This is a genomic window from Kangiella shandongensis, assembly GCF_020005365.1.
GTDB classification, from domain to species: Bacteria; Pseudomonadota; Gammaproteobacteria; order Enterobacterales; family Kangiellaceae; genus Kangiella; species Kangiella shandongensis.
Window position 1 is genome coordinate 57,672 of the sequence record NZ_JACNML010000010.1, and the last position, 54,261, is coordinate 111,932.

Here is a 54,261-nt window from a genome sequence, read left to right on the forward strand (position 1 = left end):
AACCCGGGCCAATGGCGATTGCCTGAAACCGGGTTAGCTGCGCACTCAACTCGGCAGCCATATCTTCGGTCTCAGTAAAGCCACGCCACATCACCTCTGGACAAGAAGCCAGAGCTGCCGTTTGATTGTCTTGCGATAACCAACAGGAGACCATACCCGCTCCGGTCTTGATGGCGCTAGTTGCACTTAAAATGGCGGCGCCGCCTAAATGCTCTCCGCCGCCGATGAGCAGGAAGTGACCACAGTCAAACTTTGAGCTCGTCATACTGCGTTGCGGTATTAACGACTGTATTTGCGACAGGCTTAGTTTCCAGGCTTCTGCGTCCTGTCCATAAGATAGTGAGTCTCTGACGCCTAAAGACTCCAGCACCAGCTTCCCCTGATATTGCAGAGCATCATTCATAGCCTGACCGGTTTTCAGGGCAACAAAACTCACGGTTAAATCGGCCCAAAATGCTGTCGGCCGCCCTTCGTATTCAGCAACACCGCCGGAATCAGCATATATCCCTGTAGGAATATCCAGCGCCACCTTGACCGCCTTGATATGATTGAGGGCAGTGATGGCCTCTCGATAATCCTCACGCAATACACCTTCAACACCAGTCCCCAATAAAGCATCAACCACGACATCAAAAGGTTGCTGGTGCTCCTCAAAAGCGGCCAGCTGCACAATCTCAAACTGCTGGTGAGCAGACGTTTTCTGAACTTGCTGCTGTAGGGCCGACCAGGCACGAACAGGATCACCGGAAAACTCAGCGTAGGGCTTTAAAGCCAACAGAGTGACATTAAAGCCTGCCTGCAAAGCAAGCCGCGCCACCACCAATCCATCACCCGCATTATTGCCAGCACCCGTTGCGATAAGCCAGTCGCCCGTTCCATTGGTATGCTTCTGAATCTGAGCAAAAGCGCTGGCACCCGCTCGCTCCATCAACTCATACAGCTCCATGCCCTGTCGCTGTACGTAAGCCGCTTCAATAGCCTTAATGCTGTCGACACTGAACAGTGGCTGCGGACTCATCACTCACCCTGCTTTGGTTAAATCGATGAAGTGCTCACGGTAATAGGCACACTCGGCGATAGACTCTCGAATATCATCCAGCGCCAGGTGAGTTGCGCTCTTGGTAAAGCCTGGCAGAATATCCGGCTTCCAACGACGCGCCAGCTCTTTCAAGGTACTGACATCAATATGACGATAGTGGAAGTAGGCTTCCAGCTCCGGCATATGCTTAACCATAAAGCGTCGATCCTGGCAGATGGTATTACCACACATGGGAGACTTCCCTTGCGGTACCCACTGTTTCAAAAACTCAATGGTCTGCCGACTCGCTTCTTTTTCATCAATATCACTGTCTTTAACGCGCTGCGTCAGGCCTGATTTACCATGCTGCTCGACACACCACTCATTCATGTATTTCAGCGTCTCGTCATCCTGGTGAATCGCCAGAACTGGCCCCTCCGCTAAAATATTCAGATCTTTATCCGTCACGATGGTCGCGATCTCTATGACTTTGTCAGTTTCCGGATCGAGACCTGTCATCTCAAGATCAATCCAAATTAAATTGTCCGCTTGTTGCGTCACAAAGCACTCCTCTTTGTTGAGTTTTGCTAAAAAAAACAGTTCGTTTCGGTTATTATAGACACAATTTTAAACACATGCAGATCAAAGCAACGAATTTTGGAGTATTTATGGAACAGTTAGCATCACAGCAATGTGTACATAGCGACGACTCAAAAAAGCCGCTGGACGATAATACACGTGACTCGTTACTCAAAGAGCAGCTACCACAATGGAACTACGATGCGGATAAAGGCGAAGTATCGCGTAAGTTTAAGTTCAAAAACTATTACCACACCATGGCTTTTGTTAATGCCGTGGCCTGGATTGCCAATAAACAGGCACACCATCCAGACTTGGAAGTCAGCTATGGACACTGTCTTGTTCGTTATACCACGCATGATGCGGGCAACAGCCTATGTCTGAACGACCTGATCTGCGCAGCACATATTGATGCCCTCGAAGGCAACGGCAACTTTGGACCGAACTTTCAAGACTAAACTGACAACCATTCCAGAAAACGACAATAGGCCAGACTTTGGGAAAAAAACGAAAACAAAAACATCAGAAGCGCAAACCGTCTGAAAACGTAGCGCCTGACATCAACACCGAAAGTCTTGGCCCTGAAGAAGAAGGCATTGTCATCAGCCGATTTGGTCAGCAGGTCGACATTGCTGACCAGAACTTCGAAACCATCCGCTGCTTTCTGCGTCGCTCTAACGAAGTCCCGGTAGTTGGCGATAGAGCCAAATTCAAACGCCAGGAAAAATTAAAAACTGGCGTTTTGGTCGAACTGGAAGAACGCAAATCATTACTAAAGCGTCCGACGCCGCACCACGGCATTAAACCGGTCGCAGCCAATATCGATCTTATTGCCCTACTGCTAGCACCAGAGCTTGGCTTCTCAGAGATGCTACTGGATCGATATTTAGTAGCTGCCGAATCGAGCAGTATCCCGGTGTGGCTGATATTCAATAAATGGGATTTACTTAACGAGCAGCAAAAAGCTGAAATCGAGAATAGATTACAAACCTACAAAGACATTGGTTACCCGATCTATTACATCAGCGCTAAGCATGGTGAGCAGGTCGATCAACTGGTCGAAGACTTACGCGGCAAACAGTTGTTATTAGCAGGTCAATCGGGTGTCGGAAAATCAACGCTCATCAAATACCTGTTTCCAGATTTAGAAATCACCACGGCCGATATTTCTGAAACTTCTGGTCTTGGCACTCACACCACCACAGCCTCTCGTTTGTATAAGCTGGATGAAGACACCTTTCTGGTCGACTCACCGGGGGTTAGAGAATTCGGCCTGTGGCATCTCGAAGACAGTGATATTCAACAGGGCTTTGTTGAGATTTATAAACTAGCCGAAAACTGCAAATTCCGCGACTGTAAACACATAAAAGAACCGGGCTGCGCCGTTCTTGCTGCCGCTAAAAATGGCGAAATTGCTGAATCACGCATGAAAAATTATCATCACCTGATCCAGCATTATGATCAGCAGTTTAGTTAACAAAGGTGTTTACAATCACGCTGCCTGTCTTAATTCTCTAACTCTTTTTTATTTGCTAATAAGAATAATGAAATTAAGCTTATAGGGGGGATAAACCCTAAAAAGAAATTAGCTACAACAGTAAGCGCTAGGCTTTTAACTCTCGTCTTTGCCAAAAAGTACGCGACCAAAGTGGCAACCACGACCCATAAAAACACAAAATTAATAACAACAGTGGCGTTAAGATCCATACTATAAGTCTCCCTTTGAATAAAGGTGAATTAAGAAGTTTAACGAGCACCAGCTGAGCTGGCGAAAATGATTTTCCGCCAGCTAATTATTAAATAGCTTAAACAAACCTGCAAAACTAATTAGTACTGGCTATAATAAACTTTCTTGTGTAGTGGTCAACAAAACCCGGACACCTTATTAGCTATTATAAAGAGAAGTAAAGCACTTGCTAATTTAACAACCTTTTTCATTTATATATTTCCTTCCTTTTTAGTTTGTGATTAAGCTCTATTGTGATAGAGCATAGAAAATTGTAATCAGAAACAACACATTGTCAATTGAAGTTATATATAAACAAAAAAGTCGATAGCCTTAAACTATAAAAACTAAGTGGCGAAATAGATTTAAATATCCGTTATAGAATTACATAAGCACGACATATAACGACCAAAATATTGAATAACTTTGACTAACTCCTAGAGCTGAAGAGAATGTTACAGAAGCAGATACTTAAAGAGTTCCTTGTGAGTGTTGATATTCATTCTTTGCATAACCATGATATCCGAGCGTTCTTCTTTTATTTCCTTTGCTTGACCATGCAAGCAAAGGAAATAAAACTTGGAATATTGAGAATAGTTATACACCAATATTTAAGTTACAATTCAATTAATTAACTTTACATCAACAATCACCATGGCCGATAAACTCAAAGTCTTATTACAGTATTTAATCCCACAACATGGGATTTCTCTTCTTATGGGGAAAATCGCGGAAAGCAAAAACCCGACCATTAAAAATACCTTTGCCAAATGGTTTATTAAAAAGTACGGCATCGACATGAGTCTGGCCGAACGCGAAAATCCTGAAGACTACGAAACCTTTAATGACTTTTTTACCCGTAGCCTGAAACCTGAGTTACGTCCTATTGCTGAAGGCGAAGACGTTCTGGTCAACCCTGCAGATGGTAAAATCAGTCAGCGCGGTAAAATTGAAGAAGGTTTTATTTTCCAGGCCAAAGGGCACCGTTTTAGTGCCAAGACATTACTCGGTGGCGATGCAGAATTAGCCAAACCTTTCGAAAATGGCGAGTTTGCCACCATCTACCTGTCACCAAAAGATTATCACCGGGTCCATATGCCAGTAACTGGCAAGCTGACCAGGATGCTGCACGTACCGGGCAAACTGTTTAGTGTTAATCCGTTGACAGCGCGCAATGTTCCGAATCTATTTGCTCGCAACGAGCGTGTAGTGGCCATGTTTGATACCGATATAGGCCCAGTCGCCATGGTATTAGTTGGCGCTACCATTGTCGGAAGCATTGAAACCGTGTGGGAAGGTACCATTACCCCACCGACACGGGATGAGATTAAGGTTTGGGATTACGATGGTAAGGACATTTGTCTCAACAAAGGCGATGAGATGGGACGGTTTAAACTTGGCTCGACCGTTGTTTTACTATTTCCTGAAAATACGGTCAGCTGGGAAAAAGGGATGAAAGCAAATGCTTCAACCATCATGGGCACTCCTTTAGCCTCCAAAAGTTAGCTCTCAAAATCAGGGCAAGGTACAAGTGTCGCCTTGCCTTCCTTAAATGAATCTGCCATTCTTTAAGCCAACCAGTTAATAAATAACATAATTAGGAGAGCAAGATGGCAGTAGCACCTGCAACCACTAAATACAGCATAACTATGCGTCTGCTGCATTGGCTTATCGCTATTCTTATTCTGGGGATGATAGTGTCAGGTTGGTACATGCACGGACTGCCTGATGAAGAACCGTTAAAAGAAGAGTTATACGGCTTGCATAAATCGTTTGGCATAACGCTCCTGCCATTGGTGATTATCCGACTTCTAGCCCGTTTCTCCAGCCCTATTCCTGAGCTTCCGGCTCAGATGTCCTGGTGGGAAAAAGTGCTATCGAAATTAACGCATTTCCTGTTGTATCTGTTGATGTTTGCAATACCTTTATCGGGGATTATCATGATGGACTACCTGGGAATTTTCCCGCTGGAATGGTTTGGCGTATTTACCATGCCAGACTTAATACCGGATGACATGGATATGTTCGAGCAGCTTGAAGAAGTTCATGAAATCCTGGCCTATTCGCTGCTAGCTCTGATTATTTTGCATTTTGTTGGTGCTTTAAAACACCGTTTCCTGGATAAAGGAAAAGATACCGACGTGCTAAAACGGATCATTTAACCGCAAAAAGGCCCTGCTTAATTCAGGGCCTTTTTTGTAATTTTTTAAAACAGCTTCCCAATAATTCCTGCCGCATCATCCAATACTGAATTATCGTTATCCATATCCAGCACTTGGTGCAAAAAACTCCTTTCTTCATCCTGCGACTGAGTTTCTTTGCTCAATGAACCCATCAACAAATTTGCTGCTAAGGGTAACATCTGCTTTAACACACCGCTGTCAAACCCCGTTTGATTAGCAGCCTGTTCGGCAACTTTGCGACTGGTGTTTTTACTGCCAAGCAGGTGACCAAGGATAGCATTGCCGTTGTCCACCGCGCCCTGCTCAACGATACGCTCAGGTTTCTCAATATACTGCTCATTCCTGCCGTCCGATAAGGCTCTCTGTAAAGCCTCCATACCATTTTGCTGCTGAGAGTTTTGATGCATCCCCTGCTGCAATGATGGCAACAGATGCTGCAAAGCCCGTGTCGTTTCCTGCGTGCCCAGATTGAACTTCTTTCCGATTTGCTCAACGGCATCCGAGTTTCTATCTCCCAGCACCATATTTAACAAGTCCTGCATACCATGCTCCTCTATATTTCCTATAGGTATTGGATTAACTATACGCCCTGCTTAATTTATAGGCAAAAAAGCTGTGGTAAACTTTAACTTTATTTACCTTCTTAACTGATACAAGTGCAAGTACAGGTGATGCCATGAGCTCCAATATGGAACATTTTCGTCAACAGGTGTATTTCTGGGTCAAACAGATACCCAAAGGACAAGTGACCAGTTACGGCACTATCGCCAAACTGGCGGGTTTTCCTCGCCATGCACGCCATGTCAGTAAAGCACTGGGCAGTGCACCAGACAGACAACGCTTACCCTGGCAGCGGGTGATTGGTGCTGACGGCAAAATTGCCTTTAGCCCGGATAGCGATCACTACGCCATCCAGCAGAAACTACTTCAGCAAGAAGGTGTTATTGTGAAAAAGGGAAAGGTGGATTTAAAACTATTTGCCTGGCGCTCACCGCTGGAGAGCTCGGACGAAGCTCTGGATATACGGGCAGAGGAGTTTTTCAGATAGCCCAGACCTACTATTAACTCAAGGATGATTGTCCCGCTTTTCCTGCAGAGCCTGGCAGTCGAGACACAGCTCGGTTTCTGGTGCAATCTCCAGACGCTTATCATCAATATTTTCACCGCACCCCAGACAAAAACCATAATCATCCGAGTCAATACGTTTTAAGGCTCGGCGCACCGCCTTAAGATGTTTCTGATCACGAACATGTGAAGCATTAACCATTGCCTGCTGCTGCATAGCATCACCACGCGACACACGCCCCTGCCGAGCCTGATCGAGCTCCACGGTCTGGCTGGACTCAGAAGTCAGCCCAAGGTATTCCATCAGCTCAGCTTCGAGCCGCTGCAATTCCTCTTTGTAGTGACGCTGTTGCTCTTTATTCATTATGATTAGTGTAAATGACTCAGATGAGAAACCTCATCAAATTTTTGGATGGCACGGATCAACTTCTCAGAGTCCTCCGTTTCCTTAAACGCTTCCTGCGCAATAGGAGCAATCTGAGCAGGGCCTGGAGGCAATTCTTTACGCTTCACAATACGGCGCATACGCGGCAGAAAGACAAACTGTAACCACTGTTCGAGTCGTAACGTATCCACACAGAAAGGCATACTGCTCTGCAAAGCATCCTCGCCGGGATGCTCGCTGGACCACAGCTCCAGTTCAATCAATCTAGTTTCAATTTTTTCAAAGACCAGCAGATATTCTTCAAACCAATCGACTTGCTTCATAGTCCTACTCTTGTTGCACGATTAACTTCAATTTTACCTTATTTTGCCACTAATTTCAGATGCACAGGAAACACAAAAAAGCCCACATTAAGTGGGCTTTTCGTTTCAACAATGTGCTCAACCCCATCAGAAGTCTAACTTCACGCCAATTTTTGCCGTTCTTGGCTTATCCGGACGCGCACCATATGGCTCGCGGGCAACGATAGTATCTTCGTCCGTAACATTTTCGATAGTGGCGAAGAAAGTCACTACATCATTTGTGTGATATTCAGCTGCTAAATCGACCAGAGTGCGCTCATCAGTGCGCTGGAACGGCCCACAGGCTGGCTTAGTGCATAGCTCGTCCATATAGTTTACGCTCGCCAGTAAACTCCATTTCTGGTTATCATAACCAAAAATCAACTGCGCCTGATTCTCAGGAATATAAGGAATTGGCTGGCCTGCTTCGACAGCACCCCAGACGTTACTGTCGAATGAACTGCCAAACTCGGTCTCAGTGAAGGTATAGCTTAAACGCGCTGGCCAGTTTTCTTTAAACTCACCAGCAACCATTAACTCAACACCTCTAACCTCAGCTTCGCCACCGTTGAATTTATCACCTTCGTTATTGATATCACAGCCGCTGTTAGCCAAAGTACATTCTCCGAGCAAGTTGTCATAATCGCTGAAGAAGGCGATTAACTCGCTTGAGTACTGAGAGCCGCTAAAGCGCAGACCCAACTCATAATTCCAGCTTTCTTCCGGCTTGTCATCAGCGCTGCTACCCGGAGGGGCAAAGCCTTTGTTAACCCCCATCAGTACGCTGGTCGTGTCATTAATGGCCCACAAAGCACCGAAACCAGGAAGTACTTCCGATACGCTGTTGGTACGAACGCTTGGCGTTGCTGAGCGATCCGGTGCAGAGCTCCAGTCTTCACGCTTTAAGTCCACGTCTTCATAACGCACACCCGGTGTGAAAGTCCAGTCACCCCATGTGATGGTATCAATCAAGTAGTATGAGTTAGCTTCTGCCGAATCAATACGATTACCGGCATCGCCCCAAACACCCGGATCGACTAAAACAAGCTGGCCATTTTCCTGAGTATAAAAGCTACGACGCTGGAAGCGATCGGCCTCATCTTCATGCACTCGAATACCTAATTTCAGATCATGCTCAAAGTTACCGGTCATGAAGTTCCAGTCCAAACGAGTTTGGATACCTCGATTCATGTAAGCACGGTTTCCGTCCACTTTGTCAATGAGATCGTTACCACTATCAGCACCGTTTAAAATGGATTGATAGTAATTTGCCAGCGCACTACCCGGGTTAGTGTTGATTTCACCGACCACCGAAGACCAGCTGACGCTGTTAAAACTGCCCGGATTGGCAGTATCTTCCATGTAAAACTTACCCGTTTTATGCCAGTTACGCGCAAAATCATTATCATACGCTGTTACGTGTAAATCCAAGCTGTCACTCAGGTCAGCGAAGTAGCTTAACACCACCTGCTCATGTTTCCCGGTAAACTGGTCGCCCGCGGAAATGCCATACATGCGGTAAGGATCGACTGCAAAATCAGCATCGGTTAAACCAACATAGGACTGATCCGACACTTCGTGTGAATTTTGCAGTTTAATGTCGAGTTGTTGATAAATTGCTGCATCGGCATCGGTGTTAAAGCGCAGCTTAACGATCTGATCTCGTTTTTCAAAACCGGTCTCCTGCCCGAGGCGGTCAATGGTTTTGAAACCATCACTTTGATGATCGTTCGCTTCAATCAAATAGCCAAAGTTCTCATAGCTGTCGCCGTAATAGAAATAGCCATGAAGCTCTTCGTGTTGCCCTTTTTCCAGCTTCAACTGGCCTTGCCCTTCGACTGGAATCTGACGTGAAATCAAGTTAACTGCACCACCCACCGTGAATGGGCCATATTGAATGCTGGCAGGACCTTTAAGGACTTCGATTCCAGTAATTCGGTCAAATGTTGGGAAGTAGTAAGCCGAAGAGGCGGCATAAGGTGCTGGGGCGATTAACACACCATCCTCCATTAAGCTAACACGGCCAGTACGACTGGTACCGGTGCCACGCAGCCCAATGTTGGGACGTAAGCCCAGTCCATCTTCAAGCTGGATATAGACACCCGGAACCTGGCGCATAGCGCGGTTAACATCACTGTATTTAAACTCTTCTAACTCAGCTTCTGTAACAACATGAGCAGAACCAGCGACTTTCAGAGCATGAGAACTATCACCAATGATAGTGATAGTTTCAATATCTTCACTCGACGTTTCTTCTGCCAAGACAGGCGATGTAGCAAGCCCTAATGTGACCGCGGATGCAACCAAACTAAAATGAAACGAACTTTTCATTACGATTTCCTAACATTTTGGATTAAATTCTCGAGCGGAATTATAAATCTAAATGAGAATGATTACTATCCTATATTTCATTTTTGTGACGGTTTCTTACCAAGCTTGCGTTGCAAGGTCCTGCGATGCATGCCTAGTGCTCTGGCAGTTGCCGATATATTACCCTGATTTTGCGCTAACACGGTTTGAATATGTTCCCACTCCAAACGCTCCACTGACAAAGGCTCTGCCTCCACTGGAGCTGACGAATCAGTATCCGGTTCCAAAGCCTGCAGAATCTGAGTGGCATTGGCCGGTTTCGGCAAATAATTATCCGCGCCTAGCTTCATCGCCTGCACCGTCGTAGCGATACTGGCGTAGCCGGTTAAGATAAGGATTTTACTATGTGGGTGGCTGCCTCTAAGCTGAGGCAACAAAGTCATTCCGGAATCATCCTCCAGAAATAGATCAAGCACAATATAATCCGGGGTGTGAGTCGAATGTTCCTTTTGTGCCTCAGAAAAAGTTTGGAAGACGGTGACAGAGAGCCCTTTCGCTGCTAGCGAACGCGATAACACCTGCGCAAAAACTTCATCGTCCTCGATCAGCATTAATGTCTTTTGTTCGCTCATACTCCATGTCCTTCAAACGGTAACCAGTGGCAAACGTACGCTAACAGCGACGCCATTATCGTTACTTTTGACCGCTAACTGCCCATCGACATATTCTATGCTGGCATTCGAAATTAAGGTCCCAACCCCCATCCGTTCAGATGATTTGGTGGTAGTGTCTTCGCGGGGACGCCAACCGTAAGCCTCAATAATGTCCCGCGTCATTCCCGGCCCATGATCAATAATTTCTATGGTGCAGTATTGCTTATCAGTAAATACATTGAGTTCCAGACTTTTCCTGCCAGCCTGTTGTGAAGCCTTAGCAGCATTATCAGCCAGATTCAGCAAAGCACTGTGCAGCCCAATATGACTTTTCACCTTGCCCGCCGGAGGTTGTTGCTTAAGTTCGACCTGTGCCTCCGGCTGTAATAACCGAAAGCCACTGATGAGCTGTTGTATAATTTGCTTAACATCAACCACCTGAAACTTACCCGACTTTAACTCATCAAACTGCTGCTGGCGGCTTTGTGCGATGCTCTGGCAACATTCAATTTGCTGCTGCATCAGTTGCAGCTCCTGCTGCTTTAGTTCATCGTTCTGTAACGCATCATCGATCATCACAGCCAGAGTTGCCAGCGGTGTATTCATTTGATGAGCGGCATCAGCTGCAGAAAGACCTAACGCCGTAATATAGTCATCTCGTAACTGCCTCTGCTCATGTCTTTTGATACGCTTTTCCTGTTGGCGTATGGCTCTCGATAAATAGCTTGCGACGTAAAACAATAAACTCGCACTGGCAATAAAAACCAACCACATCCCGGCGAGGTGAGACGAAAAATTACTGCCATGAGCCGATTCTGGTTGATATAGGAATAGCAGGCTATACAGCACTACGGCTAATGTTAGAACGCCGAATGCCAGCCATTGGCGTAAAGCAACAGAGGCTGTTACCACCGCCAATAACAAAAGAGATATGAGTGGATTGGACACCCCTCCTGTAAAGTAGACATAACCGGCCAGAAACAGCAAATCCAGACACAGATTCAACAGCAACGCCATGTCGCCCATTCTCAGCTTCTGGTTAAGCCATCCCGCAAGTAATAAGCAGCCCTGAGCAGCAATAAAAACCCAGGCGGCGACAGGAATGGGGTTAATAAACCACACCATATAGCTCACCTGCATCAATAGAGCGACAGCCCGGATCCAGCTCATGGATATCAAAATGCGTTGTGTAAATCGTTTTGTCTTAACTGCTGTCGTCATGGACTGGCTCCCAAATCGTACCCCAGAGATTATAGTGCAGTCTGCCATTTTTACATAACAACTCGGCAAGCCTGCGACAATTTGTCGCATCGTCAAAGCAGGCATATCGCTTTAATATGCCTCTACCAGATTTCTCCACACTATTTTGCTGGCCTTGCGCCAGCTTTTTTTTACTGACATCTCAAACCCACTCTTTAACTGTTGTTGCTGCTTTTAAAGCTTCCTATAATACGGCTTTTAAGCAGAGGGAAGTTTTTATGTCATTCACAAAATATGTCTTACTTGGTTGCTTCATACTGTTGTTGTCTGCCTGTAATTCAGAACCAGAAGAAAGAACCGAGCTCAGTGATTACAAAGAGAAGCAGCTGGATAAAGCTAAGAAGATCGAAGAAGAGATGAACAAAAGAGTCGACAATATCAACAAGCAACTGGACGACTCTACGACAGATGAAAAAGATGATGACAATTGGTAAATGAAACGCTCAAACCTGATCACCGCAGCTGGGGCTACTCGCCTGCGCAACGAGCTGGCCCATCTATGGAAGAACCTTCGCCCGGAAGTAACCCGAGCCATTAATGCCGCAGCTGCCGAAGGTGACCGCAGCGAGAACGCCGAGTATATCTATCGCAAAAAGCAGTTAAGGGAGATTGACCGCAGGGTTCGCTATTTACAAAGGCGGACGGCGGAAATGCAAGTCATCGAACATACCCCTTCGAACCAAAACAAAGTGTTTTTTGGTGCTCGTGTCACTTTAACCGATGAGCACGATCAGGAAATTAGTTATCGTATCGTTGGTTCCGATGAGTTTGACCATAAACCAGAATACATCAGTGTTGACTCACCCATGGCCAGGGCGTTGCTTGGTAAAGAGCTGGACGATGAAGTTACCGTTAGACTGCCCGAAGAAACAAACCGCTTCTGGATAACAGAAATTAAGTATCCCGATCCTAACCAGTAAGATGTTTAAAAACGGTAACTGATACTGAGCGAACCAAAGCGTCCGTTGTGGTCATTTTCTTCAAACGTCGAGCTGGTTTCAGCCACCGAAAATAACAGTCCCCACTTATCCCAGTTCCAGACGGCGCCTGCGGACACAATAAAGCGTTCATGCTTCAGCGTCACCGCATGGCTATTTCTGAAGGTGTTGCCGTCAACAAAGATGTCATTAAACACATAACTGGCTTGCGCCGCGATGAATGTGTAGAAGTGACTATCGGTAGAACCAGCCAGAGGATTGATATCACGCCCGGGTAAAATACTGACAGCGGGGAATGTTTCTTCTAAACCAGAACCGAAGCGAAGCATCGCTGATGCCGCCACTTCCGACGAAAAAGTTCCAGCACTACCACTGGCAAAGGTTAAAAAATCGCTACCGAAACCATTGCTATTGGTCATATCAACACGCCAACTTCGCTGTGCGGCGACATTGAACACCAACTCATTATGTAACTGATTATCCCAACCTTGAGGACGTTTTGAACCCGTCAACTGATGCACAAGCTTTTGCGTGCTCTCAGCAAGAGACGCAGGCCCTACCATTCCCGCAATAACGTAGAACTGATCGGCGACCTCATTATCCCAAGCGTACAGAGTCCCTTTCCAGCCCAGCATGCCGGCGTAAGGCAGGTCATCATCAATCAACTCCGTAGTTTGAATATCTTCAGGGGTTTGCATCATCTGGAAAACCGCATAGCTCACGGCTTTTTTGCGCTGATCATCCATTTCAATAAACAGAAAATCACTCAGTCCTGTGAGCCAACCCGGAGCACTGCTATCCAGATAATCATCGTAAGGTCCATAGCCCCAACTGTAGCCAATACCGTTAGTGTAACCTCCGTCCTTTCCTGCAAATAAATCATTCTCGATAGTTAAGGTAGCGAAGGTGCCAACTGCATCATCACCCTGCTCTCTGATGGTTGCAGCAGCCGAAGTCGAGCCCAGCTGTACGATAACAAAAGCCAACCCCGCGATTGTTACTAAGTAGCGCATAGCACTTCCCTTTTATAAATTCTGACCAAAACGCTCTTTCACTCGCTTCTTAACCGCCTCGACCAACTGCTGCCTGTTACCCGAACTTTTAACACCTGACTTCAGTGCGTCTTCAACAATATCTGCAACATCATCGACGGTGACGGTTTTTTCCTCGTCAAAAGAGTGATGCTGGAAAAGATTAATATGGCGATCACTTTGACGTCCCCACTTCATCAAACGCTCCCAGTAGGAATTGTGGTCTGTACCTTTTAACAAGTCGAGAACGTAGCAGGCTAACCCTACTGGCATCAGTGCAAAATCCCTGATGGCATCGAACCATAACTTAACCTGTAGTAACAACAGGTTACGTGTTTTCTTCCAGATCCCTGTTGCCTTATCATCCGTAACGGTTAAGGTTTTTCCTGTATTGCTCATACAAAATATCCAACTCTTTTAGGTGGTTTTATTATAAATCTCTCGGTTTAACTGTTTATGGTGCTCATTTTTCTTCAACAACACATAAACCGAGCCCAAACCACCGTGTTTTCGTTGCGCGCTATGAAACGCCATCACCAGCTCGTGCTGTTTCAGCCAGTGATTGACATGACTTTTTAAAACCGCCTGGGGCTGACTTCGCTCACCTTTACCGTGAGTAATTAATACCGTCCGTTTACCTCGTTTAACACAAGCCTTAATAAAATAGAACACTTCATCCCGAGCTTCTTTTACCGTCAGTCGATGTAAATCGGTATGAGCATCAATCTCGTACTTGCCGAGCCTTAAGTTCTTATAAACTCCCTCTTGTACACCGTCCATTTTATACTCTAGCCAAGCATTAGGCTCTACCGGCTCCACAAAATCAGTGGTCAGGTAGTTTGGGTCATGACTGGGCTTACGTCCCAAAGCAGCCTCCTGTCTCGCCATTTGTGACAGTGAGGGCTCCTTTTGCGTCATATGTAGGTTGACCTGATCGTTTTTAATGCGCCTAACGCCTTTCAGTTCTTTCTTAAACAAATCAAGCTCATCTTGTGACATACAAACACCTATACTACTTACAACTAACTTTGCAAAGCCTCTTTCATGGCTTCCAGCTCTTCCCAGCGTTCGAATCGCTGCTCCAGAGTAGCTTCCATCTGCTCAAGCTGGGCATTCACATCCGCGATATGCTCCTTCGACTGCTGATAAAAGTCTGGCGATGCCATGTCCTTATGTAATTGTTCAATTTGCTCTTCAAGTTGAGCAATCTCAGCTGGCAGCTGCTCCAGCTCACGCTGGTGTTTATAGCTTAGTTTAGCAGATTTTTTTCGCGGTTTAGCCTTAGCTTCAGATTTCTGTCCTGCTTGACCTGATGTTGAAGAGCCTGACTTTTGTTTTGGTCGTTGTCGCAACCAGTCATCATAACCGCCGACATACTCTTTAACCTTGCCTTCACCCTCAAAAACGATGGTGCTGGTGACTACATTATTAATAAAGTCCCGGTCGTGAGAAACCAGCAGCATGGTACCTTCATAACCAGCCAGCATATCCTCAAGCAATTCCAGCGTTTCAATATCCAGATCGTTGGTCGGCTCATCCAGAATGAGCAGGTTCGAGGGCTTGGCTAAAATTTTAGCTAATAACAAGCGGTTACGCTCACCGCCCGATAATGCCGTTATCGGTGCCCGCGCTCGTTCCGGGGTAAATAAAAAGTCCTGCATGTAGCTGATAACATGGCGCGGTTTGCCATGAATGGTCATCATATCCTTACCTTCCGAGACATTGTCCATGGCCGACAAGGATTCATCCAGCTGCGCCCGGTGCTGATCGAAATAAGCAATGTCGAGCTTGGTACCTAACTTTACAGTCCCCTGCTCAGGCTCTAACTCTCCCAGTAATATTTTTATCAGGGTCGATTTACCGCAACCATTCGGCCCGACAATACCGATCTTATCGCCACGCATGATCAGAGTAGAAAAATCATCAACCAGGACACGCCCCTGGTAAGTCTTGTGCAGCCCCGTAGCCTCAATCACTTTTTTACCCGACACTTCTGCCTGCTGCGCTTTCATATCGACGTTGCCAATGAGGTTACGACGTTCAGCACGCTCCTGTCGAGCGGCCTGCAAACGTCTCACTCGCCCTTCGTTACGAGTACGCCGCGCTTTAATCCCCTGCCGGATCCAGGTTTCTTCCTGTGCCAGCTTCTTGTCAAACTCCTGATTTTGCTTTTCTTCGGCTGCCAGACGCTCTTCTTTGCGACGTAGGTAGTTATCATAATCGCCCGGCCAGGAAGTTAGCTGTCCGCGATCGATCTCAACGATCCGCGTAGCTAAACTCTTTAAAAAGCGACGATCGTGGGTAATGAACAGGATGCTGCCACCATAGGCCTTTAGAAAGCCCTCCAACCATTCAATAGAATCGATATCCAAGTGGTTAGTCGGCTCATCCAGCAGTAAAATATCCGGCTGCTCGACCAGCGCCTGCGCCAACAACACTCGCCGTTTCATGCCGCCGGACAATTCCTTAAAATCAACCTCTGCATTCAAGCCCAGGCGATTAATCACTGACTGCACTCGCTGATCCATGGCCCAGCCATCTTCAGCTTCCAGTTGCTGCTGTACTCTGGCCATTTGCTCCAACGACTTGTCGTCAGTTTTAACACTCAACTGATGGAATTGCTGTAGCAACTCACCCGCTCGCCCTAATCCTGACGACACCACCTGAAAAACGGTTCCCTGCGTATCATGTGGCACTTCCTGGGTCAGTTTGGCTACCTTGATGCCTTCCTGAAAACGGAGATCGCCATCGTCTGGGATAATTTCACGGTTAACCACCTTCAATAGCGTAGACTTGCCCACGCCATTACGGCCGATAATACAGACGCGCTCACCGGGCTCGATGGTAAAATCAACGTTATCGAGTAATGGTGCACCACCATACCCGACTTCAACTTGTTGTAAGGTAACTAGAGACATTAAACTGTATAATAGAAATTTTGACCCATTTTAACTGAAAACCATGAATATCGCCTGCCCTCTTTGCACCAGTCATCACATTGAGCATTACTACCGGGATAAAAAGCGTACCTATCAGCGCTGTTTGCAGTGCAATCTCATTTTTGTGCCGGACGAATACCACCTTGCTCAAGCTCAGGAAAAGCAGGTCTATGACTTTCATGAAAACTCGCTGCAGGATGCTGGCTACCGCAAATTCTTGGACAAACTTCTAGCTCCTTTATCGCAACGTTTAGCCCCTCATGCCCGGGGCTTAGACTTTGGCTGCGGCCCGGGGCCCACCATCAAGCCGATGATGGAAGAGCAAGGCTTCAGCGTCAATAATTACGATATTTACTACGCCAACAACCCCGCGGCCTTATCGCGCCACTATGACTTTATTACCTGTACCGAGGCCATCGAACATTTCAGTCGTCCGGGAAAAGAGTTATCCCGGCTCGACTCACTACTGGAAAGTGGAGGCTTTCTGGGTATCATGACCAAAAGAGCCACCACAAAAGATGCCTTCAGCCAATGGCATTATAAGAACGACCCGACCCATATCTGTTTCTTTTCGGAAGCCACCTTTCGCTGGCTCGCCGACTGGTTAAATTACGACGTGGACTTTCCGGGCAACGATACTGTCATCCTGCAAAAGCGTTAGCCCACAAACACAAAAGCGACCGAAGTCGCTTTTGCCAGATACCTGAAAACACTGATATTCGATTACCTCTTACGAACCTCGATATCACCGTTAACGGTATCAAACTTCAATGAAGCACCACCGGATTTGTACTCGCCTTCCATATCGGCACCGACATAGTCACCTTCTTCAACTTTAATGCCAAAGTCGTTAGACAAGCTGCCGTTAACCGTATCCGTCTTTAATTCAAAGCCATCGTTTTCTGGAAGATAGATTTCAATATCGCCATTAACGCTATCGCCCTTAATACGGGTAGAGCTGCTTAATTCTTCAAGCGAAACTTCAACGTCGCCATTAACGGTGTCAAACTTAACGTTGTTAGCAGCTTTTTGTACCACGATACGGCCATTAACCGTGCTCACTTTCATTTCCCCTCTGACCGCACTAATCTCAATGTCTCCATTGACCGATTCAATCGTACGAAGCGAAACGCCGTAGGGAACTTTTAGCTCGAAATCGACCTCGCCCGAACTTCCGCCCCAGCTCATAAAGCCGCCACTTTCAATATCGACCTCAATATCAAGCTCTCGCTCACTGTGGGCAACATCAACATTAACGTTTTCCAGATCGTCTTCGTCGTCGGCAGTAACCGTATACTCCAATGAGATCTCATCTTTATCCCATCCCGAAATAGTAATGTCACCATTAATATTGTCGATGGCGACATTACCATGAGCATCAAACTCATAGTTTTCCGAGAACGTCTTCGTTTCATCTGCCAATGCCGTCAACGACATAACGCTCAAAGCCAGCGCCGGGATACTAAACCAAGTTTTCATTTCTACACCTCGTTATTTACTTTCGTTTCCTCTTTTGATGCAGGAAATCATAAAAGGGTTTAGTTATCTTTTTTACGTTTAAATATATCGCCCAGTTTATCTTCGAGCTCATCCTTAGCTTTGTCTTCTAACTCTTTTTTCTTCTCATCAACTTTATCCTGATACTGAGCCTTGAGCAAAGCCTCAACATCGATACTGGCACGCGGTTCCGCCCAGGAACCTTTTAACTCAAAAGGCAAAGCCTTGGCTTTCAGTTTTGGGTACTTAGCTTCTAGAGCTTCTTTTAAACGTCCTTTTAATTGAAGCTGGAAATTACCAGCAATGGTCTCTTTATTGGCATCAGTCGAAGCTTTACCCACCAGATCGAATAAAGGAGAGTTTAACTTAAAATTCGGCAGCTCAATTAATCCTTTATTAGCACGGATGTTACTGCTTAGATTAGCAAAGGTCGTTTTGCCACTGTAATTTTCCTTGTTCAGTGCTTGCAGGCTCAGTCCCGTTTCAATCAACTTGGCGACATCAATACCGTTGAAAGCGCCGTCAGCTAATTGCAGTTTACCGGTGCCATTTAAGTTCTGTAGCATTTGCTTCACACCAGCCCCTTTGGTTTTCATATCCAGATCCAGCTCACCCAGCCCCGTCAACTTGTCCATCTCGAAAAAAGCGGCCAGCAAATCCCCAACCTGAATGCTTTCAAATTGAGGCTGTACAGCTAACGCTAACGGTTTAGCGGCAAAGTTGACACTGGCAACAGTTTCCACATGTCCCTGAAAGGCATCTGCCTTGAACGGATTCAACATCAGGGTGGCACCTTTATTGCTTAACTTCGCCGACACATTGTTAAAGCTGGCATTTTTTAATACCAGCTCCCCTATCGCAAGCTTCCCTTTAATACGAGCAGACTGCAAAAAGTCGGCTACGGGAGATAAATCTACGGTCCCTGACGACTGGGCCTGTGTCTTTTCCCCTGTCGAAGCCAGCAGGCCGGCCAGCTCAATGCGTTTTGCATTTAGGGTCACGTCAAGATCCGTTGTTTGCCCAAAACCAGACTTCAGATCCATATCTATAGGCTGTCCATTTAATTTCAGCACCCCCTGATGATTCACTTTGGTGCTTCCCTCTTCCATTGACATGGCCAGATCACCCTGTAGCGCAACAGAACTGAATTGCTCACTTAAATTATCAAGTTCGGCAGCCAACTGATTAACTTTAAACTGCTTGAAATCCTTTCCAACCCATAACTCACCAGTTACTTCCCATTGTGACTCCCGTTTACCGGTTTTTAATGAGCCCTCGGCAGTGATTGGAGTATTTTCTTCCGGCTTGAAATCGTTGATCCCAAAATTCGTAAGATGAAAGCTTTGCGACAGCGTTTCTCCGTTATATTGATTCAGCGTAAAATTCTGCAGGGATAAACTCTCCAGACTTAAATTACCGATTGAACCACTTTTTTCATCGCCGCCACGGCTTTGCTCTACCTGTTTTTCCTGCGCCTCGGATAACGCTTCGAGATTAGAGCGACCTGAATGATCTTTGATCAGGTTAAGCTCAGCACCCGACAGTGTGACAGTCCCCACTTCAATATCACCTGAGATTAAGGGCATAAGCTTGATGCTGGCTACGACTCCATCCACCCTGAGAAAGGTTTTATCACTTTTAAAACTGGCTGGTTGGGATAAGGTGACTCCACCCGTTTCTACCTGTAACCATGGAAAGAAGCTGAGACTCAACTCCTGTTCAATAACCAGCTCCGCCGTTGTCGTTTCTTTGACCGTTTTCACTAATTGTTTTTTAACGTCTTCGCTGTCAAAAACAATAACGGCAACGATGCCCAAAACAATGATTAGCGCAACGAAAGCACCAACGAGACCTAAGATCCATTTAAATAATTTTTTCATAATCAGCCACAATATCAATAAGTTGGAGTATATTTCATTAGATTAACCTTGTTCAACGAAGGTTCCAACCAACTTTATCACTTTTTGTTTGAACTATTTGTAAAAAATGTGGACTAATGAATTGAAAGGTTAAAAATTCTTTGTTGTCGTGTGATGAGCGAGTAAAAAACTCAATCTATGTGTTAACAGTTATCAAAAGTTGTTAGTCAAAAGTAAAAGGCCAACGGGATGTTGGCCTTTCTTTTTTTATCAAGCAGTTAGAAACATTACTTCCTACTTATCACTCCACGAATCACGTAAAGTCACGGTGCGGTTATAAACCAGATTATCAGCACTGTGCTCATAGCGATCTGCAGTAAAATAGCCTTCACGCTCGAACTGGAATCGCGTTTCAGGCTCAGCATTGGCCAGACTGGGCTCAACCATGGCTTTGATAGTTGTTAGAGACTCAGGATTCAGTGCCTCGTAGAAATCATCCATCGCCCCTGGGTTTGGTACATTAAACAACCGGTCATACAAGCGCACGGTTGCTTCTTTGGCGTATTTCGCTGAAACCCAGTGAATAACACCACGCACTTTACGTCCCTCCGGATTCTTACCCAATGTATCCGGATCATAAGTACAATGAAGCTCTTTAACGTCACCATTGTCGTCCAGAACGGCTTCGTTAGCCCTGATAACATAAGCGTTACGCAAACGCACCTCGCCATCTTTTACCAGACGCTTGTACTTTTTATTGGCGCTCTCTCGATAATCCGCACGGTCAATGTACAGTTCACGTGTAAACGGCAAGTCCCGTGTGCCCATCTCTTCCATTTTTGGATGGTTTTTACCTTGAACTGTCTCTTCCTTGTCTTCCGGATAGTTGGTGATCACCACCTTAATCGGATCCAGAACCGCCATGCGGCGCTCGGCCATCTTATCCAGATCATTACGAACTGCATCTTCCAGCAACGTCATATCACTAACGCTATTAACTTTACTGATCCCAACTGCAGCACAGAAGTCACGAATCGACTTAGGGGTAAAACCACGACGACGCATACCGGCAATGGTCGGCATACGCGGGTCGTCCCAACCATTGACTTTGCCACTTTCAACCAGCTGCGTCAGCTTACGCTTCGAAGTAATGGTATAGGCCAAATTCAGTCGCGAGAACTCAATTTGCTGTGGGTGACACGGCGCACTGATATTATCCAAGACCCAGTCGTACAGTGGGCGATTAACCTCAAACTCCAGGGTACACAGCGAATGTGTAATGCCTTCCAGCGCATCCGAAATACAATGAGTAAAATCATACATCGGATAGATACACCACTGATCACCGGTGCGAATATGGTGCAGACGACGAATACGGTACAACACCGGATCACGCATCAACATGTTCGGGTGTGACATATCAATTTTCGCGCGCAGCACCATTTGACCATCGGCATACTCGCCAGCTTTCATCTTACGGAACTGCTCCAGGCTTTCTTCTGCCGGACGCTCACGGTACGGGCTTTCTTTGCCCGGCGTCTGGAAATTACCACGATTTTTAGCAATATCTTCCGCTGGCTGTTCGTCGACGTAAGCCACTCCCTTCTGGATCAGTTCTTCGGCAAAATTATACAGGTCATCAAAATAGTCGGAGGCGTGGTGAACCTCTCCTTCCCACTCAAAACCTAACCACTTGACGTCTTCCTGAATTGAACGCGCAAACTCTTCGCTTTCTTTGGCCGGATTCGTATCATCAAAACGGAGATTACACGGCGCCTGATAATCCCTGGCAATTCCAAAGTTCAGGCAAATGGACTTGGCATGTCCCACGTGCAGGTAACCATTCGGCTCGGGTGGAAAGCGCGTATGGACTTTGCCATCATTTTTACCCTCCGCAAGATCCTGATTAATGATATTGCGGATAAAGTTAGTTGGCGTTGAATTTTCAGTAGTGTTATCCGTTGCTTTAGTCTCAGACATGTTGGAATTGCTCACACATTCATCAAAGTTATAAACACTGAGCCCGTTGGCCCAGACGTCATTGCATTACTCGTAGCCACAAGAATGGCTAAAAACGTCACAAGAGAGTGATTTTAACGAGAAAAGCAGGCTATTGCGACAGCTTTTCCAGCAAATATGGTGCTATCGTAAGAAAAAATCAGCGATGATCAGAGTTCATTAATGTTCTGGACCATTTTCCTGCCAAGCTGCGCCAACAGGCGGCGCTCAGCGCTCACCGCAGCATCGTAAGTTGCAGTGTCGAAACTTTCGGTTAAGACAAAAGAGCGAACGCTCGAATGACCATTTTCATCTTCGAAGGTCACCGTCGCATGCAAATAAGCCGATAAATCACTGAAGCTAGCATCAAAGCGCTTAATATCAACGGCTAACGCCACATCCACCTGATCCGACTTACGCCACGGATACTCAAAAACATCTGCGGTACTCAGTTGCGTTGACAGTTCGTATTGCAGCGCCGCAATTATCTGCCCACGTAAGTCCGAGGCCCAGCGCTCGAATTCGGCAAACTGCATTTTGCTGCCTTCGGTACGGAGCGCGATCTGCGGCTTCTGCAGATAGTCCGCGATGGTCACGGGCCCCAGGCCAACCCGTAACTCGTTATTATAACTCTCAGGAGGCAGCGGGTTTTGCAACAGATAAAAATTGGCATTGGGTGAACGCGTTGAACAACCAGCCAGGACCGACAGTACAATAACAAAACTTAACAGCGACCTGATATTCATTGTTTATCCTTTCCATAAATTAACGCTTCAGGGTGACGCTCAATATAATCGGTTAAGACTCGAATCGAATGCGCCGCCTTAGAAAGTTCCTGTAGAGTTTGACTTAACTGATACTGCAACTCGGATTCAGAACCGTAGGAGTGGTCGATCGATTGCACTAACTGTTGGGTGTCAGTAAGCACAGCCTCCAGACCTTCAAAACTCGACTGAATGCTCTTGACCATGGCCGGAACCTGTTGATTGACCTGTTTCGCCAATACCTCGTACTCATCCATGGTTTGCTTAAACTCCATGGCAACCGGCTTGATCTCACGATTAAACGTTTCCGCCACCCGACCATACTCTTCAATCGTTTGATTTAGATTATTCAAACTAGCCTGCAGATCGGTTTCGGTGATCAGCTGATTAGCGTTTTTCAGCAACTCATTCATATTACTGGCAATGTCAGCCAGAGGAAGCTTCGATACTTCATCGGCAAACGCGCTCAATGCACTGGGAGCCGTGGGCAACTCAGGAGTGCCTTTGATAATGTTCCTTTTTCTTACTTCAACATCTGGCCGGAACTCAAGGGCGATACGCATTTTTCCCGTAACCAGACTCTGAGTTTCCAGAGTCCCCTTTAAACCTTTTTCAATAATGCGGCTGGTCACTTCACGAATATCATCACTGCGCTGTCCGTTTAACCCCTTGAAACTATCCGGATAAATGTCCACATAAACCGGAGTATAAATATCCAGGCTCTCACTGTCCGTCACCACCTCGATCTTTTTCACAACACCCACTTTGACCCCTTTAAATACCACCGGGGCTCCTTCATCGAGGCCAGCCAGCGAGCCATCAAAAAACATCACAAAGCGTTCGGCCGAATCGTTGAAACTTCCTTTGGCAAAGAACATGACGGCGCCAATGAATAACACAATAGCGCCGAGTACAAAGCCGCCAATGGCAGTGGATTGCGATTTATTGCTCATAATACAAAAACGTTCCTATTCATGTTCATGCCTCTCCTCGAGTCAGAAAGCGTCTGACCGTATCATGTTCTGAATGGTTAACCAGCTCTTTCGGATCACCGGTAGTCAACATAGTTTTACTGTCAGCGTCTAAAAAGACCGAGTTATTGCCAATGGTAAAAATGCTGGCTAATTCATGGGTCACCACGACCACGGTACAACCCAGATTATCACGCAGTTGCAAGATTAAATCATCTAACAACCTCGCACTGATAGGATCGAGTCCCGCCGAAGGCTCATCCAAAAAAAGCATATCCGGATCCAGCGCTAAAGCGCGCGCCAAACCGGCACGCTTGCGCATACCCCCACTGATTTCAGAAGGGTAATAATCTTCAAAACCATTCAGCCCCACGAGAGCCAGCTTTAAAGAAGCCAGGTGCCGTATATCCTGCTCCGACAGATCCGTATACTCGCCTAATGGCAGTGCAATATTCTCGGCCAGAGTCATCGAGCTCCACAGAGCGCCGCTTTGATACAGCACACCGCAACGCTGCATGAGCTTTTGGCGTTGCTTTTCTGCGGTCTGCCAGAAATCAATAAAGCTTTCATTACCACCATGAGTCTCGCCCCCGCCGTTACGGAACAACACCTTACCGGCGGCGGGTTCCTTGAGGCCAATAAAGTGCTTTAGCAAGGTACTTTTGCCACAACCACTGCCGCCCATGATGATGAAAATGTCATGCTGATTGATATCAAACGTCAGCTCACGTTGCACCACGAAATCACCATAAGCCATGGTAAGGTTATCGGCGCGAATAATTGGAAGATAAGCAGACGCAGAAGACATCATTAAATCCCCAGAAGGCTGGTTACAATGGCAAATAAACCATCAATGACAATAATAAACACCACTCCAGCCACCACCGCCGAAGTTGCCGCATCCCCCACCGCCGAAGCACTGCGTCCCGACATGATACCATTCATGCAACCTGTAATGGCGATAACGATGCCAAAGATAAATGCCTTAATCAGCCCCAGACTGATATCGATCATATCCACCGCATTCAGGGTCTGATTCCAGTACTCAGTAAAACTCAGTCCCATGGCACCAATACTAATGGCAGCACCGCCCAAAATACCCAACACGTCAGCATACAAGCTCAGCAATGGCATCATGATAACTAGAGCCAGTATTCGCGGTAGCACCAGAAAATCCATGGGTGAAATTCCCAAGGTTTTAAAGGCATCAATCTCTTCGTTGACCTGCATGGTGCCAATGCGGGCAGCAAAAGCAGCACCGGTGCGACCCGCCATGATAATGCCAGTCATCATGCAGCCCATTTCCCTGACCATGGCAATACTAACCAGATCGGCGACGTAAATTTCAGCACCAAACTGTCGCAGTTGAACCGCACCGACAAAAGCCAGAATGATCCCCACCAGAACACTAATCAAGGTCACAATCGGCAGTGCCTCAGGCCCGGTATCGGACAGGATCTCTCTCAGATCCCGGCCTCGAAAACGAGCTTTTCCTCGGAATAAGCGCAAAACGCTTTTAACGCTTTCGCCAAGGAAGAAGAAAAAATTGAGTGCCTCACGGTAATCGGTAATGGCTTTATCACCAATATTGGACAGTAACGAAGACTTAGCTTTCTGTTTATTTGTTCCCTGACGCTCGGGCACCTTCCCCGCCAACGCCACCAGTTGCATCACACCCTCCGGGAACGCACCCAACTCCAACGTAGCTCCCTGTTGTGACGCCAGCTGTTTGAGACGCAATAGCAGCGAAATCAGCGCACTGTCCCATTGTTCAACTGCGGCTCCCGTTACCTTATGAAACGCCATCTGCTGATAAGCTTGTATGATCTGATCGGACGTTTCCAGCTCTTGATGAATCGTCCAGTCGCCAGCCAGCAACAGCTCTCTAGCCCCCTGGTGCTCGGTGATTTCAAATCGCTCGCCATTCATCGATTAACAATAAATCCTTGTATACTTAGCATGCCAGGCCATAAGTCTTTGTTTCTATTGCCTGAGGTTTGTTTATAGTAGCCGACGCATGCGGTAGTAGCAACAATTGCCGTTAGCTCCATAGTTGTCTTCTGTCAGTATTACCGGGTCTCTTTCCTTTTGCGCCACAATATAGGACAATAGCCTCCTAAATGCAGCTCCAACGACACTCTATGCCAGCGAAGAAATCTTCCACCACAAATTTCGAAACACAGCTAGAAGAACTGGAATCCATTGTTGCTCAACTGGAAACTGGCGAATTGCCGCTGGAAGAATCTCTGAAGGTATTCGAAAAAGGGGTTAAACTGTCACGTCAATGCCAGCAGCTTCTATCCGAAGCCGAACAGAAAGTGACTATCCTGATGGAAAACCAAGAGCAGAATTTTACAGCCCCCGAAGACAACTAACTACACCATTCATGACCATCGAACAGCACTTGCAGCAGTGGCAGGGCCAAGTCTCTGAGCTATTACAGCAACGCTTGCCTGCCGCCGACTCATCACCTCATACCTTACATCAGGCCATGCGCTATGGTGCACTAAACGGTGGCAAACGCATTCGCCCGATTTTGGTCTTCGCAACTGGCCAGGCGCTGGGAGCGGATGACGTTGATCTGAGTTATCCGGCCATGGCTGTTGAGCTCATCCACTGTTATTCACTGGTCCACGACGATCTGCCGGCAATGGATGATGATGATTTGCGTCGTGGTAAACCCACCTGTCATATCCAGTTCAACGAAGCGACAGCAATACTGGCGGGTGATGCACTGCATACCCAGGCCTTCGAAGAGCTATCTGGCGCAGAATTCAGTCATCGCGCAACACCCCAGCAGCTGGAAATGATTCAGGTGCTGGCCAGAGCCAGCGGCTCGCTGGGAATGGGCGGCGGACAGGCCATCGATCTCGAGTCAACACAGAAGATGATTGATCTGGATACGCTGGAAAACATGCACCGCATGAAAACCGGGGCTTTAATAAAAGCCAGTGTCTTACTTGGCGCCTTATGCGCCGGTCCATTAAAGCCAGATGAGCGGCAAGCATTAGAAAGCTATGCCGACGCTATCGGCCTTGCTTTTCAGGTCAAAGATGACATCCTGGACATTGAATCCGACACACAAACCCTGGGCAAGCCACAAGGTTCAGACCTCGAAAAAGACAAAAACACCTATCCAGCTCTGCTGGGAATCGAAGGCTCGCGGCAAAAACTCGACGATTTATTACAATTAGCGCTACAAGCCTTGGCGAAGTTACCCTACAATACGCAGTTATTAGCCAATTTGGCTCAATTTATTGTCCATCGAAACGCGTAGCCAATATATTAATTTTGAGACTGTTTTAGACCTATGAGCACTGATCTTTATCCACTATTGACGCAAATCAACTCGCCAATCGACCTGAGAGAGCTTGATAAAGGCCAGCTGGGCGATGTGGCTGATGAGCTACGTCAATACCTGATTAACACGATCAGTCAGTGTGGGGGCCACTTCGCCGCCGGTCTGGGTACGGTCGAATTAACCGTTGCCCTACACTATATGTTCAACACTCCGGATGACCGCATCGTTTGGGATGTTGGTCACCAGGCTTATCCACACAAAGTATTAACCGGGCGCCGGGAACAGCTGCATACTATCCGCCAAACCGATGGTTTACATCCCTTCCCTGTTCGTACCGAATCAGAATACGATACCTTTGCCGTGGGTCATTCCAGTACGTCGATCAGCGCAGCCCTCGGGATGGCGTTAGCGGCAAAACAGCGTGGTGAAGACCGCCAGTGTGTTGCCGTTATTGGTGATGGCGCGCTCACCGGCGGCATGGCTTTTGAAGCCATGAACCACGCCGCAGATACCGATGCCAATCTACTGGTTATTCTGAACGACAATGAAATGTCGATTTCAGAAAATGTCGGCGGTATGAACCGTTATCTGGCGAAACTGTTGGCGGGCCGTTTTTACCAGCGTGTACGCGAAACCGGTAAAAAAGCATTGCACGGTATCAAGCCTCTATCCGAGTTTGTCAGCCGCGCCGAAGAGCACATGAAAGGCATGGTGTTACCGGGTACTTTATTCGAAGAACTCGGCTTTAACTACAATGGCCCGATTGATGGACATGACTTACCAACCTTGCTCAATACCTTAAACAACATTAAAGAGCTTAAAGGTCCGCAGTTCCTGCACGTGGTCACGCGTAAAGGTAAAGGTTATGAACCGGCCGAAAACGATCCGATCGCTTATCACGGCGTTCCGATTTTCGATCCAAAAACCAGCGAGTTACCCAAAGGTGTAAAACCGAAAACCTATTCCAATATTTTCGGTGAGTTCTTGTGCGACATTGCCAAAAAAGACGAACGTGTGGTTGGTATCACCCCTGCCATGCGCGAAGGGTCAGACCTGATTCGCTTTTCCAAAGAATTCCCAGATCGTTATTACGACGTCGGCATCGCCGAACAACACGCCGTTACTGTCTCAGCAGGTTTAGCCTGCGAAGGTTTAAAGCCGGTCTGCGCGATTTACTCGACCTTTTTACAGCGCGGTTACGATCAGCTGATCCACGATGTGGCGCTGCAAAACTTAGACGTATTATTTGCGATTGATCGTGGCGGGTTAGTCGGCGGCGATGGCGCAACCCATAATGGTGCCTTCGATTTAAGCTACCTGCGCTGCATTCCGAATATGGTAGTGATGGCGCCGAGCGACGAAAACGAATGTCGCCAATGTTTATACACGGGTTATTTATACGAAGGGCCTGTCGCCGTGCGTTATCCGCGTGGCATGGGAACCGGCGTCGAAGCCGAAAAAACCTTTACCCCATTTGAAATCGGTAAGGGTGAAATTAAAAGAAAAGGTGAAAAAGTTGCGATTTTAGCCTTCGGCTCCATGGTAAAAACCGCCCTCGAAGCCGCCGAACAAATCAACGCCACCGTCGCCGATATGCGCTTCGTTAAACCACTCGACGAAGCATTAATCAAAGAACTGGCCGCAACCCACGACCAATTTATCACCATCGAAGAAAACGCCGTTATGGGCGGCGCCGGCTCAGCCATCAACGAATTTATCCTCAACAACGGCCTCAGCATCAAAGTCAAAAACCTCGGCCTACCCGACCGCTTTGTTGAACACGGCGACACCAAAGATTTGCTAAAAAGAATAAACTTAACCGCAGAAGATATTGTAAAAAGTTTATAATTTTTTGCTTCCTTCGTAGGGTGCGTCATGACGCACCGTTCCCTCTTGGTTCTTTGATGGGTTACGCTTCGCTAGCCCATCCTATTTAGCTGTGACCAAAGGAAACACCTTTAGGTAATTTGGAATCTTGCCGTAGGTTGGGATGAGCCTACGAGCCCCAACACAAAAACAAATATGTTGGGCTTCATTCTTCAGCCGAACCTACATTTACTTTCTACTCACCATAAAAAAGACCAACTATTATCGAACCCAAAACTCCTAAAAGCAAAGCCCAAGCAGAAGATATAAGAATTGAAAGTATCGGATATCTTTTTATCCAGTCAGCTATAACATAAAAGCGTTCTTTCGTAATCTTTCTTAATTCAGATTTTGCAATTGTCAGTGTTTCAGAGGATACTCTTTCCTTGCGCATACGCTCACAGCATTCATCACAAATAATTGGTAAATGGCAAGAATAAACAATATCCTCTTTAACACCATTCATATCGAAAATACAACCACGTGTATCGTCATGAGTGAAGTTAGTTATTTGATCTGATGTTGGGATTCTATTTTGGTTACGCAAATAAACCAATGAGTATGAATATAAAAGTCTTTTGACTACATTCTCTAAAGGAATATCTTCGAACTTAAGATACCTGCTTATCTCAAAAAACGTAAATATAACAACATTATTATCTAATCTTCGTGTGTAATAATTCTCTTGAAGAGGAACGGCAGTCAATATCACCAATATATCAACGTCTTCCTTTTTTGGAGTTTGACTTGCAAGTAATCCATCACTGTAAGCCCACATTTCGAGATCTGAATCCACCCTTAAATCATAAGAATGGAGAGCTGAAGTTACCTCAAAGATATTGGACTTAGCTCTTTGTAATGATTTTTTGTCAAAATCTCTAGGCAATATCCCTAAAGAGCATACCTCAATTTTTACTTTATTCATTCCCTCCCCCTACTGTTACATAATTTCGGTGCGTTTCAACGCACCCTACAAATATACTCTACCAATCTGTAACAATAGTAAAGCAAACCCACCCGCCAATAAATCATCCACCATTATGCCAAAACCGCCATGAACTTTTCTGTCTAGCCATTTAATCGGCCAGGGTTTTAGGATGTCGAAGAAGCGGAAGAGGATAAATCCTGCTAACGCCCATGGCCATGAAACTGGGATGGCAATCATGGTGACGAGGTAGCCGCAGATTTCGTCCCAGACGATGCCGGGGTGATCGTGGACGCCGAGTTTTTTGGCGCTGTAGTGGCACAGGCCGATACCGACGACGGAGAGTACAAGAGTAGCGAGCAGGTAGTAAGGTAATGGTAAAAAGGACAGTCCATACCAGACTGGAATCGCGACAAGGGTTCCCCAGGTTCCAGGGGCTTTCGGCATCAATCCTGAACCAAAACCAAATGACAGAAAGTGCAGTGGATTAGTCAGTACTGACTTTTTAAGTGATGATTGAGTCGGTTGCGTCATAGCGTTATTGGTTATTAATTGAAATGTTGCCAACTGGTGCGGGTTGCTTCGAACGGCGCTCCGTCGAATTCAACAGTGAGCCCTTCTTTAGTTATTCGCCCAATTCGAGTGGCGTTCACATCATAGCGCTCAGCCAGATTTAACACTTTATTACGGTACTGATTGTTAGTGGTGAAACAGAGCTGATAATCATCACCACCATTCAGGGCAAACTGACGAGCTTGCTCAAGCCCCACTACTTCGACCAATGCTGCAGACACGGGTAAAAACTCTGCATCGACAACTGCTCCACATTGGCTCTGCTGCAAGATATGCCCCAGATCGGCCATCAGGCCATCGGAAATATCCAAGCCACATTGTGCAAACTTGGTTAACTTACGCGCGAACTTAAGCGGTAACTGCGGCGTGGTCAGGGCCTGCCATAGCATTTGCTCTGCATCAGTAAGCTCTTGCTTACCCGGTAAAGCTTTATCAGCCAGTTGCAGCGCCGCTGCCGCTTCACCAAGATAACCAGTGACCCAGATATCATCGCCGACCTGTGCCTTATTGCGTTGCAGCAGGCGTCCATTCTTTACCGTACCGGAAGCCGTGATATTAATGGTCAGCGGTCCCTGCGTAGTATCGCCGCCGACTAATGGAATCTTGAATAACTTACTTGCCTCTTTCAGCCCCTGACTAAAACCTGCTAGCCAGTCCTCACTAACCTCTGGCAGGGTGATCGATAAGGTGAAGGCTAAAGGCTTGGCTCCCATCGCCACTAAATCACTGACATTGGCTGCTAAAGCTTTGTAGGCGATAAGCTCGGGCTGCAACTCGGAAAAGAAATGAACACCATCAACCAGCGTATCGGTTGAGGTGACTAACTGATAGTTATTCGGAATATCGAAAATAGCACAGTCATCGCCAATTCCTTTGACTACTACCGGCCTGTTACTGTTGTTAGCCGAACTTGAGCTAAAGTCGTAATGAAAATTAAAGTAACGCTCTATCAGATCAAACTCGGCCATAATAACGGTAATTATTCGTGCGGACGCAGTGCTTTGCTGATCTTGTCCAGGACACCGTTAATAAACTTATGACCATCGGTCGCACCGAACGTTTTGGCCAGTTCAATACCTTCGTTAATCACCACGCGGCGTGGAATATCAATTCTGTTTTTTAGCTCAAACGCTGACAAACGAATGATCGCACGTTCTACCGGGTCAATGTCTTCCATCTCACGATCGACCGCAGGCGACAAAACTTCATCGATTTCATCCAGGTCAGTTAACACACCGTGAAATAACTCTTGAAAGTAAACCGTGTCCACCTTCTTGCTGTTCATGGTTGCCATATATTGTGCTTCAATTTCATTTAAAGCATTACCCGTCATTTGCCACTGATAAATCGCCTGCATCGCATATTCGCGTGCTTTTCGACGTGCTGCGGGTTTAAAGTTGTGTTCCATAATAAACGCTCTTATTCTCAGTTAGCCAATCAATTTACGGGTTAAGTTAATCATTTCAATTGCCGTCGCTGCAGCTTCACCACCCTTGTTCATTTTCCTCGGGTTGGCACGCTCTTCCGCCTGCTCTTCAGAATTCACCGTTAAAATGCCAAAAATTACCGGCAAGTTATGCTTGATAGAGACATCCATCAATCCTCGGCTCGATTCGGCGCAGACGTAATCAAAGTGCGGCGTATCGCCACGAATAACCACACCGATCGCTATCACCGCATCGTATTCACCGTTGATGGCCACCTGTTGTGTGGCATACGGTAATTCATAGGCTCCGGCAACATCAAAGCGCGTGATTTTTTCAGCAGGAACCTCCAGCTCGGCAAACTTCTGCTCGACGCCCTCGATCATCATATCAATAATCGGCTGGTTGAATCGCGCATGGACAATAGCAATCTTGCCGCCCTGATACTTAGTCTTTGAAAAATCTAATGTAAAGTCACTCATAAAGCTGCTAACTACTGGAAATATGGCGTATTGTAATATGAAAGTGCTACTTTGAGTATGATTATCTCAAATAATCCTTTATATTACGGCCTGTTCTCGTCTTTTTTAAGGCCTGAGGGACATAAATAAAAAATTTTTATTAGAAAAATAACGTAGGGAACTACCATGAAACTACCAAAACCTAATTTTCCTTATCCTCTTTATTCAAAAACAGCAAGCTGTTTATCGGGGCCATCGTCGCCGTGGCACTTTATGTTGTCTTACGTAACTCCATATTTTACGCGGAACCTGGCTATGTCTATCATGTCCGCACCATTACTGGCAGCGAATATGCGGTCAGCGATGTGGGCTACCAGTTTTTCCTGTTTGGTCGTTGGAACTCTTGGAAGCGTGCCATGACAGTACAGGCGGTAAAAGGCGGTCATGAGAATAACGTCAGTGCCGAAAACGAATCATCTCAAGGTGGTAGTGCCAGCCTTGCACCGATGAACATCGTGTTCCTGGATCAGGTAGATGCCAATGCGCAGGCCACCGTTCGTTTCTCGATCCCAACGGATCAGGCCGGCTTTCTGAAACTGGCGCATGAATACCGTACTCCGGAAAACTTTTTGCGTACCGCTCTGATTCCAGCCTTTAAGGAAACGCTACAGGCAACAGCGTCTTTAATGAGTGCTGAAAATTATTACTCTGGAGGCCGCACCGAGTTTAATACGGAATTTGAAAACCAGATGGGACTGGGAATTTATATCGTTCGCCGCGAAGAAAAGCGTGAGCTGATTAAAAAAAGTCAGAGGGGTTCTGCCAATGTAACCCTTGGTAAAGATCAGCAGCAATATGGTGACGAAGTCAAAATCTCATTCGTGGTTGAAAAGCGTCTAGATGAAAATGGCTTACCAATGCGCAAAGAACAGAAATTCACAGGCTTTGGTGTCCAGGTGGTTGATGCCCGTGTCACGGATATGCGTCCGAATACTCGCTTTGTTGAACGCATGCAATTGAAACAGAAAGCATCTGCCGATCGTGCTATAGCGCGCGAACAACGTATTCAGGAAGAAGAGCAACGCCTTCTGGCTATTGCTCGAGGTGAGCGTGAAGTGGCGGAGCGTCAAGCTCAGGCCAAAGTTAGTCAGATCCAAAAGACTACCGATGCGGAAACTGAAAAGCAGCTGGCCTTAACCGAAGCGCAGAAATTAAAAGAGCAAGCTGAAATCCAGAAACAAACCGCCGAGATCAACCTGGAAAAAGCGCGCATCGAAGCCGAGACTCGCCGCACCCTGGCAGATGCCGAAGCTTACCAGAAAGAAGTTATCTTAAAAGCAGATAATGCTCTGGCACAAAAGCTCGAGGCTGAAATTGAAATCCAGAAACTTTGGGCCGATGCCTTCGCAAAACGCCAGGTTCCAACCAATGTATTCGGCGGTAGCGGTGGCAGTACGCCAACAGGCTCAGACTCTGAAACTAAGGCCTTTATGCAAATGCTGACTCTGGACGCTGCCAAGCGACTGAGTTACGACCGCGACATAAAAAAATAACTTAGCTACAAAAAATCCCGCCGCGGCGGGATTTTTTATGGATAACAACGGATTACTTATTCGGCGTAATGTGCTCGACGATTTCGAGGCCGTAACCACCCAGTGCCGTATATTGAGTACCGGAGCTTAACAAACGCATTTTTCGCACGCCCAGGTTGACCAGAATCTGCGAACCGATACCCACAGTACGCTTCTTCTTACGTTGTTGTTCCTGAGTGAGCGATTCACCATGGTCTTCACGCTCAAACTGACGAATACGATCCAGCATTTCATCGCCAGATTCTTTCTTACCCAACAAGACTAAAACGCCTTCACCTTCTTCGGCGATTTTTTCAATCGATTGACTGACAGTCCAGCTTTTGCTTTTACCGCGCTGCGACTCCAGTAAGTCAGAAAGGCTATCCGTTAAGTGAACACGCACTAACGTCGACACATCGTTTGTCGGGTTGCCCTTCACCAGGGCAAAATGAATTTGCTCGTCGATGGTATCTTTAAAGGTATGCAAACGGAAATCACCGTGTTCCGTAGGCCAGTGGCACTCACTGATCTTTTGAACCATCTGCTCTTTTTCCGTGCGGTATTCTATGAGGTCCGCAATGGTGCCCATCTTAAGGCCGTGCTCCTGCGCAAAGACTTCAAGGTCTGGGCGACGTGCCATGGTTCCGTCTTCATTCAAAATCTCGACAATCACCGCCGAAGGATCAAAGCCCGCCAATCGCGCTAAATCGCAGCTCGCTTCGGTATGCCCGGCACGGTTTAACACCCCGCCCTCTTGCGCCATAATCGGGAAAATATGTCCCGGCTGCACAATATCTTCCGGCTTGGCGTCTGGTGCCACGGCGGCCTGTACCGTACGCGCTCGATCTGCTGCCGAAATACCCGTCGTAACCCCAGTCGCCGCCTCGATGGATACGGTAAAATTGGTACTGAATTTCGCGCCATTATTGGCTGACATCAGCGGTAGATTGATCTGCTCACAACGTTCGCGTGTCATTGGCAAGCAAATCAAACCACGACCATAACGTGCCATAAAGTTAATATCTTCAGGGCGAACCTGGCTCGCCGCCATGATCAAGTCGCCTTCATTTTCACGGTCTTCATCGTCCATCAAAATAACCATTTTACCCTGACGGATGTCTTCGATGATTTCTTCAATACTATTTAATTTCATAACGTTCGGCCTATTCGGCTTTATCTGCGTGCATTAAGCGCTCAAGGTAGCGCGCGATAAGATCGATCTCTAAATTTACCTGGGTTCCAGCCCGGTAGCTGTCGGCAACCGTTTCCTGCAACGTATGTGGAACTAAGTTAAGGCTGAACTGATCTTTTTCAAGGTCATTCACCGTTAAACTGGTACCATCAACGGTAATCGAGCCTTTGATGGCGATGTATTTTAACACCTCTTGCGGTGCTTTAATTTTGTATTGGATGGAGCGCGCCGCTTCTTCGATAGACACCACTTCACCAATCGCATCAACATGTCCACTGACCATATGCCCACCGAAACGAGTCGTCGGTAACATGGCTTTTTCAAAATTTACCGGCTGTTGTGGCTGATAATTTTTAAAACAGGTGACGTCGATGGTTTCAACCGACACATCCGCAGCAAAGCCTTGCTCAAATTTTTCGATCACGGTTAAGCACACGCCATTGCAAGCAATACTGTCGCCTAACTCAACGTCGCCCAACTCCAATTTTCCCGTATTAAAAACATAGCGAGCATCGCCGCCCTTCGCTTCGATCGACTCGATATAACCAGTCGCCTCAATAATTCCAGTAAACACAGTTTAGTCCACTCGGTTGTAAGTTAATTTCAAATCCTGACCAACTTGCCGAACATCCTTAAGTTCAAAATTAATCGCCTGGCTCATCGCCTCGAACGGCAATTGAGCCAATGGCTTAGCATGGCTGCCTAATAATTTTGGTGCCATGAAGACCACTAACTCATCCACCAGATTGTGCTGCAGGAATGCCCCTAATAGTTCACCGCCGGCTTCAAGCAAAACATCATTAACTCCGTCATCTGCTAACGCCTGTAGCAGAGCCTCTAAATCAACGCGCCCTGCCTTTGCCGCAATAGTTTTCTGTCGTACGTTGCTTGGGTATTGGCTCTGATTGCTTTGGATACCAACCAGCCAGCACTCGCCCTCATTCGCAAAAATTTGAGCGCTTGTCGCAACTTGCTGCTGCGAATCGATCACCACCCGCAGCGGCTGCTCAAAATAATGATCCTGTAAAAAGGTTTTATCGCGCACATTCAACGATGGATTATCGGCAACCACAGTACCAGCACCCGTAATGATAGCGCCAGCAGCGGCTCTTAGTTGTTGCACCTGCTGCCGAGCTTGTGGCCCGGTAATCCACTGGCTTTCCCCACTGGCCATAGCGGTTCGTCCATCCAGGCTGACAGCGGTTTTCGCTACGACTCGCGGCAGAGCAGATGTCATGCGTTTAATAAAGCCTGGGTTAAGCGCCTTGACTTCCTGTTCCATCAGCCCGCTCGCCACTTCGATACCCGCATCTTGCAAAATCGTTATACCGCGGCCAGAAACCCGAGGATTTGGATCGGTCATCCCACAGATCACTTTGCTCACACCGGCATTCACCAGGCCTTCCGCACAAGGCGGCGTTTTACCATGATGAGAGCAAGGTTCCAGCGTGACGTAAGCCGTTGCGCCAGTCGTATCGTGACCGAGTTGCTCAGCATCAAAAATGGCATTAACTTCGGCGTGCGGCAGCCCTGGCTTTTCATGCCAGCCCTGACCAATCACGGTATGATCTTTCACTAAAAGACAGCCGACGCGAGGGTTGGTCCTTGTGGTAAACCAACCTCGCCTGGCTAGTTGAATAGCTCGCGCCATATAGCGCGAATCGTCAGCATTAAAATTCATAAATATCGAGCGGATTATTTGTCGCTCTGTAACTTATCGATTTCCTCACGGAATGCTTGGACATCCTGAAAACTTCGATAGACGGAAGCAAAACGAACATAAGCGACATCATCTAATGCTCGTAATGCTTTCATCACTTCTTCACCCACCACTTTAGCTGAAACTTCTCGTTCACCTAAAGCTCGCAGGTTGGATAGGATTTTATTAATAGCGGCTTCCAGATCTTCAACGCTAACCGGGCGTTTTTCCACGGCTTTAGCCAGTCCCGTGCGCAGCTTCAGTTCATCGAACGGCTCTCGCGTGCCGTCCGATTTAATGATCTTGGGCATCACCAGCTCTGCACTTTCGAACGTCGTATAGCGTTCACCACAGGACAAACACTCACGACGCCGTCTAACCTGACTGCCGTCGGCGACCAATCGGGAATCAATCACTTTGGTATCTGGGTGAGCGCAAAATGGGCAATGCATAGCCGCTAATCCTTTCTTTTCTGATTACTTATAAACAGGGAAGCGCTTCGTTAGCTCCAAAACTTTGGCTTTAACGTCACTAATCACCTGCTCATTATTGATATCATCAAGAATATCACAAATCCAGCCAGCAAGCTCCGTAACTTCCACTTCTTTAAAGCCACGCGTCGTCACCGCTGGCGTCCCAAGGCGCAAACCACTGGTCACGAAAGGCGAGCGAGGTTCATTCGGTACCGTATTCTTATTAACAGTAATATTGGCACGACCTAACGCTTCTTCCGCATCTTTACCGGTAATATCCTTGCTAATAAGATCAACCAGGAATAAGTGGTTGTCGGTACCACCGGAAACAATATCTACGCCGCGTTCAACGAACACTTTTGTCATAGCCTGGGCATTGACTTTGACTTGCTTTTGCATGGCTTTGAATTCATCACTCAATGCTTCTTTAAAGGCTACAGCTTTAGCTGCGATAACATGCATCAATGGGCCACCCTGACCGCCGGGGAAAACAGCAGAGTTCAGTTTCTTCTCCAGCTCAGGATTTGATTTCGCCAGAATAATACCACCACGCGGACCAGCTAAGGTTTTGTGCGTGGTAGAAGTAACCACATCGGCATGCGGTATAGGATTTGGGTATTCTCCCGCTGCAATTAAACCTGCAACGTGCGCCATATCAACAAACAGGTAAGCACCAACTTTATCGGCTATTTCACGGAACTTAGACCAGTCAACCACACGAGAGTATGCCGAGAAGCCAGCCACAACCATTTTTGGCTTATGCTCCAGCGCCAGACGTTCCACTTCAGCATAATCAATATAACCGTTTTCATCGACGCCATATTCAATAGAGTTATAAATCTTACCAGAGAAGCTTACTTTGGAACCGTGGGTTAAGTGACCACCGTCAGACAGGCTCATACCTAAAATGGTATCGCCCGGCTTAATCAACGCCATATACACCGCAGCGTTCGCTTGCGAGCCTGAGTGCGGCTGCACGTTCGCGTAATCCGCGCCAAACAGTTCTTTAACGCGTTCGATCGCCAACTTCTCAGCGACGTCAACATACTCACAACCGCCATAATAACGCTTATCAGGATACCCTTCGGCGTACTTATTGGTGAGAACCGAACCCTGCGCTTCCATCACACGCTTACTGGTATAGTTCTCGGAAGCGATAAGCTCAATGTGCTCTTCCTGACGTTTCTCTTCTGCATCGATAGAAGCAACTAACTCAGGATCGAAATCTCTTAGTGACGTGGTGTTACCCAACATACCTCAATTCCCCTAATGTTCATTAAAAAATTGCCGTCATTTTAACCGATCCCATAGGGAATTGCGCCCAAAATCATCGCTTATTTTGCAGTTTGGTTAGTCCTTATAACTTCGAGTGATAGCCTAAAACCAGCCACGAAGATTATCATCCAGCTGTACCCGACAGCGTTTGTACTGACGGGCGTAATTTAAGGAGCGCGCCTTAACTTTATTCGCCACTTTCAACAGCCAACCTTTGTTCCGGTAAGTCCCACGTTTATAACCACCCCACCCTTCATGATAGGCCAGATACTGGGCTCGGGCATCCCATTTCGAGACCCCAAGTTTTTTGTGGGTGTTGTAGGTATACCAACCAATAAAATCTATCGCATCATCAAATTCATCGCGTTTGGCATTCCAGTTACCCGTAGAGCGGATATAGGTCTCCCAGGTACTTTCTAAAGCCTGCGCGTAGCCGTAAGCATCCGAGGGGCGGCCGACGGGAATAAAACCGAGAAACCATTCCATATCAGGACGGATGGTGCGATTAAACTTTGATTCCTGATGCATAACAGCCAGCTGAACATGGATGGGAGTTCCCCACTCTTCTTGTGACTCCAGGGCTGACTCGTACCAGTCCTCATCGGACAAAATATTACACAAATCACTGACATTACTCGGTTTATATGTCGCACAAGAACTTAATACGCTACTGAACGTCAGTATTATTAACATTTTTTTAAGCAAAGACCTATCCTTTCACATTTTCTAACAAGATTTTATGTATAAATGAATTTATCATGTTCAAATCAATGCTAAAATGCCGCCAAAATAGCAATAGACATTGATTTGTTCCATTAGGGAAAAACCGGGCAGCTAATTTATGAGCACGATCTTATTAGTCGACGATAACAGCAATATCCTAGCAAACACCGCCAAGAAATTGGAGGAAGCTGGCTATAAGTATGACTATGTTAACGAATATAAAACCGCTCTAAATTTTCTTCGGCTGTCCCGACCGTCGATCCAGATTGTGGTCGTCACCCTGAATAATTCGCTTGGCTACCCCATGATGCGTAAGCTCCACTCCTTGATGGCTGATCGAGCAACGATCATTGTGTATTCGAATAATAAAGATCGCTCGGTTGCCCATTGGACAAAAAAACACGGCATCCATCACTTCTTTGAACACCATCAGCAAGAAGAGCAGTTATTTAACCATATTAAGCGCTCACTCTATCGTCAGGGCCAATTTTTCTCACATCAACAACTGCTAAAACTGTCTCAGGTGCTTTCGAAGTATACCACGCAAGCAGAAAGGCTGGTTAAAGAGACCGCGCCACACTCAAAAAGTTTACAGGAACTGCAGCACAAACTCGCTCGTAAACTCGATGGAATTGATAATCAGCGTCGCTTTTTAGCAGAAGTACAAAAATAATCACTTCTTCATCTTACCGTTACAGGTAACCAGCTCCGAATCTTCGAGACAGGCGCTTCGTTCGATCTGAATAGTGGCATGGTTCAGGCCGTGCTCCTTACGAAGAAGTTTCAACATCACATCGATCATTCTGTCGCCATCATACTGGTCATGAATCAATGCATGGAACGTCATTAACGGCTCCTGTTCGCTGATACTCCACAAGTGCATATGGTGGATATCCAACACCCCATCCAAAGCCATCAATTGCTCTCGAATTTCCTGAGTGTCGAGCTCCTGAGGCTTGCCCTCCAATAGAATATGGGATGAGTCTTTGATCACATAATAGGCACTGCGCAAAATCAACATGGAAACGAATATAGAAAGTAACGGGTCGACCCACAGTAGTCCCCACTGCCAGATAATCAGCGCAGCAATGATTGCCCCAACGGATCCCAGCAGGTCTCCAAGGACATGTAATAAGGCGCTACGGACATTGATGTTAGAACCGCTGGAGCGATGCAACACCTTGAAGACCAGAATATTGACCAATAACCCCAATATGGCAACCGTCAGCATGGTGCCACTTTTAATTGGATTCGGTTCATAAAAGCGCTGGATACTTTCCCAGACAATCCATCCTGTCAGCAGAATTAAGAACATACCATTGGTATAGGCTGCTAATACCTGCAGGCGACCATAACCAAAAGTTCTTTTGTGATCTGCCGGTTTGGCACTTAATGTCATGGCATAAAACGCTAACAGCAATGCTGCCGTATCCGTCAGCATGTGACCGGCATCGGCCAATAACGCTAACGAACCGGATATGAGACCACCAATGACTTCAATAAGCATGAAGCCACCGGTTAACATCACCGCCCACAACATGTGCTTGCGGCTGGCTACAGGATGTTCATGATTTTTATCATCGTTCGCATGGGTATGACCATGAGGCTGCATAAACTCTCCTACTGCTCGACTGACACTACTATATCAACCCCTAGTTAATAATGGAAAAACTTGCCATGATATTTCAACACGCTGTAAGGTATTGATATGAGCAAAAACGAACCACCCATTGATCAGGCCAAAAGCTATTACAATGACTCCAGTTTCTGGAGCAAGTTAAGTTCGTTTGCCCGAAATCTGGGTGAAGAAACCATTGAGAAATTACTGACGTTATATTATTGCTTTCAGGATCCAGCGACCCCAAAGCAAGAAAAAATGGTGATAGCAGGTGCACTTGGCTACTTTATCATGCCCTTTGACGGCATACCCGATTTGCTACCCGGTGGTTGGACTGATGACATGGGTGTTCTAGCGCTGGCCATAGCCAAAGTGACGGCTTCGATAAACCATAAGCATATAGCGAAAGCCAAAGAGAAGCTTAACAAACTGCTCAACACGTCCTAAACTAGACCAAACTAAAAACAGTAGAAACGTTATGCCAGAACTACAAGAATTGCCTGAAAAAAATATTTTCCAAGCCTACGGTATCTTACTACTGCAAAATAACCACCGGTTTGTGCGTAAACTGAAAAAGCACTATACCCCATCGATCCACGGCCATAAGACCTGGAATAGCAGTTTCTTATTGATGGACTATTTTTTGCATAATGAAACACTGGAATACCAGCAAAATATCATGGAACTTGGTTGCGGCTGGGGCCCAGCCAGTATTTTCTGTGCTCAACACGCCTCCGCCAACCTCACAGGCATTGATCGAGACGATGAAGTATTTCCATTCCTGGAGGTCCAGGCAGCGTTAAATGAAGTTGAAGTAGCAACAGAACAGGCCAGCTTTGAGAAATTAACCAAAAAAAACTTAGGCAAATACGACCTGTTAATCGGTGCCGATATCTGTTTCTGGGAACAGTTAACCAAAATTCATTTTAACTTAATCAATCGTGCCTTTCAGTCAGGTGTCAAAGAAGTCGTTATAGCGGATCCCGGGCGCGATCCATTTTATGAATTGGCCGAAAAGTGTCTGGATAAGTATGAAGATTGCGACTTACTTGACTGGTACGCCACTGAACCGGAGCATTTTGAAGGCGAGATACTGCATATAAGGAACTCCAGATAATATAAACATGTAAAGGATTACCTGTGAAACAAACTCTACTTATACTTATTTATCTGCTAGTTACCTGTGTTGCCATAGGTATACACGTCTTTTCAGCTCCATTTGGGCAATGGGCTGGTACATTCTCAGAACCTCCCGCTATTTTGTTCTCGTTGTTAGTAACATTGGTGTTATCTCTGCTACTGAAGAAAAGCTTACCCTCCAGAAAGATACCCTTTAAGTTAAGGTATGCCCTCCCTTTAGGCTTATTGGGAATTTTAGGAGTTACTTACTTTAACCCTCCTTATCAGAGGCAATACTCTGCCCCGCATGATGTACTCAGTGCTACGCAAAAGTATATAGCAGAGCATCGAACAGCTTATACAAAAATACACTTTAAAAAAAGAAAGAAGCAGTGGTTTGATTCATTGAAAAGTCATTGCTGGGAGGCTATGTTAACTGGGCTGAAAGTAGACATGGATATTTTATATGTCATAAAATCCACTAAAGGTGAAATACAAGTTTTAAACAGCAATGAAAAGCACTGTGGTCGCCTAAATCAACCTTTTCCATAATGTGTAGTTATAAGACAATCTGGCACGCGCGGCAATTGTTGCTGTTTTTATAATCCAAGTTTAAAGGGTAGCAGCCAAAATTCCTTAAACATTCCTTAATAATCAATACTCCGAATAAATTCGAGAAGAATATCCACTTTAACCAAGGCGAAACAGGTGACCAACCGGAAACCTATTAGAGAGACGCTTATTTTGACGAGTCTATAAGCAATATAACTATAGAGAGGAGTCTTTAATATTACTGTAAGGTCGATATTTTTGTTCAATAGTCGAAAGTTTACAAATTAAATGTTCAGAATACTTTTTGCATACAATCTGATGTATTACGGTTCCCTGCTAACCCGTCCTATGCTGGCTACTCACAACATCCTTGATCTGGATCAGCTTTTCAAAACAGCAGTTAATTAAGCTAGAGGCTGAGTCATTAACCGGAGTCACCTCATGGAGCTTTTAAAGGAGCTGTTCTCAAGCCCATACGGTATTTTCAGTGCTGTTGGAATATTATTCATGCTTGCGATGGCTGCATTTTTTATTATCTTGTTCGTCAAAAAATCAGCTGAGAAATCCGATGACCAATAAAAAAGCCAGCTAAAAGCTGGCTTTTTATTCATCGGCTGTGAAAAACTAAATTACTCTTCAGTTTCTTCAACTTCAAAATCGTCTTCTTCAACGACTGGACGATCAACCAATTCAACGTACGCCATAGGCGCGTTATCGCCTGGGCGGTTGCCGCATTTTAGAATACGCAGGTAACCACCTGGACGATCTTGGTAGCGCTCACCAAGCTCGCTGAATAGTTTTGCAACCGCAGCATTGTCACGGATACGTGCAAATGCTACACGACGGTTAGCAACAGTGTCTTTTTTCGCTAAAGTAATTAACGGCTCAGCAACGCGACGTAGTTCCTTTGCTTTCGGCAAAGTTGTACGGATAAGCTCGTGCTCGATCAATGACGCAGTCATGTTACGGAACATGGCCTTACGGTGTGAGCTGTTACGGTTTAATTTACGACCTGATTTTTGATGACGCATATTGAGTTCCTCACTCTATTTAATCGCAGCCTGCTATAGTACTGCGAACACTTACTAAGCAGGGTTTCACCCTACAATTTTGAAATAATCATCAAACAATAATTACTTCGATTAAAAAGCTGGATACTCGTTACTTAGAATTAAGTAGAAGTATCCAGCTAAACGGTTAATTGGCTTTAAGCTTTAGGTTATTCGCCTAAGATGCTTGATGGTGGCCAATTTTCTAAACGCATACCCAGTGACAAACCACGAGAAGCAAGAACGTCTTTGATTTCAGTCAGAGATTTCTTACCAAGGTTTGGAGTCTTAAGCAACTCAACTTCAGTACGCTGAACCAAGTCACCAATATAATGGATATTCTCAGTTTTCAAACAATTAGCAGAACGTACCGTCAGCTCCAGATCATCAACCGGACGCAATAGGATCGGGTCGATTTCTGGCTCTTCTTTCTCGGGTTCAGCTTGTTTTTCATCTTTCAAGTCAACAAAGGCAGCTAACTGCTGTTGAAGGATAGTCGCGCTACGACGAATCGCTTCTTCAGGGTCGATAGTACCGTTTGTTTCCAGATCAAGAACCAGCTTATCCAAGTTTGTACGCTGCTCTACACGCGCAGATTCTACGGTGTAAGATACTTTCTTCATTGGGCTGAAAGAAGAATCCACTTGCAAGACACCAATCGGCTTATCTTCGCCTTCAGGTTGCTTACGAGTGTTTGATGCTTCATAACCACGACCAAGCTTAATCTTGATGCGCATGGTCAAAGCGCCACCTTTGTTCAAGGTAGCAATGTAGTGATCTTTATTCACTACTTCTGCACCAGAAACTTCTTCAATGTCAGCAGCAGTCACGACGCCTTCGCCTTTTTTCTGTAAAGTCAGAGTCACCTCATCCTTATCTTCCAGACGAACTGCCAACCCTTTTAAGTTCAAAAGGATATCGATCACGTCTTCTTGAACACCCTCAATTGCTGAGTATTCGTGAAGCACGCCGTCGATTTCTACTTCTGTCACTGCGGCACCAGGCATTGAAGACAACAGGATGCGACGCAGTGAGTTACCCAAAGTGTGTCCAAATCCACGCTCAAAAGGTTCCAAGATAACGCGAGCCTTCGTGCCCTCGTCTGATTCGACCTTAATTTGACGCGGAGTCAGAAATTCAGTTGCTGACATATTATCCCTCTCAAGGATTAAAAATTACTTAGAGTAAAGCTCTACAATTAGGTTTTCGTTGATGCTAGCGTCCAGTTCAGTACGCTCAGGAAGACGCTTGAACGTACCTTCCATTTTCTTTGCATCGACTTCAATCCACTCAGGCTTATCGCGTTGCGCTGCTAGCTCTAGAGCTGCAGTAATACGTGCTTGCTTCTGTGACTTTTCACGTACAGAAATCACGTCATCGGCTTTAACTGAGTAAGAAGGAATGTTTACCGTTTCACCGTTAACCAAAATTGCTTTGTGGCTAACCAGCTGACGAGCTTCGCCACGCGTAGAAGCGTAACCCATACGATAAACTACGTTGTCTAAACGCGACTCTAGTAATTGCAACAAGTTTGAACCAGTCGCACCTTTGATACGATCAGCTTCTTTGTAGTAATTACGGAATTGACGCTCTAGAACACCGTAGATACGACGAACTTTTTGCTTTTCACGAAGCTGTAGACCATAGTCAGAAAGACGGCTACGACGCGCGCCATGCTGACCTGGAACAACTTCAATCTTACATTTGGTCTCAATTGCACGTACGCCTGATTTGTGTCCAAGATCGACACCTTCACGACGTGACAATTTAAGTTTAGGACCTAGATATCTAGCCATTTTAAACTCCCGTTATTGTTACACACGACGCTTTTTAGGCGGGCGACAACCATTGTGTGGAATCGGTGTCACGTCAGTAATGTTGGTGACTTTAAAGCCAGCAGCGTTAAGTGCGCGAACCGCTGATTCACGACCTGGTCCAGGACCCTTAACGAATACTTCAACATTCTTCATACCCATTTCTTTTACTGTTTGAGCAGCGCGGTCAGCAGCTACCTGTGCAGCGAAAGGAGTAGACTTACGTGAACCACGGAAGCCAGAACCACCAGATGTTGCCCATGCAAGAGCATTACCTTGACGGTCTGTGATCGTAATGATGGTGTTATTGAACGACGCGTGAATATGCGCCATACCATCAACTACGGTCTTTTTAACTTTTTTCTTAGCAGTACGAGGTGTTTTTGCCATATTATTCCACCAAACTATTTCTTAATCGGTTTGCGAGGACCTTTACGGGTACGGGCATTTGTCTTCGTACGTTGCCCACGCAAAGGTAGGTTACGACGATGACGGATGCCTCGGAAACAACCCAAGTCCATCAAACGTTTAATATTCATGTTGATTTCGCGACGCAAATCACCTTCGACAGTAAATTTGCTCACCTCGTTACGTAGATTCTCAATTTGGTCTTCGCTCAAATCTTTGATCTTTGCAGTAGGTTCAACCCCTGCATCAGCACAGATTTTCTGTGCACGAGGACGACCGATACCATAGATAGCGGTCAGTGCGACATCAGCATGCTTATGTACCGGAATGTTAATACCAGCTATACGAGCCATTTAACAATATCTCCTAAATTAAATAAGCAGGCGTGAAAGGGCGGCTATTTTAGCCATCTCACGCCTAAAAATCAAACAATTATGTGTATTAACCTTGACGCTGTTTATGGCGCGGGTCAACACAGATAACGCGAACACTGCCGTGACGACGAATCACTTTGCAGTTACGGCACATTTTCTTAACAGAAGCACGAACTTTCATTTGTTACTCCAACATGCTTAGCGACGTACACGACCCGATGGGCCATGCTTTTTAAGATTTGCTTTTTTCAATACCGAGTCATATTGCTGCGACATCATGTGCGCCTGTACTTGAGCCATGAAGTCCATAGCAACAACTACAATAATCAATAGTGACGTACCACCGAAGTAGAACGGATATTCGAATAGCAAAATCAGAAACTCTGGCAACAAACATACCGAAGTCATGTAAAGGGCACCCCAGAACGTCAGTCTGGTTGTTACCTTATCTAAATAACTAGCCGTTTGTTGACCAGGACGAATACCTGGAATAAAGGCGCCTGACTTTTTCAGGTTATCAGCCGTATCGCGAGGGTTTTGCGTCAATGCTGTATAGAAAAAAGCAAAGAAGATAATACCCGTAGCGTACAACATCATGTACACCGGATTACCAGGTTGTAGGTTCTGCGCCAAAGTACTTAACCAATTGACTTCTCCAGCACTACCAAACCAAGACAATAATGTACCTGGGAACAGGACGATACTGGAAGCAAAGATAGCTGGGATTACACCGGCCATATTTAACTTCATTGGTAAGAAGCTACTTTGAGCTGCAAAAACTTTGTTACCTTGCTGGCGTTTCGCATAGTTGATCGTGATACGACGTTGAGCCGTTTCAAACCACACGATAAAGTAGATCACAGCAAGTGCGAACACACCGAATACCAGGATACCCAGTATATCTCGTTGTCCGTCATAGGCCTGTGAGAAAACTTGTTGAATCGCCTGTGGGAAACCTGCAACGATACCCACCAAGATAATAATAGAGATACCGTTACCGATACCTCTTTCCGTTATTTGTTCACCTAACCACATCAGGAACATAGTACCTGTAACCAATGTAGCTATCGCAACAAAATAGAACGAAAAGTCGGGATTCTCAACCAACCCAGGAACCATGCTAGGTAACTGAGTCGCCATACCGAACGCTTGAACTGTTGCCAGGCCGACCGTTAGATAACGCGTGTATTGGTTGATTTTACGGCGTCCACTTTCACCTTCCTTCTTGATCTCTTTCAAGCGAGGATCAACATAACTCAAGATCTGCATGATAATCGATGCCGAAATGTAAGGCATGATACCCAATGCTAGAACTGAAGCACGCTCCATCGCACCGCCAGAGAAGACATTGAACAAAGAAAAAATCGTATCTGAGTTCAATATCTGTTGTAGTGCCTCGGCGTTTACACCTGGAACAGGTACAAAAGAGCCTAGACGGAAGACTACAATAGCAATGAGCACAAACAACAGACGTTGTTTGAGCTCACTCAAACCACCGCTTTTTGCTAATTGCTGTGGTGATAATGCCATTATGCTTCAACCTTACCGCCAGCTGCTTCAATGGCTTTTTGTGCACCTTTAGTCACACGAACACCACCAGAAACGGTCACTGGACGTTCAATTTCACCAGACAAGATAATTTTAGCGTTCTCGATGCTGTTACCGATGATGCCTGCTTTTTTCAAAGTCAGCATATCAACAACGTCACCTTCTACTTTAGTCAGTTCGTTTAGACGAACTTCAGCAGTTGCCAAAGCTTTACGCGACTTAAAGCCGAACTTAGGTAAACGCTGCTTCAAAGGCATCTGACCACCTTCGAAACCAATCTTGTTGAAACCGCCAGAACGTGATTTCTGACCTTTATGACCGCGACCAGCAGTCTTACCGTCAGTCGAACCGATACCACGACCTACACGTTTGCGGTCTTTTTTACTACCAGGAGCTGGCATCAATGTATTTAAACGCATGATCTTACTCCTCAACACTAACCATGTAGTAAACTTTGTTTACCATACCGCGAGTTGCAGGAGTATCCTCAACTTCTACAGTATGACCAATGCGACGCAAACCTAGACCGCGCAAACAAGCCTTGTGAGCTTCTAAGCGGCTAATGCTAGAACGCGTCTGCGTTACTTTCATCATTTTCTTTGCCATCGTCTTAGTCCAAAATCTCTTCTACTGATTTACCACGCTTGGCAGCCATAGCTTCTGGCGAAGTCATTTGGTTCAAACCGTTAATCGTTGCACGAACGATGTTGATTGGGTTTGTAGAACCAACACTCTTAGCCAAGACGTTTTGGATACCTAGCACCTCAAAAACAGCACGCATCGCACCACCAGCAATGATACCAGTACCTTCTGATGCTGGCTGCATGTATACTTTTGATGCGCCATGACGGGCATTAATTGGATGTTGTAAAGTGTGGCCGTCTTTTAACTCAACCTGGATCATGTTACGACGAGCTTGCTCCATAGCCTTTTGAATTGCTACAGGCACCTCTTTCGATTTACCACGTCCAAAGCCCACTTTACCCTTACCGTCGCCAACAACAGTTAAAGCTGTGAAACCGAAAATACGACCACCTTTAACTACTTTAGCAACGCGGTTTACGTTGACTAACTTTTCAACTAAACCTTCTTGGTTATTCATATCTTTTGCCATGCTTCACACCTTAGAACTGTAAGCCTTTTTCACGAGCGGCGTCAGCTAATGCTGCCACACGTCCGTGGTATTTGAATCCACTGCGGTCAAAAGCAACTTGCTTTATGCCCGCTTCGATAGCACGTTCAGCAACCAAAGTACCTACTTGCTTAGCAGCATCCAGGTTACCCGTGTACTTAACGTCACCACGAACGGCCTTTTCCACAGTCGAAGCACTCGCGATTACATTACCGTTCTCACCGTTGATTACTTGAGCGTAAATGTGGCGAGGGGTTCTATTCACAACCAGGCGCGTTACACCTAGCCCATGCATTTTGGCACGACTTTTAGCCGCACGACGCAAACGTTGAATTTTCTTTTTCATGACCCTGCCCTACTATTTCTTCTTGGCTTCTTTACGAACAATATGCTCGTCAACATAACGAACACCTTTACCTTTGTAAGGTTCTGGCGGACGATATGCGCGGATATTAGCCGCAACCTGACCAACAATTTGCTTGCTTGCACCCTTAACGACGAGATCCGTTTGTGAAGGAGCTTCGATAGTAACGCCTTCTGGAATCTCAAATTCGATTGGGTGAGAAAAGCCCAGGGTTAAGTTCAATTTACGACCTTGAACCTGTGCACGGTAACCAACACCGATAAGCTTCAACTTCTTTTCGAAACCTTCGGTAACGCCAGTTACCATATTGTTAATTAATGCGCGGTAAGTTCCCGCCATAGCCCAGCTTTTAGCACTGTCTTTAGGGGCGAAGTTAACTTCGCCGTCTTCGACTTTAACGTCTACATCGTTATGTAGTTGTTCTTCAAGCTGACCTTTTGAACCTTTTACACTGATCACGCCATCTTTGATGTTGACTTCAACACCTGAAGGGATAGATACAGTGGCTTTTGCTACACGTGACATCTTTATTCTCCCCTTACGCTACAGTGCAGATGATCTCACCGCCGTGGCCTGCTTTACGTGCAGCACGGTCAGTCATCACACCTTGTGACGTTGAAACGACAGCAATACCAAGACCGCCGATGACTTTTGGAAGTTCATCAACTTTCTTGTAGATACGTAAACCTGGACGGCTTACACGCTTCAATTCGTCAATTACAGGACGACCTTGGTAGTATCTCAACTCAACAGTCATGGTTGGGATAGCACCTTCTTCAATGCTGTAACCATTGATAAAACCTTCGTCTACCAATACTTCAGCAATTGCTTTTTTAATTTTTGAAGCAGGAATTGTGACAGTTTTCTTCGTAGCAGTCTGGCCGTTACGAATACGAGTCAACATATCTGCTATAGGATCTTGCATACTCATGTGTGATTCTCCAACAGCTTACCAGCTAGCTTTTACCAGACCAGGAACGTCACCTTTCATCGCATGCTGACGTAATTTGTTACGACACATACCGAACTTACGAAGGTAACCGTGTGGACGACCAGTTACACGACAACGATTACGTTGACGAACTGGGTTCGCGTTGCGTGGAAGCTTTTGCAGTTTCACCTGAGCTTCCCAAACCTCTTCTTCAGAAGAATTTGGGCTCTTGATGATTGCTTTAAGCTCTGCGCGTTTTGCAGCGTACTTTTCTACAGTCTTTGCACGCTTCAATTCACGCTCGATCATTGATTGTTTAGCCATAGCGTGCCTCTTATGATTTCAATGGGAAGTTAAACGCGTCTAGTAGTGCGCGGCCTTCCTCATTGGTGTTTGCCGTAGTGGTGATAGTAATATCCATACCACGAACCGAATCGACCTTGTCATAATCAATTTCTGGGAAAATGATTTGCTCTTTGATACCTACAGAGTAGTTACCACGGCCGTCGAAAGATTTTGGATTCAAACCACGGAAGTCACGAATACGTGGTACCGCGATAGAGATGAATCTTTCTAAGAATTCCCACATACGCTCGCCACGAAGAGTCACTTTACAGCCAATTGGGTAGCCATCACGAATTTTAAAGCCCGCAACAGACTTGCGTGCTTTAGTGATGATAGGCTTTTGGCCTGAGATAGCAGTCATATCACTCACTGCGTGCTCAAGGATCTTCTTGTCCGCAAGAGCTTCACCCAGACCCATGTTCAATGTGATCTTGGTAATGCGTGGGACTTGCATAACTGATTTGTACTCGAACTTCTCTTGAAGCTGCTGTACAACAGTATCTTTGTAAAAGTTGTGCAGTTTCGCCATCATTTATTACCTAAATGTTAACAATTAAATCGCTTCGCCAGTTTTCTTGAAGAAGCGCGTTTTCTTACCATCTTCAACTTTAAAGCCAACGCGATCGGCTTTACCTGTTGAAGGGTTGTAAATAGCTACATTAGAAGCTTCAAATGCTGCTTCTTTCTCAATGATTCCACCTTCATTGATAGAACCATCAGGATTTTGGCTTGGCTTTGTGTGCTTCTTGATGATATTGACGCCACTCACAATCACGCGACCATCAGCAAGAACGCGGTCAACATTACCACGTTTGCCTTTGTCTTTGCCCGCGATTACGATGACTTCGTCGCCGCTTTTAATCTTTTGCATGATTCTCGTCTCTCTTAAAGTACTTCTGGTGCCAAAGACACGATCTTCATGAACTTGTCACCACGTAATTCACGTGTAACAGGCCCAAAGATACGAGTACCAATCGGCTGAAGGTTGTTGTTCAAAATTACAGCTGCATTACCGTCAAACTTGATCAAAGATCCGTCTGGACGACGTACGCCTTTACGAGTACGTACTACGACTGCGTTTAGAACGTCACCTTTTTTAACCTTACCGCGTGGGATCGCTTCTTTTACGCTGACTTTGATGATGTCACCAATGTTAGCGTAACGACGATGCGAACCACCCAGTACCTTAATACACATTACACGACGAGCACCTGAATTATCGGCTACGTCTAGTACTGATTGCATCTGGATCATGGTTTTCTCCGCTTAATCCCGCGCTAAAAGGCGCAGGAGTATACCATTAAATTACTAAAAATCCTAACCCTGAGGCGAATTTAATCACTTCAGGGTTAACTATGGCTCAATTAGCTAGCGCTCTCGACTATCTCAACCAACTTGAATGACTTGGTTTTTGATAGTGGACGACACTCAGCAATTCTCACCACATCACCCAATTTGCACTCGTTAGCTTCGTCATGAGCGTGAACTTTTGTCGAACGCTTGATGAACTTACCGTATAAAGGGTGTTTCACGTAACGTTCAACTAGTACAGTGATGGATTTATCCATTTTGTCGCTGACGACTTTGCCCTGTAATGTGCGTTGAATTGTATCAGTGCTCATTATGAACCTGCCTTTTGGTTGATAATGGTTTTAACACGGGCGATGTCGCGACGTACTTCACGCAACTTGTGTGTTTCAGTCACTTGGCCCGTAGCCTTTTCCATACGTAACTTAAATTGATCTTGCAAAAGCTCGTTCAAAGTTACGTTGAGCTCTTCAACGCTCTTATCTTTCAATTCTGTCGCTTTCATTAGATCACCGTCCGCTTAACAAAGGTTGTTTTGAAAGGAAGCTTAGACGCTGCTAGCGTGAACGCTTCGCGCGCTAGTTCTTCAGAAACACCTTCCACTTCATATAACATGCGACCTGGCTGAATCTGAGCAACCCAATATTCAACACTACCTTTACCTTTACCCATACGAACTTCTAAAGGCTTTTTAGTGATTGGCTTGTCAGGGAATACACGAATGTAAACCTTACCAGCACGCTTCATGTGACGAGTCATAGCACGACGCGCTGCCTCAATTTGGCGCGCAGTCATACGACCACGACCCACAGCTTTCAAACCGTACTCACCAAAGCTCACGTTATGAGCTTTAGAACCACGGTTACGCAGTTTATGCTGCTTACGATATTTCGTTCTCTTTGGCAATAACATAATACTTACCCCTATTTCTTCGCTTTAGGAGCAGGTTTTCTGCGGCGAGGTTTCTTCTCTTCTTTAGGCTCTTCAATCTCTTGGCCTGGAAGAACTTCACCTTTGAAAATCCATACTTTAATGCCGATGATACCGTAAGTAGTATTCGCTTCAGATGTAGCGTAATCGATGTTCGCACGAAGCGTATGCAAAGGTACACGACCTTCACGGTACCACTCAGTACGAGCAATCTCAGCACCACCTAAACGACCACTTACTTCAATCTTGATACCTTCTGCACCAAGACGCATCGCGTTTTGAACGGCACGCTTCATTGCACGACGGAACATCACACGACGCTCCAGCTGCTGTGCAACGTTATCAGCGACCAACTGACCATCAAGCTCAGGCTTGCGCACTTGCTCAACAGAAACTTGTGCCGACACACCAGCCATCTTGGCAATCTTGCCGCGCAATTTTTCGATATCTTCACCTTTTTTACCGATTACGATACCAGGACGCGCAGTGTGAATAGTCACACGAATCGCTTTCGCTGGACGCTCGATATCAATGCGAGATACTGAAGCATGCTTCAATTCTTTTAACAACCAGTTACGGATGTTGATATCACTTTCCAAGTTATCCGCAAAATCGCCGCGCTCAGCATACCATGTTGCCGTATGCTTTTTTACGATACCTAAGCGGATACCGGTAGGATGAACTTTTTGACCCATTACCTTCTCCTAGTTATCCGATACTTTAACGGTGACGTGACTATTACGCTTTAAAATGCGGTCGCCACGACCTTTCGCGCGCGGACGCATACGCTTTGCAGTCGCCGCTTCATCAACGAAGATAGTTGAAACTTTCAACTCGTCGATGTCAGCGCCTTCATTGTGCTCAGCATTTGCAATCGCAGACTCAAGAACCTTCTTGATAATACGAGCCGCTTTCTTGGGGCTGAATTCAAGAGTGTTCAACGCTTTTTCTACTGGTAAGCCACGAACCTGATCGGCGACAAGACGCATCTTCTGTGCCGAGATGGTGGCATTACGCAATTTAGCTGCTACTTCCATCTTTCACTCCTCGCCTTATCGTTTCTTGGCTTTCTTATCAACATCGTGACCGTGGTAAGAACGAGTCAATACAAACTCGCCTAACTTGTGGCCAACCATGTCTTCAGAGATGAAGACCGGTACGTGTTGACGACCATTGTGAACGGCAATCGTCAGACCAACCATTTCCGGGAAAACAGTTGAACGACGAGACCATGTTTTAATTGGTTTCTTAGAACCAGAGGCCGCAGCTTCTTCAACCTTCTTAAGTAAGTGAAGGTCAATGAATGGGCCTTTCTTTAACGAACGTGCCACTGTGCTATCCTCTATCGTTTATTACGGCGACGGACAATTAGTTTGTCTGTGCGCTTGTTGCTACGAGTTTTCTTACCTTTAGTAGGCGTACCCCATGGAGACACAGGATGACGACCACCAGAGGTACGTCCTTCACCACCACCATGTGGGTGGTCAACTGGGTTCATAGCGACACCACGAACCGTTGGGCGAACACCACGCCAACGCTTGGCACCAGCTTTACCCAAACTGCGTAGCATGTGCTCTGAATTACCTACCTGACCGATTGTTGCGCGACCTTCAGCCAACACTTTACGTGTTTCGCCTGAACGTAGACGCAAGGTCACATAGCTGCCTTCACGTGCAACGATCTGAGCATAAGCACCAGCACTACGAGCCATTTGCGCACCCTTGCCTGCCTTCAGTTCGATGTTATGAACTGTTGTACCCACAGGGATG

The 54,261-nt window shown here is 46.1% G+C and carries 72 protein-coding genes (2 of these 72 running past the window's edge); 17 read left to right on the top strand and 55 right to left on the bottom strand.

The window, feature by feature from the left end:
• Together H7708_RS11280 and orn are read right to left on the bottom strand one after the other, a co-directional pair.
• Positions 1 to 1,018: the 5' portion of an NAD(P)H-hydrate dehydratase gene (locus H7708_RS11280; RefSeq protein ID WP_223670888.1), read on the bottom strand. Its footprint begins 587 nt before the window's first position; the window shows 1,018 of its 1,605 coding nt (coding positions 1-1,018); its start codon is at positions 1,016 to 1,018; the stop codon falls past the left edge of the window.
• 3 nt (positions 1,019 to 1,021) lie between these two features.
• Complete coding sequence (gene orn / locus H7708_RS11285) at positions 1,022 to 1,579, bottom strand: oligoribonuclease (RefSeq protein WP_223670889.1); 558 nt, start codon at positions 1,577 to 1,579, stop codon at positions 1,022 to 1,024.
• A 107-nt stretch (positions 1,580 to 1,686) separates the two neighbouring features.
• On the opposite strand from orn, the gene H7708_RS11290 reads away from it, so the two are divergent.
• The 4 genes from H7708_RS11290 to H7708_RS11305 all read left to right on the top strand — a co-directional run bounded on the left by H7708_RS11290 (position 1,687) and on the right by H7708_RS11305 (position 5,485).
• Positions 1,687 to 2,055 (top strand): 4a-hydroxytetrahydrobiopterin dehydratase, encoded by a 369-nt coding sequence (locus H7708_RS11290; protein ID WP_223670890.1) that lies wholly within the window; start codon positions 1,687 to 1,689, stop codon positions 2,053 to 2,055.
• A 38-nt stretch (positions 2,056 to 2,093) separates the two neighbouring features.
• A complete protein-coding gene (gene rsgA, locus H7708_RS11295; RefSeq protein ID WP_223670891.1) occupies positions 2,094 to 3,074 on the top strand; it encodes a small ribosomal subunit biogenesis GTPase RsgA in 981 nt (326 codons plus the stop codon).
• 903 nt (positions 3,075 to 3,977) lie between these two features.
• Positions 3,978 to 4,829: an archaetidylserine decarboxylase gene (gene asd, locus H7708_RS11300; RefSeq protein ID WP_223670892.1), complete on the top strand. Its 852-nt coding sequence runs from the start codon at positions 3,978 to 3,980 to the stop codon at positions 4,827 to 4,829.
• A gap of 104 nt (positions 4,830 to 4,933) precedes the next feature.
• Positions 4,934 to 5,485, top strand: a complete 552-nt coding sequence (locus tag H7708_RS11305; RefSeq protein WP_223670893.1) for a cytochrome b — start codon at positions 4,934 to 4,936, stop codon at positions 5,483 to 5,485.
• A gap of 44 nt (positions 5,486 to 5,529) precedes the next feature.
• Here H7708_RS11305 and H7708_RS11310 read toward each other — a convergent pair whose 3' ends face one another.
• A complete protein-coding gene (locus tag H7708_RS11310; protein ID WP_223670894.1) occupies positions 5,530 to 6,048 on the bottom strand; it encodes a DUF937 domain-containing protein in 519 nt (172 codons plus the stop codon).
• 134 nt (positions 6,049 to 6,182) lie between these two features.
• Between H7708_RS11310 and H7708_RS11315 the strand changes: the two genes are divergently transcribed.
• Entirely contained in the window at positions 6,183 to 6,554 is a 372-nt protein-coding gene (locus tag H7708_RS11315) for an MGMT family protein (protein WP_223670895.1), read from the top strand.
• A gap of 18 nt (positions 6,555 to 6,572) precedes the next feature.
• On the opposite strand, the gene H7708_RS11320 is transcribed toward H7708_RS11315, so the two are convergent.
• The 5 genes from H7708_RS11320 to H7708_RS11340 form a co-directional block, all read right to left on the bottom strand.
• Positions 6,573 to 6,935: a TraR/DksA family transcriptional regulator gene (locus H7708_RS11320; protein ID WP_223670896.1), complete on the bottom strand. Its 363-nt coding sequence runs from the start codon at positions 6,933 to 6,935 to the stop codon at positions 6,573 to 6,575.
• A 5-nt stretch (positions 6,936 to 6,940) separates the two neighbouring features.
• A complete protein-coding gene (locus H7708_RS11325) occupies positions 6,941 to 7,279 on the bottom strand; it encodes a YqcC family protein (RefSeq protein WP_223670897.1) in 339 nt (112 codons plus the stop codon).
• A gap of 126 nt (positions 7,280 to 7,405) precedes the next feature.
• Positions 7,406 to 9,628: a TonB-dependent receptor family protein gene (locus H7708_RS11330; protein ID WP_223670898.1), complete on the bottom strand. Its 2,223-nt coding sequence runs from the start codon at positions 9,626 to 9,628 to the stop codon at positions 7,406 to 7,408.
• Positions 9,629 to 9,705: 77 nt separating this feature from the next.
• The gene (locus H7708_RS11335; RefSeq protein WP_223670899.1) at positions 9,706 to 10,239 is read right to left on the bottom strand and encodes a response regulator transcription factor; all 534 of its coding nucleotides are present in this window, start codon (positions 10,237 to 10,239) and stop codon (positions 9,706 to 9,708) included.
• A 12-nt stretch (positions 10,240 to 10,251) separates the two neighbouring features.
• Positions 10,252 to 11,481 carry a sensor histidine kinase gene (locus tag H7708_RS11340; protein ID WP_223670900.1) on the bottom strand — a complete coding sequence of 410 codons (1,230 nt, stop codon included), beginning with the start codon at positions 11,479 to 11,481 and terminating at the stop codon, positions 10,252 to 10,254.
• Between the two features lie 257 nt (positions 11,482 to 11,738).
• On the opposite strand from H7708_RS11340, the gene H7708_RS11345 reads away from it, so the two are divergent.
• Together H7708_RS11345 and greB are read left to right on the top strand one after the other, a co-directional pair.
• A complete protein-coding gene (locus H7708_RS11345; protein ID WP_223670901.1) occupies positions 11,739 to 11,954 on the top strand; it encodes a hypothetical protein in 216 nt (71 codons plus the stop codon).
• Complete coding sequence (gene greB, locus H7708_RS11350; RefSeq protein ID WP_223670902.1) at positions 11,955 to 12,440, top strand: transcription elongation factor GreB; 486 nt, start codon at positions 11,955 to 11,957, stop codon at positions 12,438 to 12,440.
• 5 nt (positions 12,441 to 12,445) lie between these two features.
• Here greB and H7708_RS11355 read toward each other — a convergent pair whose 3' ends face one another.
• Genes H7708_RS11355 through uup form a run of 4 tightly spaced genes read right to left on the bottom strand, consistent with a single transcriptional unit; the run spans position 12,446 to position 16,407 of the window.
• Positions 12,446 to 13,471 carry a lipid A deacylase LpxR family protein gene (locus H7708_RS11355; RefSeq protein ID WP_223670903.1) on the bottom strand — a complete coding sequence of 342 codons (1,026 nt, stop codon included), beginning with the start codon at positions 13,469 to 13,471 and terminating at the stop codon, positions 12,446 to 12,448.
• A 12-nt stretch (positions 13,472 to 13,483) separates the two neighbouring features.
• Positions 13,484 to 13,888, bottom strand: coding sequence for a hypothetical protein (locus H7708_RS11360; protein WP_223670904.1), 405 nt, complete (start codon positions 13,886 to 13,888; stop codon positions 13,484 to 13,486).
• Between the two features lie 18 nt (positions 13,889 to 13,906).
• Positions 13,907 to 14,488, bottom strand: coding sequence for a DNA endonuclease SmrA (gene smrA, locus H7708_RS11365; protein ID WP_223670905.1), 582 nt, complete (start codon positions 14,486 to 14,488; stop codon positions 13,907 to 13,909).
• Positions 14,489 to 14,511: 23 nt separating this feature from the next.
• A complete protein-coding gene (gene uup, locus H7708_RS11370; RefSeq protein ID WP_223670906.1) occupies positions 14,512 to 16,407 on the bottom strand; it encodes an ATP-binding cassette ATPase Uup in 1,896 nt (631 codons plus the stop codon).
• A gap of 43 nt (positions 16,408 to 16,450) precedes the next feature.
• Between uup and H7708_RS11375 the strand changes: the two genes are divergently transcribed.
• Positions 16,451 to 17,089 carry a class I SAM-dependent methyltransferase gene (locus tag H7708_RS11375; RefSeq protein ID WP_223670907.1) on the top strand — a complete coding sequence of 213 codons (639 nt, stop codon included), beginning with the start codon at positions 16,451 to 16,453 and terminating at the stop codon, positions 17,087 to 17,089.
• Positions 17,090 to 17,151: 62 nt separating this feature from the next.
• Here the strand turns inward: H7708_RS11375 and H7708_RS11380 are convergent, their stop codons facing one another.
• The 7 genes from H7708_RS11380 to H7708_RS11410 all read right to left on the bottom strand — a co-directional run bounded on the left by H7708_RS11380 (position 17,152) and on the right by H7708_RS11410 (position 25,446).
• The gene (locus tag H7708_RS11380) at positions 17,152 to 17,907 is read right to left on the bottom strand and encodes a DUF4097 family beta strand repeat-containing protein (protein WP_223670908.1); all 756 of its coding nucleotides are present in this window, start codon (positions 17,905 to 17,907) and stop codon (positions 17,152 to 17,154) included.
• Positions 17,908 to 17,966: 59 nt separating this feature from the next.
• A complete protein-coding gene (locus H7708_RS11385; RefSeq protein WP_223670909.1) occupies positions 17,967 to 19,805 on the bottom strand; it encodes an AsmA family protein in 1,839 nt (612 codons plus the stop codon).
• 273 nt (positions 19,806 to 20,078) lie between these two features.
• Entirely contained in the window at positions 20,079 to 21,764 is a 1,686-nt protein-coding gene (locus H7708_RS11390) for a glutamine--tRNA ligase/YqeY domain fusion protein (RefSeq protein ID WP_223670910.1), read from the bottom strand.
• Positions 21,765 to 21,952: 188 nt separating this feature from the next.
• Positions 21,953 to 22,528 (bottom strand): PqiC family protein, encoded by a 576-nt coding sequence (locus H7708_RS11395; RefSeq protein WP_223670911.1) that lies wholly within the window; start codon positions 22,526 to 22,528, stop codon positions 21,953 to 21,955.
• The gene (locus H7708_RS11400; protein ID WP_223670912.1) at positions 22,525 to 23,499 is read right to left on the bottom strand and encodes an MlaD family protein; all 975 of its coding nucleotides are present in this window, start codon (positions 23,497 to 23,499) and stop codon (positions 22,525 to 22,527) included. Before H7708_RS11400 ends, H7708_RS11395 begins: the two co-directional genes overlap by 4 nt.
• A 25-nt stretch (positions 23,500 to 23,524) precedes the next feature.
• Positions 23,525 to 24,328, bottom strand: a complete 804-nt coding sequence (locus H7708_RS11405) for an ABC transporter ATP-binding protein (protein WP_223670913.1) — start codon at positions 24,326 to 24,328, stop codon at positions 23,525 to 23,527.
• Positions 24,328 to 25,446, bottom strand: coding sequence for an ABC transporter permease (locus tag H7708_RS11410; RefSeq protein ID WP_223670914.1), 1,119 nt, complete (start codon positions 25,444 to 25,446; stop codon positions 24,328 to 24,330). The genes H7708_RS11405 and H7708_RS11410 overlap by 1 nt, the downstream gene beginning before the upstream one ends.
• 212 nt (positions 25,447 to 25,658) lie before the next feature.
• On the opposite strand from H7708_RS11410, the gene H7708_RS11415 reads away from it, so the two are divergent.
• The 3 genes from H7708_RS11415 to dxs are packed head-to-tail and all read left to right on the top strand — an operon-like array spanning position 25,659 to position 28,666.
• The gene (locus H7708_RS11415) at positions 25,659 to 25,892 is read left to right on the top strand and encodes an exodeoxyribonuclease VII small subunit (RefSeq protein ID WP_223670915.1); all 234 of its coding nucleotides are present in this window, start codon (positions 25,659 to 25,661) and stop codon (positions 25,890 to 25,892) included.
• Between the two features lie 11 nt (positions 25,893 to 25,903).
• Positions 25,904 to 26,794, top strand: a complete 891-nt coding sequence (gene ispA, locus H7708_RS11420) for a (2E,6E)-farnesyl diphosphate synthase (protein ID WP_223670916.1) — start codon at positions 25,904 to 25,906, stop codon at positions 26,792 to 26,794.
• 33 nt (positions 26,795 to 26,827) lie between these two features.
• Positions 26,828 to 28,666, top strand: a complete 1,839-nt coding sequence (gene dxs / locus H7708_RS11425; protein WP_223670917.1) for a 1-deoxy-D-xylulose-5-phosphate synthase — start codon at positions 26,828 to 26,830, stop codon at positions 28,664 to 28,666.
• A 214-nt stretch (positions 28,667 to 28,880) separates the two neighbouring features.
• Here dxs and H7708_RS11430 read toward each other — a convergent pair whose 3' ends face one another.
• Genes H7708_RS11430 through ribH form a run of 5 tightly spaced genes read right to left on the bottom strand, consistent with a single transcriptional unit; the run spans position 28,881 to position 32,088 of the window.
• Complete coding sequence (locus H7708_RS11430; protein ID WP_223670918.1) at positions 28,881 to 29,609, bottom strand: hypothetical protein; 729 nt, start codon at positions 29,607 to 29,609, stop codon at positions 28,881 to 28,883.
• A 45-nt stretch (positions 29,610 to 29,654) separates the two neighbouring features.
• Complete coding sequence (locus tag H7708_RS11435; RefSeq protein WP_223670969.1) at positions 29,655 to 30,143, bottom strand: phosphatidylglycerophosphatase A family protein; 489 nt, start codon at positions 30,141 to 30,143, stop codon at positions 29,655 to 29,657.
• Between the two features lie 14 nt (positions 30,144 to 30,157).
• Positions 30,158 to 31,150 (bottom strand): thiamine-phosphate kinase, encoded by a 993-nt coding sequence (gene thiL / locus H7708_RS11440; RefSeq protein ID WP_223670919.1) that lies wholly within the window; start codon positions 31,148 to 31,150, stop codon positions 30,158 to 30,160.
• 11 nt (positions 31,151 to 31,161) lie between these two features.
• Positions 31,162 to 31,590, bottom strand: a complete 429-nt coding sequence (nusB, locus tag H7708_RS11445) for a transcription antitermination factor NusB (RefSeq protein ID WP_223670920.1) — start codon at positions 31,588 to 31,590, stop codon at positions 31,162 to 31,164.
• Positions 31,591 to 31,611: 21 nt separating this feature from the next.
• Positions 31,612 to 32,088 carry a 6,7-dimethyl-8-ribityllumazine synthase gene (gene ribH, locus H7708_RS11450; RefSeq protein ID WP_223670921.1) on the bottom strand — a complete coding sequence of 159 codons (477 nt, stop codon included), beginning with the start codon at positions 32,086 to 32,088 and terminating at the stop codon, positions 31,612 to 31,614.
• Positions 32,089 to 32,330: 242 nt separating this feature from the next.
• On the opposite strand from ribH, the gene H7708_RS11455 reads away from it, so the two are divergent.
• On the top strand, positions 32,331 to 33,620 hold the full coding sequence (locus H7708_RS11455; protein WP_223670922.1) for an SPFH domain-containing protein: 1,290 nt from the start codon (positions 32,331 to 32,333) through the stop codon (positions 33,618 to 33,620).
• Positions 33,621 to 33,672: 52 nt separating this feature from the next.
• Here H7708_RS11455 and ribBA read toward each other — a convergent pair whose 3' ends face one another.
• The 6 genes from ribBA to H7708_RS11485 all read right to left on the bottom strand — a co-directional run bounded on the left by ribBA (position 33,673) and on the right by H7708_RS11485 (position 38,970).
• A complete protein-coding gene (gene ribBA / locus H7708_RS11460) occupies positions 33,673 to 34,791 on the bottom strand; it encodes a bifunctional 3,4-dihydroxy-2-butanone-4-phosphate synthase/GTP cyclohydrolase II (protein WP_223670923.1) in 1,119 nt (372 codons plus the stop codon).
• A gap of 10 nt (positions 34,792 to 34,801) precedes the next feature.
• Entirely contained in the window at positions 34,802 to 35,404 is a 603-nt protein-coding gene (locus H7708_RS11465; RefSeq protein WP_223670924.1) for a riboflavin synthase, read from the bottom strand.
• Between the two features lie 3 nt (positions 35,405 to 35,407).
• Positions 35,408 to 36,511 (bottom strand): bifunctional diaminohydroxyphosphoribosylaminopyrimidine deaminase/5-amino-6-(5-phosphoribosylamino)uracil reductase RibD, encoded by a 1,104-nt coding sequence (ribD, locus tag H7708_RS11470; RefSeq protein WP_223670926.1) that lies wholly within the window; start codon positions 36,509 to 36,511, stop codon positions 35,408 to 35,410.
• 14 nt (positions 36,512 to 36,525) lie between these two features.
• Positions 36,526 to 36,981: a transcriptional regulator NrdR gene (gene nrdR / locus H7708_RS11475; RefSeq protein ID WP_223670927.1), complete on the bottom strand. Its 456-nt coding sequence runs from the start codon at positions 36,979 to 36,981 to the stop codon at positions 36,526 to 36,528.
• A 24-nt stretch (positions 36,982 to 37,005) separates the two neighbouring features.
• Positions 37,006 to 38,256, bottom strand: coding sequence for a serine hydroxymethyltransferase (gene glyA / locus H7708_RS11480; protein ID WP_223670929.1), 1,251 nt, complete (start codon positions 38,254 to 38,256; stop codon positions 37,006 to 37,008).
• Positions 38,257 to 38,379: 123 nt separating this feature from the next.
• Positions 38,380 to 38,970 (bottom strand): transglycosylase SLT domain-containing protein, encoded by a 591-nt coding sequence (locus tag H7708_RS11485; RefSeq protein WP_407929742.1) that lies wholly within the window; start codon positions 38,968 to 38,970, stop codon positions 38,380 to 38,382.
• 148 nt (positions 38,971 to 39,118) lie between these two features.
• On the opposite strand from H7708_RS11485, the gene H7708_RS11490 reads away from it, so the two are divergent.
• Positions 39,119 to 39,673, top strand: a complete 555-nt coding sequence (locus H7708_RS11490; RefSeq protein WP_223670932.1) for a response regulator — start codon at positions 39,119 to 39,121, stop codon at positions 39,671 to 39,673.
• Here the strand turns inward: H7708_RS11490 and H7708_RS11495 are convergent, their stop codons facing one another.
• Positions 39,674 to 40,612, bottom strand: a complete 939-nt coding sequence (locus H7708_RS11495) for a cation diffusion facilitator family transporter (RefSeq protein ID WP_223670933.1) — start codon at positions 40,610 to 40,612, stop codon at positions 39,674 to 39,676.
• Between the two features lie 96 nt (positions 40,613 to 40,708).
• On the opposite strand from H7708_RS11495, the gene H7708_RS11500 reads away from it, so the two are divergent.
• From H7708_RS11500 to H7708_RS13525, 4 genes are all read left to right on the top strand, one after another.
• Positions 40,709 to 41,065, top strand: a complete 357-nt coding sequence (locus tag H7708_RS11500) for a YkvA family protein (protein WP_223670935.1) — start codon at positions 40,709 to 40,711, stop codon at positions 41,063 to 41,065.
• A 31-nt stretch (positions 41,066 to 41,096) separates the two neighbouring features.
• Positions 41,097 to 41,735, top strand: a complete 639-nt coding sequence (locus H7708_RS11505) for a class I SAM-dependent methyltransferase (protein WP_223670936.1) — start codon at positions 41,097 to 41,099, stop codon at positions 41,733 to 41,735.
• Between the two features lie 23 nt (positions 41,736 to 41,758).
• The gene (locus tag H7708_RS11510) at positions 41,759 to 42,289 is read left to right on the top strand and encodes a hypothetical protein (RefSeq protein ID WP_223670937.1); all 531 of its coding nucleotides are present in this window, start codon (positions 41,759 to 41,761) and stop codon (positions 42,287 to 42,289) included.
• A 441-nt stretch (positions 42,290 to 42,730) separates the two neighbouring features.
• Positions 42,731 to 42,868: a DUF3149 domain-containing protein gene (locus H7708_RS13525; protein WP_223670938.1), complete on the top strand. Its 138-nt coding sequence runs from the start codon at positions 42,731 to 42,733 to the stop codon at positions 42,866 to 42,868.
• A gap of 50 nt (positions 42,869 to 42,918) precedes the next feature.
• On the opposite strand, the gene rplQ is transcribed toward H7708_RS13525, so the two are convergent.
• The 24 genes from rplQ to rplB all read right to left on the bottom strand — a co-directional run.
• On the bottom strand, positions 42,919 to 43,320 hold the full coding sequence (rplQ, locus tag H7708_RS11520; protein WP_223670939.1) for a 50S ribosomal protein L17: 402 nt from the start codon (positions 43,318 to 43,320) through the stop codon (positions 42,919 to 42,921).
• Positions 43,321 to 43,508: 188 nt separating this feature from the next.
• Positions 43,509 to 44,489: a DNA-directed RNA polymerase subunit alpha gene (locus H7708_RS11525; protein WP_223670940.1), complete on the bottom strand. Its 981-nt coding sequence runs from the start codon at positions 44,487 to 44,489 to the stop codon at positions 43,509 to 43,511.
• A gap of 24 nt (positions 44,490 to 44,513) precedes the next feature.
• The gene (gene rpsD, locus H7708_RS11530) at positions 44,514 to 45,134 is read right to left on the bottom strand and encodes a 30S ribosomal protein S4 (protein ID WP_223670942.1); all 621 of its coding nucleotides are present in this window, start codon (positions 45,132 to 45,134) and stop codon (positions 44,514 to 44,516) included.
• An 18-nt stretch (positions 45,135 to 45,152) separates the two neighbouring features.
• Complete coding sequence (rpsK, locus tag H7708_RS11535; RefSeq protein WP_223670943.1) at positions 45,153 to 45,542, bottom strand: 30S ribosomal protein S11; 390 nt, start codon at positions 45,540 to 45,542, stop codon at positions 45,153 to 45,155.
• A 14-nt stretch (positions 45,543 to 45,556) separates the two neighbouring features.
• Complete coding sequence (rpsM, locus tag H7708_RS11540) at positions 45,557 to 45,913, bottom strand: 30S ribosomal protein S13 (protein WP_068993272.1); 357 nt, start codon at positions 45,911 to 45,913, stop codon at positions 45,557 to 45,559.
• Between the two features lie 88 nt (positions 45,914 to 46,001).
• Entirely contained in the window at positions 46,002 to 46,115 is a 114-nt protein-coding gene (gene rpmJ / locus H7708_RS11545; protein ID WP_046561862.1) for a 50S ribosomal protein L36, read from the bottom strand.
• A 17-nt stretch (positions 46,116 to 46,132) separates the two neighbouring features.
• Positions 46,133 to 47,464: a preprotein translocase subunit SecY gene (secY, locus tag H7708_RS11550; RefSeq protein ID WP_223670944.1), complete on the bottom strand. Its 1,332-nt coding sequence runs from the start codon at positions 47,462 to 47,464 to the stop codon at positions 46,133 to 46,135.
• Positions 47,464 to 47,901 carry a 50S ribosomal protein L15 gene (gene rplO / locus H7708_RS11555; RefSeq protein ID WP_223670947.1) on the bottom strand — a complete coding sequence of 146 codons (438 nt, stop codon included), beginning with the start codon at positions 47,899 to 47,901 and terminating at the stop codon, positions 47,464 to 47,466. The genes secY and rplO overlap by 1 nt, the downstream gene beginning before the upstream one ends.
• 4 nt (positions 47,902 to 47,905) lie before the next feature.
• Complete coding sequence (rpmD, locus tag H7708_RS11560) at positions 47,906 to 48,088, bottom strand: 50S ribosomal protein L30 (protein WP_223578746.1); 183 nt, start codon at positions 48,086 to 48,088, stop codon at positions 47,906 to 47,908.
• 4 nt (positions 48,089 to 48,092) lie between these two features.
• Positions 48,093 to 48,596 (bottom strand): 30S ribosomal protein S5, encoded by a 504-nt coding sequence (gene rpsE, locus H7708_RS11565; RefSeq protein WP_223670948.1) that lies wholly within the window; start codon positions 48,594 to 48,596, stop codon positions 48,093 to 48,095.
• 10 nt (positions 48,597 to 48,606) lie between these two features.
• On the bottom strand, positions 48,607 to 48,960 hold the full coding sequence (rplR, locus tag H7708_RS11570) for a 50S ribosomal protein L18 (protein WP_223670949.1): 354 nt from the start codon (positions 48,958 to 48,960) through the stop codon (positions 48,607 to 48,609).
• A gap of 12 nt (positions 48,961 to 48,972) precedes the next feature.
• Positions 48,973 to 49,503, bottom strand: a complete 531-nt coding sequence (gene rplF, locus H7708_RS11575) for a 50S ribosomal protein L6 (RefSeq protein ID WP_223670950.1) — start codon at positions 49,501 to 49,503, stop codon at positions 48,973 to 48,975.
• 13 nt (positions 49,504 to 49,516) lie between these two features.
• Positions 49,517 to 49,909 (bottom strand): 30S ribosomal protein S8, encoded by a 393-nt coding sequence (gene rpsH / locus H7708_RS11580; protein WP_223670951.1) that lies wholly within the window; start codon positions 49,907 to 49,909, stop codon positions 49,517 to 49,519.
• 18 nt (positions 49,910 to 49,927) lie between these two features.
• On the bottom strand, positions 49,928 to 50,233 hold the full coding sequence (rpsN, locus tag H7708_RS11585; protein ID WP_223670952.1) for a 30S ribosomal protein S14: 306 nt from the start codon (positions 50,231 to 50,233) through the stop codon (positions 49,928 to 49,930).
• A 10-nt stretch (positions 50,234 to 50,243) separates the two neighbouring features.
• The gene (gene rplE, locus H7708_RS11590) at positions 50,244 to 50,783 is read right to left on the bottom strand and encodes a 50S ribosomal protein L5 (RefSeq protein WP_223670953.1); all 540 of its coding nucleotides are present in this window, start codon (positions 50,781 to 50,783) and stop codon (positions 50,244 to 50,246) included.
• 24 nt (positions 50,784 to 50,807) lie between these two features.
• A complete protein-coding gene (gene rplX, locus H7708_RS11595; protein WP_223670954.1) occupies positions 50,808 to 51,125 on the bottom strand; it encodes a 50S ribosomal protein L24 in 318 nt (105 codons plus the stop codon).
• Between the two features lie 14 nt (positions 51,126 to 51,139).
• Positions 51,140 to 51,508: a 50S ribosomal protein L14 gene (gene rplN / locus H7708_RS11600; protein ID WP_068993298.1), complete on the bottom strand. Its 369-nt coding sequence runs from the start codon at positions 51,506 to 51,508 to the stop codon at positions 51,140 to 51,142.
• Between the two features lie 110 nt (positions 51,509 to 51,618).
• Complete coding sequence (gene rpsQ, locus H7708_RS11605; RefSeq protein ID WP_223670955.1) at positions 51,619 to 51,876, bottom strand: 30S ribosomal protein S17; 258 nt, start codon at positions 51,874 to 51,876, stop codon at positions 51,619 to 51,621.
• A complete protein-coding gene (rpmC, locus tag H7708_RS11610) occupies positions 51,876 to 52,067 on the bottom strand; it encodes a 50S ribosomal protein L29 (RefSeq protein ID WP_046561875.1) in 192 nt (63 codons plus the stop codon). The genes rpsQ and rpmC overlap by 1 nt, the downstream gene beginning before the upstream one ends.
• A complete protein-coding gene (gene rplP, locus H7708_RS11615; protein WP_223670956.1) occupies positions 52,067 to 52,474 on the bottom strand; it encodes a 50S ribosomal protein L16 in 408 nt (135 codons plus the stop codon). The genes rpmC and rplP overlap by 1 nt, the downstream gene beginning before the upstream one ends.
• 11 nt (positions 52,475 to 52,485) lie before the next feature.
• Positions 52,486 to 53,187: a 30S ribosomal protein S3 gene (gene rpsC, locus H7708_RS11620; RefSeq protein WP_223670957.1), complete on the bottom strand. Its 702-nt coding sequence runs from the start codon at positions 53,185 to 53,187 to the stop codon at positions 52,486 to 52,488.
• A gap of 9 nt (positions 53,188 to 53,196) precedes the next feature.
• Positions 53,197 to 53,529 (bottom strand): 50S ribosomal protein L22, encoded by a 333-nt coding sequence (gene rplV, locus H7708_RS11625; RefSeq protein WP_223670958.1) that lies wholly within the window; start codon positions 53,527 to 53,529, stop codon positions 53,197 to 53,199.
• 15 nt (positions 53,530 to 53,544) lie between these two features.
• On the bottom strand, positions 53,545 to 53,823 hold the full coding sequence (gene rpsS / locus H7708_RS11630) for a 30S ribosomal protein S19 (protein ID WP_223670960.1): 279 nt from the start codon (positions 53,821 to 53,823) through the stop codon (positions 53,545 to 53,547).
• Between the two features lie 11 nt (positions 53,824 to 53,834).
• On the bottom strand, positions 53,835 to 54,261 hold the 3' portion of the coding sequence (rplB, locus tag H7708_RS11635; RefSeq protein WP_223670961.1) for a 50S ribosomal protein L2. The gene runs 401 nt beyond the window's last position; only the last 427 of its 828 coding nucleotides appear in the window; its start codon lies beyond the right edge, outside the window; its stop codon occupies positions 53,835 to 53,837.

Coding starts and splice junctions, on each gene's coding strand:
- secY (WP_223670944.1), bottom strand. CDS start 47,464: ATGGCATTATCACCACAGCAATTAGCAAAAAGCGGTGGTTTGAGTGAG.
- thiL (WP_223670919.1), bottom strand. CDS start 31,150: ATGGCCGAGTTTGATCTGATAGAGCGTTACTTTAATTTTCATTACGAC.
- rplV (WP_223670958.1), bottom strand. CDS start 53,529: ATGGAAGTAGCAGCTAAATTGCGTAATGCCACCATCTCGGCACAGAAG.
- rpsE (WP_223670948.1), bottom strand. CDS start 48,596: ATGGCAAAAGATATGAATAACCAAGAAGGTTTAGTTGAAAAGTTAGTC.
- rpsC (WP_223670957.1), bottom strand. CDS start 53,187: ATGGGTCAAAAAGTTCATCCTACCGGTATCCGCTTAGGTATCGTAAAA.
- H7708_RS11355 (WP_223670903.1), bottom strand. CDS start 13,471: ATGCGCTACTTAGTAACAATCGCGGGGTTGGCTTTTGTTATCGTACAG.
- ribBA (WP_223670923.1), bottom strand. CDS start 34,791: ATGAAATTAAATAGTATTGAAGAAATCATCGAAGACATCCGTCAGGGT.
- smrA (WP_223670905.1), bottom strand. CDS start 14,488: ATGTCACAAGATGAGCTTGATTTGTTTAAGAAAGAACTGAAAGGCGTT.
- H7708_RS11380 (WP_223670908.1), bottom strand. CDS start 17,907: ATGAAAACTTGGTTTAGTATCCCGGCGCTGGCTTTGAGCGTTATGTCG.
- rplQ (WP_223670939.1), bottom strand. CDS start 43,320: ATGCGTCATCAAAAATCAGGTCGTAAATTAAACCGTAACAGCTCACAC.
- H7708_RS13525 (WP_223670938.1), top strand. CDS start 42,731: ATGGAGCTTTTAAAGGAGCTGTTCTCAAGCCCATACGGTATTTTCAGT.
- H7708_RS11400 (WP_223670912.1), bottom strand. CDS start 23,499: ATGAGCAATAAATCGCAATCCACTGCCATTGGCGGCTTTGTACTCGGC.
- H7708_RS11335 (WP_223670899.1), bottom strand. CDS start 10,239: ATGAGCGAACAAAAGACATTAATGCTGATCGAGGACGATGAAGTTTTT.
- ribD (WP_223670926.1), bottom strand. CDS start 36,511: ATGAATTTTAATGCTGACGATTCGCGCTATATGGCGCGAGCTATTCAA.
- H7708_RS11385 (WP_223670909.1), bottom strand. CDS start 19,805: ATGAAAAAATTATTTAAATGGATCTTAGGTCTCGTTGGTGCTTTCGTT.
- rpsN (WP_223670952.1), bottom strand. CDS start 50,233: ATGGCTAAACAATCAATGATCGAGCGTGAATTGAAGCGTGCAAAGACT.
- nrdR (WP_223670927.1), bottom strand. CDS start 36,981: ATGCATTGCCCATTTTGCGCTCACCCAGATACCAAAGTGATTGATTCC.
- rpmJ (WP_046561862.1), bottom strand. CDS start 46,115: ATGAAAGTTCGTGCTTCTGTTAAGAAAATGTGCCGTAACTGCAAAGTG.
- rpmD (WP_223578746.1), bottom strand. CDS start 48,088: ATGGCAAAGAAAATGATGAAAGTAACGCAGACGCGTTCTAGCATTAGC.
- ribH (WP_223670921.1), bottom strand. CDS start 32,088: ATGAGTGACTTTACATTAGATTTTTCAAAGACTAAGTATCAGGGCGGC.
- rplX (WP_223670954.1), bottom strand. CDS start 51,125: ATGCAAAAGATTAAAAGCGGCGACGAAGTCATCGTAATCGCGGGCAAA.
- H7708_RS11430 (WP_223670918.1), bottom strand. CDS start 29,609: ATGAATAAAGTAAAAATTGAGGTATGCTCTTTAGGGATATTGCCTAGA.
- rplP (WP_223670956.1), bottom strand. CDS start 52,474: ATGTTATTGCCAAAGAGAACGAAATATCGTAAGCAGCATAAACTGCGT.
- H7708_RS11340 (WP_223670900.1), bottom strand. CDS start 11,481: ATGACGACAGCAGTTAAGACAAAACGATTTACACAACGCATTTTGATA.
- rpsM (WP_068993272.1), bottom strand. CDS start 45,913: ATGGCTCGTATAGCTGGTATTAACATTCCGGTACATAAGCATGCTGAT.
- H7708_RS11320 (WP_223670896.1), bottom strand. CDS start 6,935: ATGAATAAAGAGCAACAGCGTCACTACAAAGAGGAATTGCAGCGGCTC.
- uup (WP_223670906.1), bottom strand. CDS start 16,407: ATGTCTCTAGTTACCTTACAACAAGTTGAAGTCGGGTATGGTGGTGCA.
- H7708_RS11490 (WP_223670932.1), top strand. CDS start 39,119: ATGAGCACGATCTTATTAGTCGACGATAACAGCAATATCCTAGCAAAC.
- rpsH (WP_223670951.1), bottom strand. CDS start 49,909: ATGAGTATGCAAGATCCTATAGCAGATATGTTGACTCGTATTCGTAAC.
- H7708_RS11325 (WP_223670897.1), bottom strand. CDS start 7,279: ATGAAGCAAGTCGATTGGTTTGAAGAATATCTGCTGGTCTTTGAAAAA.
- H7708_RS11410 (WP_223670914.1), bottom strand. CDS start 25,446: ATGAATGGCGAGCGATTTGAAATCACCGAGCACCAGGGGGCTAGAGAG.
- rpmC (WP_046561875.1), bottom strand. CDS start 52,067: ATGAAAGCGACAGAATTGAAAGATAAGAGCGTTGAAGAGCTCAACGTA.
- H7708_RS11290 (WP_223670890.1), top strand. CDS start 1,687: ATGGAACAGTTAGCATCACAGCAATGTGTACATAGCGACGACTCAAAA.
- rplE (WP_223670953.1), bottom strand. CDS start 50,783: ATGGCGAAACTGCACAACTTTTACAAAGATACTGTTGTACAGCAGCTT.
- rpsQ (WP_223670955.1), bottom strand. CDS start 51,876: ATGAGCACTGATACAATTCAACGCACATTACAGGGCAAAGTCGTCAGC.
- H7708_RS11345 (WP_223670901.1), top strand. CDS start 11,739: ATGTCATTCACAAAATATGTCTTACTTGGTTGCTTCATACTGTTGTTG.
- dxs (WP_223670917.1), top strand. CDS start 26,828: ATGAGCACTGATCTTTATCCACTATTGACGCAAATCAACTCGCCAATC.
- ispA (WP_223670916.1), top strand. CDS start 25,904: ATGACCATCGAACAGCACTTGCAGCAGTGGCAGGGCCAAGTCTCTGAG.
- H7708_RS11305 (WP_223670893.1), top strand. CDS start 4,934: ATGGCAGTAGCACCTGCAACCACTAAATACAGCATAACTATGCGTCTG.
- H7708_RS11390 (WP_223670910.1), bottom strand. CDS start 21,764: ATGTCTGAGACTAAAGCAACGGATAACACTACTGAAAATTCAACGCCA.
- H7708_RS11435 (WP_223670969.1), bottom strand. CDS start 30,143: ATGACGCAACCGACTCAATCATCACTTAAAAAGTCAGTACTGACTAAT.
- asd (WP_223670892.1), top strand. CDS start 3,978: ATGGCCGATAAACTCAAAGTCTTATTACAGTATTTAATCCCACAACAT.
- H7708_RS11395 (WP_223670911.1), bottom strand. CDS start 22,528: ATGAATATCAGGTCGCTGTTAAGTTTTGTTATTGTACTGTCGGTCCTG.
- rpsD (WP_223670942.1), bottom strand. CDS start 45,134: ATGGCTAGATATCTAGGTCCTAAACTTAAATTGTCACGTCGTGAAGGT.
- rplF (WP_223670950.1), bottom strand. CDS start 49,503: ATGTCACGTGTAGCAAAAGCCACTGTATCTATCCCTTCAGGTGTTGAA.
- H7708_RS11415 (WP_223670915.1), top strand. CDS start 25,659: ATGCCAGCGAAGAAATCTTCCACCACAAATTTCGAAACACAGCTAGAA.
- glyA (WP_223670929.1), bottom strand. CDS start 38,256: ATGTTGGGTAACACCACGTCACTAAGAGATTTCGATCCTGAGTTAGTT.
- H7708_RS11405 (WP_223670913.1), bottom strand. CDS start 24,328: ATGATGTCTTCTGCGTCTGCTTATCTTCCAATTATTCGCGCCGATAAC.
- H7708_RS11500 (WP_223670935.1), top strand. CDS start 40,709: ATGAGCAAAAACGAACCACCCATTGATCAGGCCAAAAGCTATTACAAT.
- rplN (WP_068993298.1), bottom strand. CDS start 51,508: ATGATCCAGATGCAATCAGTACTAGACGTAGCCGATAATTCAGGTGCT.
- nusB (WP_223670920.1), bottom strand. CDS start 31,590: ATGGAACACAACTTTAAACCCGCAGCACGTCGAAAAGCACGCGAATAT.
- H7708_RS11485 (WP_407929742.1), bottom strand. CDS start 38,970: ATGTTAATAATACTGACGTTCAGTAGCGTATTAAGTTCTTGTGCGACA.
- H7708_RS11360 (WP_223670904.1), bottom strand. CDS start 13,888: ATGAGCAATACAGGAAAAACCTTAACCGTTACGGATGATAAGGCAACA.
- H7708_RS11525 (WP_223670940.1), bottom strand. CDS start 44,489: ATGTCAGCAACTGAATTTCTGACTCCGCGTCAAATTAAGGTCGAATCA.
- H7708_RS11310 (WP_223670894.1), bottom strand. CDS start 6,048: ATGCAGGACTTGTTAAATATGGTGCTGGGAGATAGAAACTCGGATGCC.
- H7708_RS11375 (WP_223670907.1), top strand. CDS start 16,451: ATGAATATCGCCTGCCCTCTTTGCACCAGTCATCACATTGAGCATTAC.
- H7708_RS11505 (WP_223670936.1), top strand. CDS start 41,097: ATGCCAGAACTACAAGAATTGCCTGAAAAAAATATTTTCCAAGCCTAC.
- rplR (WP_223670949.1), bottom strand. CDS start 48,960: ATGAAAAAGAAAATTCAACGTTTGCGTCGTGCGGCTAAAAGTCGTGCC.
- greB (WP_223670902.1), top strand. CDS start 11,955: ATGAAACGCTCAAACCTGATCACCGCAGCTGGGGCTACTCGCCTGCGC.
- H7708_RS11495 (WP_223670933.1), bottom strand. CDS start 40,612: ATGCAGCCTCATGGTCATACCCATGCGAACGATGATAAAAATCATGAA.
- H7708_RS11330 (WP_223670898.1), bottom strand. CDS start 9,628: ATGAAAAGTTCGTTTCATTTTAGTTTGGTTGCATCCGCGGTCACATTA.
- rpsK (WP_223670943.1), bottom strand. CDS start 45,542: ATGGCAAAAACACCTCGTACTGCTAAGAAAAAAGTTAAAAAGACCGTA.
- rplO (WP_223670947.1), bottom strand. CDS start 47,901: ATGCGTTTAAATACATTGATGCCAGCTCCTGGTAGTAAAAAAGACCGC.
- H7708_RS11315 (WP_223670895.1), top strand. CDS start 6,183: ATGAGCTCCAATATGGAACATTTTCGTCAACAGGTGTATTTCTGGGTC.